At 45.8% G+C, this 57671-nt stretch carries 36 protein-coding genes, 1 other RNA gene and 2 pseudogenes (1 of these 39 running past the window's edge); 18 read left to right on the forward strand and 21 right to left on the reverse strand.

The features are described 5' to 3' along the window. Nucleotides 1-111: pseudogene (locus NDI44_RS08885) on the reverse strand (IS630 family transposase); the annotation flags it as partial. A gap of 19 nt (nucleotides 112-130) precedes the next feature. Then, nucleotides 131-1396: an IS701 family transposase gene (locus NDI44_RS08890; protein WP_190415086.1), complete on the reverse strand. Its 1266-nt coding sequence runs from the start codon at nucleotides 1394-1396 to the stop codon at nucleotides 131-133. Nucleotides 1397-2036: 640 nt separating this feature from the next. On the opposite strand from NDI44_RS08890, the gene NDI44_RS08895 reads away from it, so the two are divergent. From NDI44_RS08895 to NDI44_RS08905, 3 genes are all read left to right on the forward strand, one after another. Further along, nucleotides 2037-4151 (forward strand): carotenoid oxygenase family protein, encoded by a 2115-nt coding sequence (locus NDI44_RS08895; protein WP_199304976.1) that lies wholly within the window; start codon nucleotides 2037-2039, stop codon nucleotides 4149-4151. Nucleotides 4152-4520: 369 nt separating this feature from the next. Continuing rightward, complete coding sequence (locus NDI44_RS08900; protein ID WP_190415087.1) at nucleotides 4521-10334, forward strand: AAA family ATPase; 5814 nt, start codon at nucleotides 4521-4523, stop codon at nucleotides 10332-10334. A gap of 362 nt (nucleotides 10335-10696) precedes the next feature. Then, nucleotides 10697-12451: a DUF262 domain-containing protein gene (locus NDI44_RS08905; protein ID WP_190415088.1), complete on the forward strand. Its 1755-nt coding sequence runs from the start codon at nucleotides 10697-10699 to the stop codon at nucleotides 12449-12451. 75 nt (nucleotides 12452-12526) lie between these two features. On the opposite strand, the gene NDI44_RS08910 is transcribed toward NDI44_RS08905, so the two are convergent. Then, nucleotides 12527-13924, reverse strand: a complete 1398-nt coding sequence (locus tag NDI44_RS08910) for a carotenoid oxygenase family protein (RefSeq protein ID WP_190415670.1) — start codon at nucleotides 13922-13924, stop codon at nucleotides 12527-12529. Between the two features lie 387 nt (nucleotides 13925-14311). Between NDI44_RS08910 and NDI44_RS08915 the strand changes: the two genes are divergently transcribed. Next, on the forward strand, nucleotides 14312-14770 hold the full coding sequence (locus NDI44_RS08915; RefSeq protein ID WP_190415089.1) for a YbhB/YbcL family Raf kinase inhibitor-like protein: 459 nt from the start codon (nucleotides 14312-14314) through the stop codon (nucleotides 14768-14770). Nucleotides 14771-14874: 104 nt separating this feature from the next. Here NDI44_RS08915 and NDI44_RS08920 read toward each other — a convergent pair whose 3' ends face one another. Next, nucleotides 14875-15495: a hypothetical protein gene (locus NDI44_RS08920; RefSeq protein WP_190415090.1), complete on the reverse strand. Its 621-nt coding sequence runs from the start codon at nucleotides 15493-15495 to the stop codon at nucleotides 14875-14877. A gap of 181 nt (nucleotides 15496-15676) precedes the next feature. Next, a pseudogene (locus NDI44_RS08925) lies at nucleotides 15677-15927 on the reverse strand (hypothetical protein). A 146-nt stretch (nucleotides 15928-16073) separates the two neighbouring features. Between NDI44_RS08925 and NDI44_RS08930 the strand changes: the two are divergent. Continuing rightward, on the forward strand, nucleotides 16074-17171 hold the full coding sequence (locus tag NDI44_RS08930; protein WP_339380797.1) for a tetratricopeptide repeat protein: 1098 nt from the start codon (nucleotides 16074-16076) through the stop codon (nucleotides 17169-17171). A 199-nt stretch (nucleotides 17172-17370) separates the two neighbouring features. On the opposite strand, the gene mnmH is transcribed toward NDI44_RS08930, so the two are convergent. Continuing rightward, the gene (gene mnmH, locus NDI44_RS08935) at nucleotides 17371-18549 is read right to left on the reverse strand and encodes a tRNA 2-selenouridine(34) synthase MnmH (protein WP_190415091.1); all 1179 of its coding nucleotides are present in this window, start codon (nucleotides 18547-18549) and stop codon (nucleotides 17371-17373) included. A gap of 106 nt (nucleotides 18550-18655) precedes the next feature. Continuing rightward, on the reverse strand, nucleotides 18656-19837 hold the full coding sequence (locus NDI44_RS08940) for an aldo/keto reductase (RefSeq protein ID WP_190415092.1): 1182 nt from the start codon (nucleotides 19835-19837) through the stop codon (nucleotides 18656-18658). A gap of 72 nt (nucleotides 19838-19909) precedes the next feature. On the opposite strand from NDI44_RS08940, the gene NDI44_RS08945 reads away from it, so the two are divergent. Beyond that, a complete protein-coding gene (locus NDI44_RS08945) occupies nucleotides 19910-20446 on the forward strand; it encodes a DUF3421 domain-containing protein (RefSeq protein WP_190415093.1) in 537 nt (178 codons plus the stop codon). A 157-nt stretch (nucleotides 20447-20603) separates the two neighbouring features. Here NDI44_RS08945 and rpiA read toward each other — a convergent pair whose 3' ends face one another. Further along, nucleotides 20604-21314 (reverse strand): ribose-5-phosphate isomerase RpiA, encoded by a 711-nt coding sequence (rpiA, locus tag NDI44_RS08950; protein ID WP_190415094.1) that lies wholly within the window; start codon nucleotides 21312-21314, stop codon nucleotides 20604-20606. A gap of 272 nt (nucleotides 21315-21586) precedes the next feature. On the opposite strand from rpiA, the gene NDI44_RS08955 reads away from it, so the two are divergent. The 3 genes from NDI44_RS08955 (at nucleotide 21587) to NDI44_RS08965 (ending at nucleotide 25905) form a co-directional block, all read left to right on the forward strand. Next, on the forward strand, nucleotides 21587-23509 hold the full coding sequence (locus tag NDI44_RS08955; RefSeq protein WP_190415095.1) for a tetratricopeptide repeat protein: 1923 nt from the start codon (nucleotides 21587-21589) through the stop codon (nucleotides 23507-23509). A gap of 850 nt (nucleotides 23510-24359) precedes the next feature. Then, entirely contained in the window at nucleotides 24360-25466 is a 1107-nt protein-coding gene (locus NDI44_RS08960) for an EAL domain-containing protein (RefSeq protein WP_190415096.1), read from the forward strand. A gap of 46 nt (nucleotides 25467-25512) precedes the next feature. Further along, nucleotides 25513-25905: a hypothetical protein gene (locus tag NDI44_RS08965; RefSeq protein WP_190415097.1), complete on the forward strand. Its 393-nt coding sequence runs from the start codon at nucleotides 25513-25515 to the stop codon at nucleotides 25903-25905. A 50-nt stretch (nucleotides 25906-25955) separates the two neighbouring features. Here NDI44_RS08965 and NDI44_RS08970 read toward each other — a convergent pair whose 3' ends face one another. The 7 genes from NDI44_RS08970 to NDI44_RS09000 all read right to left on the reverse strand — a co-directional run bounded on the left by NDI44_RS08970 (nucleotide 25956) and on the right by NDI44_RS09000 (nucleotide 40344). Then, complete coding sequence (locus NDI44_RS08970) at nucleotides 25956-26468, reverse strand: RNA-binding protein (RefSeq protein ID WP_190415098.1); 513 nt, start codon at nucleotides 26466-26468, stop codon at nucleotides 25956-25958. After that, on the reverse strand, nucleotides 26447-27184 hold the full coding sequence (locus NDI44_RS08975) for a transposase (protein ID WP_242037171.1): 738 nt from the start codon (nucleotides 27182-27184) through the stop codon (nucleotides 26447-26449). The genes NDI44_RS08970 and NDI44_RS08975 overlap by 22 nt, the downstream gene beginning before the upstream one ends. 566 nt (nucleotides 27185-27750) lie before the next feature. Next, a complete protein-coding gene (locus NDI44_RS08980; protein WP_190415100.1) occupies nucleotides 27751-29904 on the reverse strand; it encodes a caspase family protein in 2154 nt (717 codons plus the stop codon). 53 nt (nucleotides 29905-29957) lie between these two features. Beyond that, nucleotides 29958-33494 (reverse strand): tetratricopeptide repeat protein, encoded by a 3537-nt coding sequence (locus tag NDI44_RS08985; RefSeq protein ID WP_348235268.1) that lies wholly within the window; start codon nucleotides 33492-33494, stop codon nucleotides 29958-29960. A gap of 108 nt (nucleotides 33495-33602) precedes the next feature. Next, entirely contained in the window at nucleotides 33603-34748 is a 1146-nt protein-coding gene (locus NDI44_RS08990; protein ID WP_190415102.1) for a DUF928 domain-containing protein, read from the reverse strand. A 189-nt stretch (nucleotides 34749-34937) separates the two neighbouring features. Next, nucleotides 34938-40133, reverse strand: a complete 5196-nt coding sequence (locus NDI44_RS08995) for a tetratricopeptide repeat protein (protein WP_190415103.1) — start codon at nucleotides 40131-40133, stop codon at nucleotides 34938-34940. Between the two features lie 58 nt (nucleotides 40134-40191). Further along, on the reverse strand, nucleotides 40192-40344 hold the full coding sequence (locus tag NDI44_RS09000) for a hypothetical protein (RefSeq protein ID WP_190415104.1): 153 nt from the start codon (nucleotides 40342-40344) through the stop codon (nucleotides 40192-40194). A gap of 74 nt (nucleotides 40345-40418) precedes the next feature. On the opposite strand from NDI44_RS09000, the gene NDI44_RS09005 reads away from it, so the two are divergent. Then, entirely contained in the window at nucleotides 40419-40913 is a 495-nt protein-coding gene (locus NDI44_RS09005; protein ID WP_190415105.1) for a thioesterase family protein, read from the forward strand. An 80-nt stretch (nucleotides 40914-40993) separates the two neighbouring features. Continuing rightward, nucleotides 40994-41719: a 2-phosphosulfolactate phosphatase family protein gene (locus NDI44_RS09010; protein WP_190415674.1), complete on the forward strand. Its 726-nt coding sequence runs from the start codon at nucleotides 40994-40996 to the stop codon at nucleotides 41717-41719. A gap of 89 nt (nucleotides 41720-41808) precedes the next feature. Here the strand turns inward: NDI44_RS09010 and NDI44_RS09015 are convergent, their stop codons facing one another. Next, nucleotides 41809-42228 (reverse strand): response regulator, encoded by a 420-nt coding sequence (locus NDI44_RS09015; RefSeq protein ID WP_190415106.1) that lies wholly within the window; start codon nucleotides 42226-42228, stop codon nucleotides 41809-41811. Nucleotides 42229-42479: 251 nt separating this feature from the next. Next, nucleotides 42480-43805, reverse strand: a complete 1326-nt coding sequence (locus NDI44_RS09020) for a lipid-A-disaccharide synthase-related protein (RefSeq protein ID WP_190415107.1) — start codon at nucleotides 43803-43805, stop codon at nucleotides 42480-42482. A gap of 224 nt (nucleotides 43806-44029) precedes the next feature. On the opposite strand from NDI44_RS09020, the gene NDI44_RS09025 reads away from it, so the two are divergent. From NDI44_RS09025 to NDI44_RS09040, 4 genes are all read left to right on the forward strand, one after another. Further along, nucleotides 44030-46177 (forward strand): BamA/TamA family outer membrane protein, encoded by a 2148-nt coding sequence (locus tag NDI44_RS09025; RefSeq protein WP_242037172.1) that lies wholly within the window; start codon nucleotides 44030-44032, stop codon nucleotides 46175-46177. 64 nt (nucleotides 46178-46241) lie between these two features. Next, nucleotides 46242-47960: a serine/threonine-protein kinase gene (locus NDI44_RS09030; RefSeq protein ID WP_190415108.1), complete on the forward strand. Its 1719-nt coding sequence runs from the start codon at nucleotides 46242-46244 to the stop codon at nucleotides 47958-47960. Between the two features lie 183 nt (nucleotides 47961-48143). Continuing rightward, nucleotides 48144-48535, forward strand: a transfer-messenger RNA (tmRNA) gene (ssrA, locus tag NDI44_RS09035). Nucleotides 48536-48963: 428 nt separating this feature from the next. Continuing rightward, nucleotides 48964-49749 carry a hypothetical protein gene (locus tag NDI44_RS09040; RefSeq protein ID WP_190415109.1) on the forward strand — a complete coding sequence of 262 codons (786 nt, stop codon included), beginning with the start codon at nucleotides 48964-48966 and terminating at the stop codon, nucleotides 49747-49749. Between the two features lie 8 nt (nucleotides 49750-49757). Here the strand turns inward: NDI44_RS09040 and NDI44_RS09045 are convergent, their stop codons facing one another. Then, nucleotides 49758-50711 (reverse strand): YihY/virulence factor BrkB family protein, encoded by a 954-nt coding sequence (locus NDI44_RS09045; RefSeq protein WP_190415110.1) that lies wholly within the window; start codon nucleotides 50709-50711, stop codon nucleotides 49758-49760. A gap of 148 nt (nucleotides 50712-50859) precedes the next feature. Here NDI44_RS09045 and NDI44_RS09050 point away from each other — a divergent pair, with 148 nt between their 5' ends. Further along, nucleotides 50860-51441 (forward strand): hypothetical protein, encoded by a 582-nt coding sequence (locus NDI44_RS09050; protein WP_348235269.1) that lies wholly within the window; start codon nucleotides 50860-50862, stop codon nucleotides 51439-51441. 94 nt (nucleotides 51442-51535) lie between these two features. On the opposite strand, the gene thrC is transcribed toward NDI44_RS09050, so the two are convergent. From thrC to rimO, 3 genes are all read right to left on the reverse strand, one after another. After that, nucleotides 51536-52648 (reverse strand): threonine synthase, encoded by a 1113-nt coding sequence (gene thrC, locus NDI44_RS09055; RefSeq protein WP_190415678.1) that lies wholly within the window; start codon nucleotides 52646-52648, stop codon nucleotides 51536-51538. Nucleotides 52649-52835: 187 nt separating this feature from the next. Next, a complete protein-coding gene (locus NDI44_RS09060) occupies nucleotides 52836-54269 on the reverse strand; it encodes a DEAD/DEAH box helicase (protein ID WP_190415111.1) in 1434 nt (477 codons plus the stop codon). A 128-nt stretch (nucleotides 54270-54397) separates the two neighbouring features. Beyond that, nucleotides 54398-55723: a 30S ribosomal protein S12 methylthiotransferase RimO gene (rimO, locus tag NDI44_RS09065; protein WP_190415112.1), complete on the reverse strand. Its 1326-nt coding sequence runs from the start codon at nucleotides 55721-55723 to the stop codon at nucleotides 54398-54400. 339 nt (nucleotides 55724-56062) lie between these two features. On the opposite strand from rimO, the gene btpA reads away from it, so the two are divergent. After that, nucleotides 56063-56905, forward strand: a complete 843-nt coding sequence (btpA, locus tag NDI44_RS09070) for a photosystem I biogenesis protein BtpA (protein ID WP_190415113.1) — start codon at nucleotides 56063-56065, stop codon at nucleotides 56903-56905. A 163-nt stretch (nucleotides 56906-57068) separates the two neighbouring features. After that, nucleotides 57069-57671: the 5' portion of a vitamin K epoxide reductase family protein gene (locus tag NDI44_RS09075; RefSeq protein ID WP_190415114.1), read on the forward strand. It continues 342 nt past the right edge of the window; the window shows 603 of its 945 coding nt (coding positions 1-603); its start codon is at nucleotides 57069-57071; its stop codon lies beyond the right edge, outside the window.

A 57671-nucleotide genomic window follows, 5' to 3' on the forward strand; every position in this document is an offset into this window, starting at 1 on the left:
TTTCAGGCTTCCACCCTGCTTTTCTGGTTTTACGTGACCTTTCATTTTCTTTTGTTTGAGCAGTCTCTGTACAAAGGCTTTGCTCACATCAAATCTGGTTGCTAATTTCCTAACGGGACTTAGACAGATTTCAAGCCCAAATAAAGCCCAAAGCCTCTTTATAAGCTGATAATACGTCCCAATTTTGATTCAGCCACTGCACAAAATGGAAAGACATGGCTGTCCGAAACGCTTCTAATGCTTCAGTAAAGGTGTTTAAAGGTTTCGATGCCCAACGCCTTCTTAATCCTCCAGTCTTGGTGTGCCATAAAATAAATGTATAGGCACAAAACACCAAAATGAAATGTCTCAGCAGGCTTCTATAATCTCTGACTTGATATTCAGATAGCCCTAACCAGCCTTTAGCTTCCCGATAAAATACTTCCACCCAATTCCTTTGAGCATAGGTAGCAACTATCCAATCCGGCGTGGCTATATTTGAGTCAACATTGGTAATAAAATAATCAACATCACTAGAAGAGTCGAAGGTTGAGGCATTCATGACGATAGCAATTGTTCTCGTTCCTTCTAGCTTGTCGAGTTCAACTTCAACCGTTGCCACCCAAACGGTCTTTTGTTTATCCTTATTGAGTTGAATAGGAGTAAAGTCCTCAACTGGCATGGATTGACCTAACTGATCTAGGCGAATCTCTTGGAGTTTATTTGACTCTATTTGAGTTATCACTTTGCGATTTTTGGCTAATCCCCCTAGATACTTTAGTCTCCTTTTTTCTAGTTCCAGCAGAAACGTTGTGTTATTTCCATAGCCCGCATCAATCAGCACAATACCAGGTCGATATCCTCTCGATAAACTGCGGTCAATTAAAGTTAAGGCTAATTCTGGCTTTTTCTTGAATTCAAGGTCTTTTCTTCCTTGAGGTAAAGAACTGGCGTGTTGATATAACTCTATATCTAGCGGTAGGCTTTTTTTGCCATCATATAGATGAGTCGTTACCACTACTATCCCGTTATCGGTTTTCCCGATTTCTCCAATGTACTGCCGTCCCACTCCGGCTGTGAAATTGCCGCTTTTTCTATGCCCGGAGTCATCAACGATTAACGTGAATCCTCTACTGATTCGGGTTTGGCTGCACTGATTCATCACTAGCAATCGGCGCTCATTTACCTGTTCGACTGACCAAGGCGCTTCCGTCAAAAAATGATGTAATCGGTGGTAAGTCACTCCCACCGCGTTATCCGCCATTTGAGACAGGTTTTTTCGTTCACTTTCCCCCAATAATCCGCCTATATAGTTCTTAAATTCCCGTTTTTGGGCTTGATGCCTCCAGATATCATCAAAGCGTTTACACCATCTCTCAAAACAAGCAGGCATGGCGGCAGGAGTTGTCTCTTTCATGGCCCAATCTTTAACGTGGAATACTTGCCATGTCAGGATTATACCTTTATTGTTTCTGAATTTTCGTTTAAGTCCCGCTAATCGATGTGTTTTCTTGTTCGTATGCTTTGACTACTTTTTCTCGAAAGTCGATGGAGTAAGGTTTCATTCTACCTGTTCATGCACTGACCTCAATGTACTCTATATACCTGCAATCTGCTGTATCTACAGAGGAGTTTCTGTATCGCTTTGAAAACGCTCGGATTCAACACAGGCTAGATATACAGTTTGATGAGCAAATTGGATAATCTCCGATGCTGAAACGGCTGTGCAAAAAGCCAAACAGTTTCAAAGGAGTCAAGTTTACGCAATGTACAGCTTTAGAGATTAGAACTCTTCTTTTTTAAGGAGAATCTAAATTGGTACAGTTTATACCATTTGAGATTTTAAATTTGAATTGTGAAAGCCTTGCCTCTAGGCAGTTTCAATAATTCAAATTTTGCATCGATCAAGCCTAATGGTATTACGTATGCGCTCCCTAAACTCTGCTTTTTAGGAGGGATAAGAAAAAGTTGCACATTGCGTAAGTTTGTTAATTGATTACTTTCAGCAACTTCTTGAGTATTGTACTTCCTTCGATAGAGACACAGACATCAATAACATGAAAGAGCCAATTTTTGACCCAATTCAAGCTGTACCAGGCTGTTGTCCGCCAGTTCCAGAGTCAATAATGACGGCAAATCGCTACGAACTCAGCAACATCAAAATGCAGATTCATGGAGAGCTACCAGATGATTTGCAGGGTCACGTCTTTATCGTCGCTCCAGTAGGCTCTGTCAACTCCGGAGATGCTCCAGATGCTGACGGAACTTCCCTCTTGGCTGGCGATGGGATGATTTATCGGCTTGACTTCGATCGCCAAGGTGAAGTGGGGTTGAAAACACGGCTGGTTAAGCCGCCCTGTTACTACGCCGATAAGGCGACCCGACCTGGCAGCGAGTATGTTAAGTATCAATTTCGCAATCATGGCATCTCGCGATTTTCTCTTTCTCTTGGCTTCCGCAACGAGTTGAATACAGCTTTTCTGCCCATTAAATTTCGAGACGATGCCAACGAGCGTCTGCTAGTAACCTATGATGCTGGTCGTCCCTACGAAATTGACACCGAAACGCTGGAGGTTGTAACTCCGATCGGAGCCAATACAGAGTGGCAATCCGAAACTTCCTTGAAGTTTCCCTTTCCACCCGTTTTGAGTACCGCACATCCGGTTTTTGACCCTGAAAAAAGCGAAATGTTTACGGTCAATTACGGTAAATCAGTAGCGAATATTCTCCAAACCATTCCCTTAATTTACGATCTGGATGAACTTCCAGAACAAATCGAGGAACTCCTCAAAGAACTTGCCCGGTTTATCGAAGCGCAAGACTTTGTGCAAGATTTTCTCAAGACATTCTCTACCATCTCTCAAAATCTCTTGGAATTTTATATGAGGTTGCTTGAGAGAACTACCAACATAGAATTTAAAGATTTCGTCTATTTGATCCGTTGGGATGGTGTAAATAACTTAGAGCGCTGGAAGCTGGTATTACCAGATAGAACCCCCGTCAAGATTAAGCAAACTATCCATCAGATTGGGTTGACAGAAGATTATCTGGTGCTGATGGACACAGCCTTCACGACTGGGGTAGAGCAGTTGCTCAGTAACCCTATCCCCAAAAGTAAGGCGACCAAAAGACTCATCAGAGACTTACTTACACTTCGAGAGTTAGCTGATTCTGTCGTGTACATCGTGCGCCGCGCTGACTTGAAAGCGGGACAGCGCCCAGCGTGCAGTCAGCAAGAAGTTGAAGTTGTCGCACGACGGGTTGTGATTCCCCTGGAAGCGGCTCATTTTCTGTTGGATTATGCGAATCCAGATGGAAACATTACCCTCCACGCATCTCATATTTGTGCTTGGGATGTATCTGAATGGCTCCGCGAGTATGATGTCTCTGCCTACAATCCTAAGATTTCTGTCCCGTCTCGCCTGTGTGGGATGCAACACGATGAGATGGACATCAGCCGGATGGGACGCTATGTAATTGATGGAGAAAGCGGTCAAATTTTGGAGTCGAAGGTAATTTCCGATGCTGAGTGTACCTGGGGCGTAGGACTCTATGCTTATCGCCATCTCTTGCCATCAGGTAAGCCTCCGAAACATCTGGATAATCTTTACTGGATCTCTTTTGGGCTATGGAAGCAGTTGCTGACGCAGTTTGTCTTCGACCTGTACAAAGACTATAAGTATCGGGTAGTACCGCGGACGGAGATGCTTCGCCTTGCAGAGGCTGGTATACCCGCTTCTTTGTTCCGGTTAAACACCTCGTCGGAGGAGTCGCTCAAGATTGGCGCTCGCTATCAGTTCCCTGCTGGCTATATTGTCAGTTCGCCGCAGTTTATGCCACGCCGCAACGGCGAAGAGAGTTCAGAAGACAGTTCAACCGATGGTTACATTGTTTGCACCGTTTTCACGCCAGACGGCAACGAAATTTGGATTTTCGATGCTCAAAATCTGGAGGATGGTCCCCGGTGTAGATTGAGCCATCCTTCACTGAAGTTTAGCTTGACGATTCACACAGCGTGGTTGGAAAAAATCGCCCCCCGCACAGCCACGTACAACATCCCTGTGCGTCAGGATTACAAGAACTTAGTGAAGCAAAAGTCTCAAGAAATCCAGGACCTATTTGAAACTGAGGTATATCCCCATTTTGAGCCAACTCCGCGATCTGCCTGTTGAGTGAAGCCCAGGATACGCATCACTGTGTATCGGAAAATCTTTTAAGGTAGTAACTTCTCATACAGACGCGATACGTCGCGTCTGTATCTATCTTGGGATAGATTTTTGATATATAAGATTAACAGTGAGGTATTTTTTTGTTTAAAAGCAGTTTTGCAAATACCATTTCACTGTATGTCTGCAATAGCGCTCTCTAGTGCCTCTACAGCGGCTCGTAAGGGCGGCGATTCGGGAACAGCCGAATCATCGCAGCATCCGAAGCGCGCATCCGCGCCGCTAGGCGATCGCAATAGTAGATGTAGCATTAAAAGAATGAATTAGTAGAAATTTTAGATTTCTTTGACTTTTTAAACAAGAAGGGTAAAAGTGATGGTCTTAATATCAGGATACGAAATTACAAATAAAATCTACGAAGGTACAAGAACTGTTGTTTATCAAGGAAAAAGGCATCAGGATAAAAAATCGCTCGTATTCAAATTAATTAAAAATAATTATCCAAGTCCGAAAGATATTGCCAGGATAAAAAATGAATATGAAATTATTAAAGCTTTAAATGCTAAGGGAGTTGTGAAAACCCTAGGGCTTGAGAATCATAAGAATGGATTTGCGCTAGTTTTAGAAGATTCTGGGGGAGAATCGCTTGATAAAGTTATTGCCGAAAAACCTATAAATTTTAAAATTGTTCTTAAGATAGCAGTTCAGGTTTCAGAAATCATTGGAGAACTCCATTCTCACAATATTATTCATAAAGATATTAAGCCACATAACATCATTTTTAATCAAGAAGCAGGGGAAGTTAAAATTATTGATTTTAGCATTGCATCCCGTCTATCCCTAGAGAACCAAACAATCAGCAGTCCCAATTTGATCGAAGGCACGCTTGCCTATATGTCACCAGAGCAAACGGGTCGGATGAATCGTTCTATTGACTACCGCACCGACTTTTATTCTTTGGGTGTAACTCTTTATGAAATGCTCGTGGGGAAACTGCCATTTGAAACAACCGACGCGATGGAATTAGTTCACTGTCATATTGCCAAACAACCAATCCCTCCTCATGTGTTGGTGCCAGAAATTCCTCTCCCTGTTTCTGAGATCGTGATGAAGTTACTTACCAAGACAGCTGAAGACAGATACCAAAGCGCTGCTGGTCTAAAATTTGACCTCGAAAATTGTTTAATTCAGCTTGAAACAACAGGAGAAATTGAAGATTTTATCTGCGGTCAGCGCGATCGCGCCAGCCTTCTGCTAATCCCGCAAAAACTCTACGGACGTGAAACAGAAGTAGCTACCTTAATGGATGCTTTTGGGCGAGTTAGCCTTGGAGCAGCTGAGATGATGCTGGTAAGTGGTTACTCAGGAATTGGTAAGACAAGTGTAGTGAATGAAGTCCATAAACCAATTGTGGGAGTACGAGGATATTTTATTAATGGCAAGTTTGACCAGTTCAAGCGAAACATTCCTTATGCTGCTTTAATTCAAGCTTTTTCTGAATTGATGCGACAACTGTTAACTGAAAGTTCGGAACAGATAGACACTTGGAAAGAAAAGCTTAAAGCGGCTTTGGGAGAAAATGGTCAGGTAATTATCGATGTCATTCCCGAAGTAGAACTGATTGTTGGCGAACAACCAGAACTAACACAATTAGGACCATCTGAAGCACAAAACCGATTTAATCGAGTGTTTCAACAATTTATCCGGGTTTTTTGCCAAAAAGAACACCCGCTAGTCTTATTCTTAGATGACTTACAGTGGACTGATTCTGCATCGCTTAAGTTAATTGAACTGTTAGTAACTGACCCAGATAGCCAGCATCTGTTAACAATTGGAGCATTCCGGGATAACGAAGTTAGTCCAACGCATCCGTTAATCCAAGCGATTGAGAAAATACAGGTTCTAGGCGCTGTAGTGAATAATATCACTCTTCGACCTTTAGATAGCGATTGCGTCAGCTTGTTAGTTGCAGATACTTTTCATGAAAATGTATGTACAGAGCGAGGAGAGGCACAAAATCTCGCGTCTCTCCTTTTTAATAAAACTCAAGGCAATCCTTTCTTCTTGACCCAATTAATAAAAACTTTATACGCCGAAAAACTGCTAATTTATAACTTCAGCCAAGGTAGATGGCAGTGGGATATAGAAGAAATTCAAGCAGTTGGAATTACAGATTGTAACATTGTTGAATTGATTGCCAGAAATATTCAAAAGTTACCCGATGCAACACAGCAAGTCTTAAAACTGGCTGCTTGTATTGGCAACCAGTTTAATTTAGATGTTTTGGCAATCGTGAATGAAAAAACTCAATCAGCTACAGCAACAGACTTGTGGGATGCACTTCAAACAGGTTTGATTTTGCCTCTAAGCGATGCTTACAAAATCCCATTATCTTTTGACCAGTTACAACAGGGAACTTTGGTTCTTAATGATATAAAGATTAGCTATAAGTTTTTACATGACCGGGTACAGCAAGCAGCCTATTCTCTTATACCCGACCTTGAGAAAAAAGCCACTCACCTAAAAATTGGTCAACTGCTGCTAGAAAATACTTCTCCTGAAGAAAGAGAAGAAAATATTTTTGCTCTGGTTAACCAATTAAATTTTGGTACTGAATTACTAAACTGTCAATCCCAAAGAGATGAACTGGCTCATTTTAATCTCATTGCTGGTCAGAAAGCTAGTACAGCGACCGCTTATCAAGCAGCCGTCAATTATCTCAACATCGGTTTGGGACTCTTGGCAGCAGACAGTTGGGTTTGCAACTACGAGCTGACAAATAAACTCTATGTATCAGCAGCCGAAGCAGAATACCTCAACACGAATTTTGAACAATCAAAAATACTAGCTGAAGTAGCTCTTAAAAATGCAAAAACTCTATTAGATAGAGTGAAGATTAATGAAATAAAAATTCAGTATCATATTGCCCAAAATCAGTTGCCAGAAGCCATAGAACTCGGTCAGCAAGTTTTGGAAATGTTGGAAGTGCCCTTAGAACAAGAACCTTCGCCACACCTAAATATTGAGGACTGTTATAACCTTCCCGAAATGACCGACCCTTATAAAATGGCAGCTATGAAGATTTTGATAACAATTTCTCCCCCTGCCTTTATCTCAAGTAGCGCGATCGCGTTACCAATTGTCTACACAATGGTCAAGCTGTGTAGCCAATATGGGAATTCTTCCCTAGCTATCTATGGCTATAGCACTTATGGCTTGCTTTTGTGCGGGCCAATGGCAGATATTGATTCCGGATATAAATTTGGCAAACTAGCTTTTCATCTATTAGATAAGCTTTATGCCAAAGAAATTAAATCAAAAATCTACAGTAGCTATTGTGCTTGTATTCTACATTGGAAGGAACATATTAAAGAAACAATAGAATTATTGCGACAATCAATTCAAAGTGGGCTAGAAGTCGGTGATATAGAATTTGCTTGTCATTCGGCTCTATTCTACTGCGAACATTCATTTCTAGCTGGCGAATATCTAGAAAATGTTACGCAAAAACAAGCTAACTATATTGAAATGATCGGCAAGTTTAAAAAAGAATTTCAGCTTTACTATGCCAGCATAGGTGGGCAAGTTGTTTCTAATTTAACTGACGACTCATCTAAAAAATCTTGTCTATCTGGTAAATATTTCAATGAAGCAGAAATGCTACCCCATTTATTTAAAACCAATAATTTACAATCAGTATTTGCTGTATATTTTTATAAATTGATGCTGGCTTATTTGTTTAAAGATTACGACAAAGCAATTGAAAATGCTAGAGCAGCATCGCAGCATACTCAACCTATCACAGCCCTAATAGTATTTGTTGAATATAATCTCTACTATTCTTTAGCCCTCCTTGCCCAGTACCCTAACCTTACAGCCACAGAGCAACAGGAATACATGGCTATTGTGGCGAAGAATCAGGAAAAAATGCAGCAATGGGCAACTCATGCCCCTACAAATTCTCAACATAAGTATGAGTTAGTACAGGCAGAGATTTACCGAGTTTCAGGTCAAACGCTCAAAGCAATGGAGTATTATGACCGAGCGATAAATGGAGCAAGAATTCAGGGATATATCCAAGAAGAAGCGCTAGCTTATGAGCGGGCGGCTGAATTCTATCTAGCTCTGGGAAGAGAGAAAATCGCTAGAGATCATATGAGTGAAGCATATTATGGCTATGTTCGTTGGGGAGCAACCGCCAAAGTTAAAGAGTTGGAAATAGAGTATCCATACTTAATTTCCCAGATGCAATCAACAGAGCCGAATTCGAGTGAAGATACTGCCACAACCTCAAAAATGACTACTAGTGGTGAAGTTTCAGTGCTGGATTTAGCCACAGTGATGAAAGCATCTCTGGCGATTTCTGGAGAAATTGTGCTGGATAAGTTGCTCGCTTCCTTAATGAAAGTATCTATTGAAAATGCTGGAGCGATAAAAGGTTTTCTCGTCTTACCGAAAAATGGAAAATTGTTGATTGAAGCTGCTGCCTCAATGGATTTATTAGAAGTAGTTGTGCAGCAATCTATTCCAATGGAAACTAGCCAAGATTTACCCGTAACGGTAATCAATTATGTGGCGAGAACTCGTTCTGATGTAGTTTTAGAAAATGCAGCTTGTGAGGGGAGATTTACAAATGACATCTATATTCAAAAGCGGGAATTGAAATCAGTCCTATGTATTCCTATCATTAATAGCGGTAGGCTGATTGCTATTCTTTACTTGGAAAATAATTTAACGGTTGGGGCATTTACTCCTAATCGAATGGAAGTCCTAAAGCTGCTATCTTCTCAAGCGGCTATTTCTCTAGAAAATGCTCTACTTTACACTAATTTAGCTACAGCTAACGAGCAACTAGAAGATTATTCGCGTACTTTGGAACACCGAGTACAGGAGCGCACGCGAGAATTAAAACTCAAAGAAGCTAGGCTTGCAGAAGCTCAGAGACTGGCACATCTGGGTAGCTGGCAATTTGATATAGAAACGCAAGAAGTTAATTGGAGCGATGAACTATTCCGGATTTTTGGTCTCCACCCCGAACAACCTGAACCCACTTTCAGGGAACATGAAAACCTGATTCATCCAGATGACGTTGACTTATGGTTAAAATCAGTAGACCTAGCGATTGAAAGAGGGAAGGCTTATGAGTTGGAGTTGAGAATCTTTCGCCCAGATAGTTCTATTAGATATATTTTTGTCAAGGGGGAACCTACTTGCAATGCTTCTGGTAAGGTGACTAAGTTATTAGGGACAGCACTGGATATTACCGACCGCAAGCTAGCCGAGTTGGCACAACAACAATCAGAAGCACAATTGAGAGAACAAGCGAAAAAGTTAGAATTGACTTTACGCGAACTACAACAAACTCAATCCCAACTCATTCAAACTGAAAAGATGTCTAGTTTGGGACAGATGATTGCTGGAATTGCTCACGAAATTAATAACCCTGTCAACTTTATCTATGGCAATATTGACTATGCCAATAACTATATCCAAGACCTGCTTGCTTTGATTGGCGTCTATCAGCAGGAGTATCAAAATCCTACACCTGCGATTCAGAAGGCGATGTCAGAAATCGAGTTGGATTTTGTGGTAGAAGACTTGCAAAAACTTTTTGATTCCATGAAAGTAGGGGCAGAGCGCATCAGAGATATTGTCCTTAGCTTGCGGAATTTTTCACGGCTGGATCAAGCTGAAATGAAACCAGTTGATATCCATGAGGGCATCGAATCTACTTTGCTGATTTTGCAGCATCGGCTCAAGAAAGATAGTTTGCATTCTGGTATTGAAGTAATCAAAAATTACGGTCAACTGCCACGAATTTTTTGTTACGCTTCTGAGCTAAATCAGGTATTTATGAATCTTCTAAGTAATGCAATCGATGCTTTAGAGGAAATAAGAAACTCTGGAGAAGTATCTGATAAAAAGCCTACTATTAGTATTTACACAGAAATGGCTTCTTCTAATTCAGTCAGAATTAGAATTGCTGACAATGGATCGGGAATGACTGAGGATGTAAAAAAGAAAATATTTGACCCATTTTTTACGACCAAGCCTGTAGGTTCTGGTACTGGTTTGGGATTATCCATTAGCTACCAGATCGTGGTAGACAAACATAATGGAAAGCTCAGTTGTGTTTCTTCTTCAGGTCTTGGTACTGAATTTATCATTGAGATGCCGATAAGTCAGTAACCATTGCCAATGCAGTTTGTCGGAATATCCAGGATGCAATATCAACAGAGCGATCGCGCTTTACAACTCTTCGGGATTAATTTCTCGTTCTCGCAGCAGCGTTCCTCATTTGATAGCTGGCGCGGCATCGGTTGGTAGTTTTTGTACCATACTGCTGTGTTGAGAGCTTGCGGTTGTTTTAACTGTAGCGATCGCATTTTGAAAGCTATGACAAGAGAGCGCACACTTCGCTAACGCCAACCCATCAACCTCTACCTGAGTGCTTTGTTAACTTTTTGTTACTGTTAGCTGGAGCTTGCTCTTGGGAATACTTTAAATAGAGCTTTCTGATTAGCTCTGCTGCAATCACTACTAGAAATGATATGCCACCAGTTAAGAACTTTGATAGCAAGAGTATCCCATTACTTGACCTGTTGCGAAGCACTAAAGAGGGAAAAGCTCAACTGCCAGACTTTCAGCGTAGCTGGGTTTGGAACGATGACCAAGTATGCAGCTTGTTAGCCAGCATTTCACTTTCTTACCCAATTGGAGCAGTGATGATGCTCGAAACAGGCAACCCTGATGTGCGATTCCAACCTCGTCCGATTGAAGGAGTGACACTGAATAATCCGACAGAACCAGAGGAACTAATTCTAGATGGGCAGCAGCGCTTGACCTCGCTTTTTCAGACATTGCTATCAGGAAAAGCAGTTAAAACAAAAGATACACGAGGTAAAGAAATTTACCGATGGTATTACATTAACATTGCCAAAGCACTCGACCCAACTATTGACCGAGAGGAAGCTATTGTTAGCGTTCCAGAGGACAAGATAATCCGCAATTTTCGTAAAGAAATTGTGGCGGATTACTCAACTTCTGAAAAAGAGTACCAAAATGAAATGTTCCCGATTTCGCAAACTTTTTACTCCTCCGATTGGATGACCAGTTATAACGAATACTGGGACTACCAAAAGGAAAAAGTCAAGCTTGTTAATAAATTTAATAATGACATTGTAAAGCAGTTTGAGCATTACGATGTACCAGTTATTTTGCTGCACCAGGAAACACCAAGAGAGGCAGTATGTCAAGTTTTTGAAAAAATGAATACAGGTGGTATATCTCTTACTGTTTTTGAGCTAGTCACAGCAACTTTTGCAGCCGATAAGTTCAACCTCCGAGAAGATTGGGCAACACGAGAGAAGGCACTGAAGATCCATCAGGTACTAAGAGATATTGAAAACACAGATTTTTTACAGGCGGTGACATTACTTGCTACCCTTGACAAATCCTCAGTAAGCTGTAAGCGCAAGGATGTTCTAAACCTGAGCTTAGAGCAATACAAGGAATGGGCTGATTTAGTTACTTTAGGCTTCGAGCAAGCGGCAAAATTTCTCCACACACAAAAGATATTTAGCGATCGCGAACTGCCTTATCAAACTCAGCTTACAGCCCTTGCAGCTATCTTCGCGGCACTTGGCGATCGCGTTATTGGTACGGGAGCAATTGCAAAATTAGCTAATTGGTATTGGTGTGGAGTTTTTGGAGAACTTTACAATAGTGCCATTGAAAGTCGTTTAGCAAAAGATGTACCACAAGTACGGGACTGGATTAATGGTTGTGGTGCTGAACCTGACACAATCAGAGATGCTAACTTTGCTCCTGACCGTCTTTTGAGTCTCTATACTCGCAGAAGTGCTGCTTATAAAGGCTTATCTGCTTTATTGTTGAGGGATGGTGGTTGCGACTTCTTTACAAGTTATCCCATTGACACTCTGATGGAGTTTAATGAATCTATTGATATCCATCACATTTTTCCGCGACACTGGTGCCACCACAACGGCATTGCAGCCGAGGTTTACGACTGCGCGATCAACAAAACCCCACTTTCAGCCAAAACTAATAAGATGATTGGAGGTAAAGCACCAAGCATCTACTTAACCGATATTGAGAAGAAATCCGACATCTTAGAAGACAATCTGAATGAGATTTTGCGATCGCACGTTATAGATCCAGCTAGTTTACGCACAGATAATTTTGATGCCTTCTTCCAAGCTAGAAAAAATGCACTTTTAGATCGGATTGAGAAGGCAATGGGTAAGCCGATTCTGCGGGAGGCGGCTAAAGAGATAGAAAATTAGAGTTTGAGTGCGAACAGGACAATGGGCGATCGCATCTTTGACGATTTCAAGAATGCGATCGCATCTCACCACAAATTAGACAGAAGCGCTTAACTGTTCCTCAGAAACCCATGCCCCGTGGAAACCGTAAGGCACCCGCTGGGGGATGAGGACACGCGCCACTGGTTCAGATGTCACGTCTTGGGCATTTACGACCACCAGTTCCGAAGTGTCTGCTTCATCATCGTGGACAAAAGTCATTAGCCAACCGTTATCCTCAGCAGTCGCATCGGGACGAGGAACAAATACCGCTTCGCCACCATAGCGTCCCCGTCCGAATTCGTGAGTTTCGGACTTACCATTCTTAAAGTCATACTTGATGACCCCTTCAAATAGAGGCATCGGATTATTTGCCATCTTTGCCGTATAACCGTAGCGCATCGGTCGTCCCATTCGCTGTTCGTTCAGGCGGGGGAAATCCGATGGCGCATCATCCAGCATCTCCTCTTTTACCGTACCCGTGCTGAGGTTAAAGCGCCATTGGTACAAACGGCCAGCGTCTCCCTCATTTTCGCCGGGGGTCATATCAGTCGTTAAAACACTGGTGGAACTCATGCGACAAGCGACAAGCACCACTTCATCTCCCTCCTCGTAGGCATTGAGAGTATGGAAGACGTAGCAGGGGGGACTTTCAAACCAGCGGATGTTGCTGTTATCGCCATGACGGGGGACAATGCCGAAACGACTAGGGCGATCGCGCTCAAACATCAACGCTGGTTTACCCTGCTGCATGCGTACCATGCTGAAGGTTAGTGGCAGATCCATAAAGATTGTGTAGTGTTCGGTGATGGCAAAATCGTGCATCATCACCCCCATCGGCAAGTCGATGGGAACGGTTCGCAACAACTCACCCTTCGCTGAAACGACGCTGTATTTTAGGTACGGTGGGGCAAACGAGTAGCCAAAAAACATCATCTCGCCCGTTTCGGCATCGACCTTCGGATGAGCGGTAAAGGCAGAAACCAGCTTGCCATCGTAAGAGTAAGCACCTGATGTCTCTAAGCTGGGAACCTTAATAGTGTGAGGTTCACCGCCTTCCCAGAGCGCCAGCAGCCGTCCATCGTGCCACACTAGAGCGGTGTTAGCGGTATTTTTAGGAAAATTATAGGGATTTTTGCCTCGTGACGGTTCCATCAACCCCGTCCAAATTGCCTTACCCGCTTCGCGTTCAATATTAAATCCCCGTGTCCGGATATAACGGTTGCGATATTGAGCTTTGCCGTTATTTATTCGCACTCCGTGCAACATTCCATCCCCATCAAACCAGTGATAGTTGCCGATAGGTGGAAATTGAGGATTGGGGCCATTCCGCACAAACATCCCGGATAAATCGGGGGGTAGTTCGCCGATTACTTTCAAGTTGGTGGGTGCGATTTCTTCCCGTACTGGCGCAAAGTTGTCATCTAGATAGGGATTGACTGCGGTTGTGGTCATGCGTTGTGCTGAATCGATTGTCTTATCTATATTTATTTTGATTGAGCGAACGCGATCGCGTCTCACACTATGGTTGTGGAACAAGCCAGATGAAGTGGTTGGGGTGGAGCGAGCAAAGTTTAGAGGAGGATGCGATCGCATCCTTTTCTAGCTGTATATGGATGAATACGAACAACTTTTACCCTAAACCATCTAAAGCAATCGTAATTGACTACCAGTAAATCGCAGAATATTTCTGTGGCTAAGCCTATTGGTTGAAGAATTTTTCTGTGCCAAAACGCTAATCTACTGGCATTAGCAGGACTATCGCTTAGCGCTTAGAGTTCTGCAAGTAAGAACGATTCGCCAATCACCCCGATCAATCGTCAATCTCTGACACTAAAGACGATGAAACTTGAGAGTACGGCTTTTACTGAAAACAGTGTAATTCCGTCTAAATACACCTGCGACGGCGCAAATATTTCCCCCTCTCTTAGCTGGAACTCCCCGCCAGAGGGTACTCAGAGCCTTGCTTTAATCGTTGACGATCCGGATGCGCCTGGGGACATTTTTGTCCATTGGGTTCTCTACGATCTCCCACCTGAAATTCGCCATCTACCTGGCGGCATTCCCAGCGAAGCAAACCTCGCTGAGGGGGGCGTCCAAGGTAAAAATGATTTTGGCAATTTAGGTTATGGTGGCCCTTGCCCGCCTAGTGGTACGCATCGGTACTTTTTCAAACTCTACGCACTCGATCGACTGTTAGATTTAGCAGCGGGTGCCACTAAAAACAAGGTAGAAGCGGCAATGAATGGTCATATTCTGGCAGCAGCAGAACTCATTGGACGCTACAGTCGCCAGCGATAATCTTGCGGCAGTTCACAATTAATCTACAAAAAAAACACCTTTTCAAAGGTGTTTTTACTGGTGGCTAAAATAAGCCTGCAAATTTGATTTTGAGTCATCAATTCTTATGTGTGATGCCGAGGAGTCCGGGCACCCATAGATGAGCCAATCAGCGATGCTGCTAAACCTAAGAGTGAACCAATTGTAAACGACCAACCTGCCTTCGCTGTTGCACCCGCAATATCACGAGTTTGCTGAGCTGTTACATTCGGCGCGTCGTTGGGTACGTTCACTGCACCTTGTTGCGCTTGATTGACGATTTCTCCAGCATTCGCACCTACAATACCGAATGCGCCTGAGATTCCACTTGCTAACAACCAGGAACTCAATGCCAAAGTTGTAGCCCAAAGAATGGCTCCATTTAACATTGCTGTATTCCGGTTCATCGGACCACTGGCACGGGCTGCTACCCAACTACCCACCAAAAGGGAAATAAACAAAGAGATAATAGACCAAATTCCGACCGCTCTGCCAACATCATCGGCATAGGTTCTAGGTGCGCCGGAACCGGAAATATTAGTAGCACCAATTGCGGCTCCTAAAGCACTCAGAATTAACTGAGTAGCTAAAGCAGTAACAATACCGGCAAAAATGGGACCCCACCTTACACGATCGTGGTACTCAACAATTTGATTGCCAGCAGTTGGCTCAATAACAACCCTGTCTTCTCGATTTGTGTATGACATTGCTCACCGCTCTTCCTGTTTCTATTTTTTATAGAGCTACTTTCTTCTAACTTTCACCCTTGAGTTATACTTTATACTGGTATTTTTCTGGGTATATCTATCAGTAGGAATAATCAGGATATCTATCGATAGAAATATGTGTTCTATTTAAGTGAAAAGCGCGATCGCAATTATTAATAAATTAGTAGAGCTTTACGGCTGTTTCCGTGACAGTAATGAGCAATAAAAAGCCAGGCTGGTCACTCTGCTATCACACCCCGTTCTGCTCAAAAACTACAGATATATAACTGCCATTCCGTCAGCCGATAATCTCCCCAACTCCATCAAAAAAAACCACAGGGCACGACTAGACAAAACGACTTCAGCGGTGATAATTGCTAAATACGCTCTTAACACAGCTTTGTGAACGACATCAGTTGTTGTTACAATCATTAACTGTCCTCGTCAAAATTTCTTTTTAGGCAAATTAGGGGTGTAGACGAGGTAAAGCTCATCCCTCTGCTGTGTTTAGCCATTCTGGATTCATGCTTCCGGAATAGAAACACTGAGCCATTGTAGAAACTCAAGATAAATCGACCGTGCAAAAACAGACTTTATTAGTAGCTAGTCTCTTGTTGGTGCCAGCGATCGCTACCATCAAAATGCCAGTTGTCCAAGCGGCTCCACTGGTAGCTCAAGGCAACCAACAGCAGGTGAGCGAACTGCTGCGGCAGGGGCGTAAGTTGGTGGATACGGGAGATATTGCCAGAGCCTTGACAATTTATCAACAAGCTGCGGCTCTCGATCGCGAAAATGCCCGTATCTTCTCCGCCATCGGCTATTTACAAGCAGTTCAGGGCAACTACCGAGAAGCCACTAAAGCTTATCAACAGGCTGTCACCCTCGAACCGAAGAATGCTGATTTTCAGTATGCATTGGGGTACGCTCTCGCGAATCTTGGAGACAATGCCAGTGCCGCAGCCGCCTACCAGCGTGCTGCCCAGATCGACAACAAGAACCTGAATGCCTATCTAGGATTAGGGGTGGTATTACAGCGTCTAAAAGATTATCAAGGCGCAATGCAAGCCTATGAAACTGCCCTCCAGCTCGATCCGAAAAATCTACAAGCTTATGAATTTATCGGCTCCGCCTTCCTGAAGCAGGGGCGTCCCGCAGAAGCGATTCAAGCGCTCCAACAGGCTGTTGCTCTCGCCCCAAATGACAGCGGCGTGCAGTTGAACTTGGGAGACGCCTACATGAAGCAAGGCAACGTCACGGCTGGGATGGCGGCTTTAGAACGGGCAGCCAAGATTGAACCTCGCAATGCTCAGATTAGCCTCCAAATTGGCAAAATTTTGCAAACCGGGAATAATCTGGATGATGCCTTAAAGGCTTATCAACAGGCAGTGAAGATCAAACCCGATCTCGTGGAAGCTCAGACAGCGATCGCTGATATTTTGCTGAAGCAGCAGGACTACCTAATGGCAATTGTTGCGTATCGGCGGCTGGTAGAAATGTCGCCGGAAAATGCCCAAGCTTACTACAATCTGGGAGTGGCGTTGAGAAAGCGAGAAAGGGTACCGGAAGCGATCGCAGCTTTTGAGCAAGCCCGCGACCTTTACCAGCGTCAAGGTCAGAAGGAAGGCTCTCAGAGAGCGACTTCCGCCCTTAGAGAGCTTCAAAAAGACAAAGGCTAAGGGCAAATGGCGAATAACTGATGGATAGTTTCTTAAAAACTTATTAAGAGTCTCGGCTTGTGGAAATTTCTGCGGATAAGTTGGACTGCAAGATACCTCCTAACTGCGTCCTCAGCCCCATTGATGTCAGAACAATTTAGAGCATCTAATGGGGCTTCCGTATTTTCAATTTTGATTTTCGACTTTAGATTTTGGATGATTAGGCTGGGGTTGAGCAACGGATAGATTTTGGTTGTTCGCTCGTAGAACTTGCGCTTAAATCTAAAATTTTGACCAAAGCATCAACACTCGCATCCGATAAATCCGCCAGGGAAACTACCCGCTCTAAATTGGGAAAGCAGCGGCGGATAGCGTGGTTGTAGCTCGGATCGTAGTGGCACTCAAGCAAGTCTCTCACCAATCTTTCCCACTGTTGGGTATCAATGAGCTGGTACCATTCTTGGAGTTTTTCCCAGCCATAGCGAGATTTCAGTCTGTGCAACTTCGCTTTCAAAACCTCCGGGTGGGCCATTAAGTGAGGATATTCCTGCAAAAGCCACTGAATTCTAGCTTCTACAGGCATCTCAATTTCCACACAGCTCGCTTGTTTCATCTGTTGCCAGAGAGATGGGGGCACATAAATGCGCCCAATTTTATTACTCTCCGCTTCCACCCATACGGGAAAGCTAGGATCGAGGCTTTGCAACTGTTGCAGTAGCAGGGATTCAAAGTGTTTTTGGGATGGCTGAGGTTGGGGATGGGTTTTTGGTAATTGTCCCTCAGCTCCAGATGCGATCGCCCTTGTTTCTACAAGCTGCTTCTCAGCGCCACTCCCACTCTCCCACTCTTCACCCAGGAGAGAACCGCGATGGTTTGCCAAACCTTCCAGATCCAGCACCTGAATGCCAAACTCAGCCAGACGGCGCAAAATGTGGGTTTTACCGCTACCAGTCATTCCAGATAATATCCGGAAGTTAAAGCGTTCTGGAAGGGCTTGCAGTTGCTCGCGTACCAAGGAACGATAGGTTTTGTAGCCACCTTCGAGGACAGTGACTTGCCAACCAATTTGACTCAAAACGGTTGCCAAACTGTTAGAACGTTGTCCTCCCCGCCAGCAGTACACGAGGGGATGATAGTCTTTGTCTTTTTCAGCAAAGTGATGGGTGAGGTGACGGGAAATATTTTGAGCAACTAAGGTCGCTCCTAGTTTACGGGCAGTGAAAGGACAAACTTGTTTATAGAGCGTTCCGACTTTAGCGCGTTCCTCGTCATCCAAAACGGGCAGGTTAATGGCACCGGGTATCCGATCTTCAGCGAATTCGCTGGGTGAGCGGACATCAATAATTTCGCTGTAAGTTTCTGTCTCAGATAGCTGAGTATAATTGGGCGATCGCGGCATTGTTAAATATGAATGGCTAATTGCTGATGGCTAATTGAAGGATTGTTCAAGAGCCACTTTTCGATTAGCCACTCTTTGATTAGCCATTACCTCAACTCATACCATTTTAGGTTTGGGATAAGCGTTTGAGGGTTTGACCGCCTAGCAGTCGGTCAGTTTCTTCCAGCAATGCGGGAATTTTGTCGGCGTGGGGACTATGGGTAAGACATTGGCGGAGGTCTAGTTCTCGAACCCGATCCGCTTTGGCTCCTGGAAACCAGTGGCTGGCGTTGCCCAGCAAGTTGTAGCGCATTTTAGCGTACTCGATCATATCGTAGGCGATCGCTAGATTTCTCAGCCACAAAATCACTTGGATATTTAGTCCCCCCGGCGTTGCTTCTGGCTTTGGTAAGCCAACGTGCCAGGTTTTTACCCAGTCTTCTCCTAAGGTAGCGATCGCTTCTTTCTCCAAGCGATCAAGAATTGGCAACAAAATCGACTCGGCCTTCTCTAGCAGCGGCAAGGTTTTCAGGTGTTCGTCAAAATCCTCTGGTCGTGACGCCCCCACACTCAGAGTATGCACCTGCGGATGACTCAGGCAGAACAAATCGTTAAACACGATTGGGCTGAGGGGATAGCACAAATCCACCAATTTTTGTGGCGGTTTAAACAGCATTCCTCCTTTCTCTGAAGGACTGATAATAAAAACGCCCATATCGTGCCGAGAAGCTGCCTCAATGGCAGACCAGTTGAATTGATTGATGTAGTACCAGTGCAGGTTAACGTAATCAAACTGGTTCGTCTCAATCGCCTTCACAATTACATCACTTGGCCCGTGCGTTGAGAAGCCAATAAACCGAACTTTGCCTCGATCTTGTAGCTGTCGTGCCACCTCCAGACAGCCACCCTGTTTAATGCTGTCGTGCAGCAACTCATCGGTATTGACACCGTGTAGCGACAGCAAATCAACGTAATCTAGCTTTAAGTAAGCTAGGGACTTCTCAAATTCTTGGCGAAATTCTTTAGCGTCCGCTTTAGGGCTGATTTTCGTCTGGATAATCATTTTTTCGCGCGGAAAAGTCGGCAAAATTCGCCCTAACTGCATCTCAGAGGTGCCGTAGCCACGAGCAGTTTCAATATGATTGATTCCGACTTCAAAAGCTCGGCGAATCGTTGCTTCTACATTCCGTTGATTATCGCGGGGAACTCGCCATCCAGGGACATCCTGCCACTTAAACTGATAGCGCATCCCCCCACAAGAAAACACGGGCATTTGTAATTCTGTACGCCCAAATCGCCGATACTGCATCTTTCTAAATACATAAGAAAATTGCTGAATTGTGCTTGTAGTTAAGCACAACTATTTTTAGGGTAATTGACTATGCTTGCAAACGTTGTTCGGGCTACCTTGCTATCTTTTTTACCAGCAACCCTGCTGCTGGCATCGAGTTCTGCGATCCTGGCTCAGAATAGCCCCCGTCCTGAAGGAGCCTTGAATTGGGTAGGTGCATCGAATGGAGACATCCCGCCCAATGCCGTGGTTGGTGGATCTGAATCGGGGCGTCGTTTGTACATCTGTCGCGCCGAATATAACGGTGGCGTGCATCCGGGAAAAGTTGTTGCCAACAATTGTAATTTTGGTTGGGGTGGAGAGGAAATTCTCGCCCCTTTCTATGAAGTTTTAACCGCGCCCCGAAACGTTCGGATTGTTTGGATAGCAGCATCGAACGGACGGGTGCCAGTGGGAGCGATCGCGGGTGGGATAGAAGCAGATCGAGATCTATTTATCTGTCGGGCATCTCACAATAAAGGCGTTCATCCCGGAAAAATTGCCGCTAGCAATTGCAATATCAGTTGGGGAGGACAGGAAATTCTCAAGCGCAACTATCAGGTAGCCGTGCTTAGGAGAAATCGTTAAAAATCCGAGTTTAAGCTGGTGCGATCGCTACAGTTGCACGTAAACCCAAAAACCCCGGAAACCAGGATAGGGTCGGATTTTGTCTCGCACGGGAAAAGAGACAAAATCCAGGTAGAGAGCAGATTAGTAATTTTGCTTGGAGAATCGCAAACGAAGATTAAGCTTCTCGCACAATAGGCTTCCCATCTACCACTTCGCCCACTAACACTAAATCTGTGACGCCCACAAATAAACCATTTTCCAAAACGCCAGGAATATTATTAAGCGTCTTTTCCAGTTCTCCAGGATTATCGAGGGTGTCAAACTTTACATCAATGACCAGATTGCCTTGATCGGTGACAACGGGACCCGCTTTTTTGACGCCCATCCGTAGTTCTGGCTTCCCGCCTAGCTTTTCGATCGCCCGCATCACGGGTGTTATCGCCATCGGAATTACCTCTACTGGCACGCGGAAGGTGGAACCCAGTTTGTCAACGAGCTTGGAACTATCGACCACGACAATAAACTGCTCTGCCAAACAATCTACTATCTTTTCCTGGGTGTGGGCAGCACCGCCCCCTTTAATCAAATTGTGCTGTGGATCGACTTCATCGGCTCCATCAATGGCAATATCAATCCGATCGGCTTCATCCAGGGTGGTTAAGGGAATTCCGTACTGTTTAGCTAGCACGGATGCCTGAAATGAGGTGGGGATGCCTTTGATGTCTTTGAGGTCGCCGGACTTCAAGCGATCGCCCAAAGATTCAATTGCATAAGCAGTCGTCGATCCGGTGCCCAGTCCCACTATCATCCCCGACTGGACGCGGGCGGCAGCGGCTTTCCCAACTTCCTGCTTCATCACCTTAACGGGATCTTGTTCTGCACTCATTCTTAAAACTCCTGGCGATATTGACAACTTAGCTCTGTAGGCTAGGATCGCTTAGCAATACTACTCGGTTCACTTCTCTCCATTGCCTCTCTACCTCTGCCTAAACCACTTCTAAAAGACGAGTGTTTTTAGCGATGAGGAGAGTCCAACCCCCCTTCTCTCCGCGGGAAGGGGGGTGTGAGGGGTTTGCTCCGCTCCGAAAAGTATGCGATCGCGTAAACCTAAACCAACTCAGCTGCAACAGTCAGTCTACTATCTGGAGTTCCCTTCCTATGACTCAGGGTGAAAATTTTTCTCAGGAAGATTATCAACACGACTCAAATCTGACTCCAGAAGCACACCATCAAAAAAATCAGGGTGAGCAAACAAGCACTACACACAAAGCCTTATTGCTGTTTGAAGAAGGATTAAAATTAGCCGAAATAGGAAAGTATAAAGAGGCTGTTGCCCATTATCAAGAGGCTTTAGGTCTTCAACCGGATTCTGATAAAATTTTATACAACTATGGACTTTCCTTATTTTATTTAAGCCGCTACAACGAAGCTGTTAGTTGCTACGACAAAGCGATAAAGTTAAATCCAGATTATTCCGAAGCTTGGAGCGATCGCGCCCATGCACTGATCATGTTAAATCGTGGGAAAGAAGCACTAGCGAGTTGCGAACAGGCTTTGCAAATTCAACCAGAATCTTATCAAGCCTGGTACAAGCGAGGCTGGGTGCTGAGTAAGTTAAATCGCCGCAAAGAAGCGATCGCTAGCTGCGATAAAGCTTTAGAGATTAATCCAAACGGCTATGAAGCCTGGTGTACCCGTGGGGCTGTGCTACCATTACCAAAACGCCGCCAAGAAGCACTTTGCAATTTTGATAAATCTTTGGAAATCAATCCAGCCTATCAGCGAGCTTGGTACAATCGGGGTTCGTTACTGGTAAATTTAGGGCGGGATGAAGAAGCACTGGCTAGCTTTGAAAAAGCCACTACAATTCAACCAGATTGTCAAGAATTTTGGTTTCCTCAAGCCTGGTACGGTCGAGGCTTTATCCTGGCAAAATTACATCGCTATCAAGAAGCGATCGCTAGCTTTGAAAAAGCCTTACAGCTTAAGCCAGAATATGCGTCGGCTGCGTTTTATAAACTCATCTGCTTGCTCATAACAGGTAAAATCTTTCAGCATTTATTAAATTCTGAAAAAAGAAATCAACTATTTAACGAGCTAAAAAATATTGTCAATGCGTTTAAGTATCATTTTTTATTTGTTGCAACATTTATTTTTATCATCAGTTCTGCTCAATCGCCTTGGGCAACAAATTTTAAGCAGATGTTTTCTACTTTATTTTCAGTTGCAATTATTTGGTTTATCTTAGGGGATATTTGGAAAAACAAGTCCCAATTAAGTTGGGTATTAGCAATTTATTTTAAAAGTGGGATTTTAAGTTATGTTCGGGCAGCTTTTATTCTTTTTGTTACCTTAACGACATTTGCAGTCGTAAGCCCATACGTACCCCAATTTATGCAATGGGGATGGGCTAGTGCAGTTTTCGGAAATTCTGGAAATATTATATTTCAACCGTTTGATACTATTAAAAGCATTCAACCTCCACCATCAGAGGATATTAATTCTCAACTTCCCAATCCCAGTGAAAGCTTACCACCCGATGAAAAAGTTGTAACTCAACCCAAGCCATCACCCGATGAAAAAGTTGTAACCCAACCCAAGCCATCACCCAATGCAAATGTTGCAACTCAACCTCGCCCGATACCTAATGAAAAGGCTGCAAATAAGACCTATAAAGCAGTACCGACAAACAGTACAAATCAAAAACCCCCTTTTGATTACACAAAAGTTTTGATGGTTGTTTTTTGGATCTGTTTAATTTTAATGGTTCCCTTTTGGGCTGGATTGGAGGAAAAGATTTTTCGTCAAGGTGCTAACACCTGGAAGCAGATAATCGGGAATTCTACAGCTTTTGGTTTAGTCCATATCACCGTAGGAATTCCTATTTATGCAGGTTTTCTGCTGATTATTCCAGGTTTCTTATTTGCTTGCCGCTATAAATTTGTACATGACCAGTCTTTCAAAAAAAATAATAATGAAGAAATAGCTCAGGAAGCAGGAGTTCAGGCAAGTACAGCCGATCATGCAATCTACAATGCAATCCTGATCACTTTTTTGGTTTTTGTAATGTTAACTGCATAATTCAGATAAGGATGCGATCGCATCCTCTCTTCTCCTGTCACTCACCTAATGCCGCGCCAGCACTATTCCCTTCATGGAAGCGATGCACTAAGCTAGCACTTCCAGCAGTAGGGACGAAGGTTGTATCCGTCTGTCCACAACAGACTTCTTGACTTACAACGCATAGCCGACGACTGTAAGCGCAGCAAAATAACCTTTGCCTGTCCTTCAAACAAAGTCCGCGCAGGCAGACGATATAGCAGTTCTCATTAAGCGTGCAATCCACTCGGAACCTTACCCCATGCCTATTTCCGCTTTTCGGTGAAAGGCAGCAGGATCAAACTTTGCTGCATCCAAACAAGAATCCCTATATATAAAGATTCCCTGAAGCAGGCTTAGTTTGTATAGCTCTAAGCTTGAGTCTGTTAGCATGAGCGAAGCATCTGGTAAAGAGCGACACGTTAGCGATTCCCTGTCGTGATAGCTTCGCTTCACGCGCAGCATGAAGCGAACTTATGGCGGTTCTATCTCCTAGTGTGCCGATTTACAAGAAACCTCCCTGTATTAAATGAAACTTTTGAGTGCCTATATCAAGGTATTGCCCGATTACGGCATGATTTTGTAGGAACATCTCCTATGGGTTCGCAGAGGATGGCAAAGTTTTGCCTAAAACGGCTCATGGCAATTTGAGCGCAGCCTATAAGCACATAATGTTTACTACGAGCTTCCCATTTTTTGAAAACTAACCTATAGTACCGTTGGGAATACCTCTTACGCCCTCAGGCAGAAGACAGTTTCAATGGATACAGGGTATTTCCTGGTTTGATATATCTTTATTCCTTAGAAAAAAATATTGGTAGTCTCTGCTGTAATGTCACAGATTCATCCGCTTAATCTGGTTATCCAACCTGATGACAAGGAAACTAGCTGCTGTCTTTCCAGCATTGGGTTTCAGGAGCTTCCTGCCATGCCTCAGCTTCTCTATCAAACTGTAAATAATCGTGAACTGGTTAGTATTTTCGTCAAGATCAGCCAAGTTCTTTCAGAAACCAGTCAAGCTTCCTCACGCTTTTTTCTGACGCGAACCGAGCAAAAGGATTCTTCTATTGAGACATCGACACGCGATTATCAAAATTTACTAGGAGATTTTTTAAAAGCGCAACCGATTAGCACGATTACCCAGGCGGTTAAATATGCTTGGTTTTTTCAGATTTTAGCGAAGCAGCAAATATTTTTTCACTATCAGCCTATTTTCAATTTATCAACCGGCGAAATAATTGCTTATGAATGTTTGGCACGCGCCAAAGACGAGCGTGAAGGACACTTCAGCGGTTATCAATTGATTGAAGCAGCCCTTTCGACAAAATTGGCTTACGAGTTTGATGAACTGGCTCGAACAATTTGTTTACAATCAATTGCTAACACCAAAAGTCATCAAACATTTTTTATTAATATCTTACCCAATGTAATTAGCAAAGATCCTGCATCCTTAGAGCAGAACATCAAGTTAATTCTCGATCTGGGATTACAGCCCGAACAAATTGTATTTGAATTAACCGAAGTAGAAGCACTGGTCAGCTGCCCAAAACTCTTGAAAACCATCAATCGCCTACGAGAACGGGGGTTTGGAGTTGCTGTAGATGATTTGTGCGCCTGTGTTTCCCCTGATAACTACTTCATGGAGTTTTGCCCCGATTTGATCAAGATAGATCGGCGATTAGTACATGGTTGCAGCCAGCATTCTCTCAAGCAGGTGATGCTCAAAAGTTTAGTGAATTCTGCTCATAACTTGGGAATTCGAGTTGTCGCTGAGGGACTTGAAGACAGAGAAGATATTGAATTTTGCTGCGATTTAGGGGCAGATTACGGGCAGGGATTTGGGTTAGCAATGCCACAGGTAACTTTGCAGCAGCAACGGCTCGATTTTATGAAGTCGTCACTCAGGATGTTGTCTTACACAGATCCCTGCACCTGTTAAAACTAGATGCTGTAAGATGCTTTCCTGGTACAACTGACTCTTATCTATGCAGCTTGAATTTATTCCAGTCGAAGAATTTTATTTCGCACTAACCTTAGCCGTCAAAACTTTGGAGGAAGTGGAGCAACCCGGTTTAATAGAACAAGTGCGATCGCGCCTCAACCTAAAATACGGTCAGCCTTCCACAGTTGCCGCAGCCACCCAGAATACGTTTAATTACGTATTTCGGGTTCTAGAGCTAGACAACAGCCCTGCAAGTCAGCTGATTGTCTCAGTAGCAGACTGGCAAGGCAAATTGCGTCTAAGCAGTGATTATGGCTGGACTCTCGATCAAGATCGCAAGCCCGTTCGCACCGAACGATTTAACCAACGACCAGAATTTGCTAAGCAGCTACGCAGCTACCTGCAAGACTGGTTGCAACTCCCTCTGAGTAATTAGCTTTTAGTTGCTTAGTCATTAGTCATTAGCCTTTGACTAATGACTAATGACTAATTGCTTTGAGCAGCCAACAGTTCCTTCAGCTTCGCCAATTCGCCAGCCCAACGGGGGTCGGGTTGAAAGGTATCTGATTCATTATTAGATGTTGCCCCTTCAGAGCGCCGTGACTTCTTGTTACTGCCACCGCGACGACCACCACCGCCGCCAGTGGGAGCGGGAGCGGGAGCGCCACCGCCGCCGCTAGCAGCTTTGTTGGGGTCCTTAATCGGAGCTGGAGCTGCTGGACGAGGTTCTTCTTCCCCTTCACCCTTAGCTCGTGGCAATGCCTTTTCTATTTTCAGCGGGCTTTCTTGGAACATCTGACCGTTGAACTTTTCAATAATTTCATCAGCCAGTTCATCCGTCTTCACGGTTACAAAAGCAAAACCCCGACATTTGCCGGTTTTCCGGTCTTTAATCACCTTGGTGGAAACAGAATCGCTCATGTCCCCAAAAAGGGCTTGTAACTCCTGACGGTCTACTTCTTCTTTGGGCAGATTGCCTACATACAAACGAATAGACATGGAAAAATACCTCCAGACTCAATATCTTTAGACAAAAATTGCGATCGCGCACAAAGCGTATACTCGATTGGGCTGCTCGCACTAAACCCGCTCTTCGGTGACAGCTTCTCCCAATCAACCTTACGGCTTATTTGGAGATTTCTCGTTTCAGCGAGAGCCTTTTGGTCTACCCCAACTCCACAGCCTGATGGGATGACCGCCGCCTTTTTCTTCATTTTCCTGAAAACGTTTTCATCTCGATTAAGAGCCAATCCGTCATCAGAATAGAAAAACCATCTATCAGCCTGCGTCTTGAAAAATTCCGCCTCACAGCTAGAATCTTCTTGAATCGTGCCAGATGGATGTACTAGCCCATAGAAACGCCTTCCTGCAATCAACCCCTTAAACGCCGAATAGCGCTTCTTCCCGGCACCGATGAGCGCCAAGATAGACACGAATTTTTCCCATCCAGCACCCGTAACAAACTTTGCCAATTTGCTCCCGGCGAGTTTTTTGTTGATCAAGTCTCGATCGGCAACCACCATTAATTGCTTCAATAGCCAGTTGGCAACTTGTTGGTAAAAATTTTGACGCTGGTTTGCAACATTTAACGGTGACAATTCAATCTGCTGGACAGCTTTAACTCGATGCTTACTGCCCTGTTTCTGGCGAGACAACTGACGCTGTAACCGCTCAATCCGCTTCTGGGCTTTCCTATTGTATCGAGGGATTGCCACCTGCTCAACGCAGTTTTGTAATAGTTGAAAAAAAAGTCTTTTATCGGCTGGAAATAAAGAGTTTATTTTTTTAAAATTGCGCTTTTGGCTGCAAGAATCTAGCTTATCTCTAATTGATGCGATTGAACAACTGCTTTGGCAATAGCAGTTAGTATTACAACCTTTTTGTTTCCACCAGTTAAAGCGTTCAGCCAACCGATAATTGTACTGCCATCTGAGCGCTTCTATCCATTCCTCCATTGTAACTAACTGCTGCTGACTTGGGCGCAATCGATACTCATGGGCGATTCTCATTAGAGAATTGTATCCTAAATTACTGTAATCTTTGCACTCGACCTTTATGGATATCGAGTGGTTTACAGCAGTATCGAGGCGAGACGTTTGCGATCGCTCCTAATTATTGCAAGATATTAACATTATTTTTAAAGGTATCACGGTCTCTGCTATGGGGCTAGTTTAAACAGCAGATTTCCGTCTTTAGCAGTATCTTCAGGCGTGAAGCACTCAACCTCCACCCCCAAGTGGATCGGTTCTCAAGATACTGCTTTGTGTTTTCGCCGGAACGGTTAAATAACTTCAAAGGTAATCGACATCGCCGCCATCTGAGTTGTATCTACGTTACTCACGCCTTGGGGAGAGTTTCCAGTGCCGCGCGTGCCTTCCGCGAGGTCATCCAGCAAATCGCCGACCACTTGAGTTGGCTCCGAAAGAGCTACGGGGCCTCTTGTATCCCGTGGTGCTAGGTTTCGCAACGCTTGCAGGGCTTTTCGCAGGGGCGTGCTACTGGCAACAATCAGGACTTCTGCGACTCCTTTGGGTTCTTGGGTGACAAGGTTAAATTGATCGTCAGTCCCAGGAATTTGTAGTGTTTGCCCAGCCTTCACCTGCGTAACATCATCGGTCGCCGTCCACTGATTCGGGAAGATTGCCGATATTTCTCCAGTTGGGTCAATGACTAGGACGCTGAAATAGAGGTCGCGCGGCTCGTTATTTGTAATCTGGAACTGCACCGACGTTCCGATCGGTAACTTTCGGGCATCTGAGGGAAGATTTCCTGAAGGATTATTGGAAGAAGTTTTTTGACCGAGACTGCGATCGCTACCGCGAACGGTGAAAGCACTAGCCAAAATTTCATTTTGACCGGCTCGATTCATCGAAGCATTGACGTTTAGGCGCGATGAATTGGTATTCAGAGTGAGTTTGACAATCCTGGCTGCTAGTAAAGATTTCAGTTTGGCTTGCAGGCGACTGACCGCATTGGCTACGGTTTCACCAGCACTGCCAAAGGAGCCAGGAATCGGCTCCATCGCTGGCGAAAATAGACCTAAACTGCCCTCATTCTTCATCCTTCCAAAGATGTATTGCACCTCTTGCTGTTGTAAAGGTATAGCTTCAAGGCGCTTGATCGCTTGCAAAGCTTGCTTCGCCTGCGCGGTGTCGTTGCCTAAAGAGGGATCAAGACCAATTTTTAAAGTTACATCACTGGGAATCCCGCGAGTGCGTTCCTGCAACAGCGATCCGGGTTTGGCAGTTTTTAACAATTTGCCGCGTCCGATTAAGCCTTGACGAGATTCTAACTGCACGACTCCTTGTTCGCGCCCTTGGGAGTCTACTACGGTGAGAAGGGCATCTTGCTCGAAAGCAACTAGACTTTCGGGGTTGAGTCCCCCCAGCCATAATTGAGCTTGGTTGCCCTCTATTTTAGTGATGACAGCTTCTGCTGGAGGCGTTTGTTGACCGATAAAGTACATCGGTTGCTTAAGATTATTGCTGCCTGGTTTTGCCTCAAATTCAGGGTTTTGACGAGATGACATCCGTGTAGTGTTACGACCAATATTGGGGAGGGCGCTGGCAAAAGATTCGCTGCCAGTTTGTTGCCACAGATATTGAGTCATTAAATAAGTAAAAGCACCGGCATAAAAGTCGCTAAAGGGGGCATCTGCGGCATACTGTTCCCGCTTGGCGGAGGCGATGACGACACCTTTGGCGACACCCTCGCGACGGCGACGCACAAATTCAGCGGGTGAGAGATTCAGGCGAGAGAGCCATTGTTCCTGATATTCTATTTCGGCAGGAACTGGTTGAAGTTGGGAACCCCCATCACGCGATCGCACGACTAAATTCCCCCGTTTGCCGCCACCTGAGTGACAGCTATCCAGCACTGCGGTAACGTTCTCTGTCTTCAGGGCATCCATCAATAAAAATAAGGTGTGCCCCATGATGTCCTCGACAACGCCTCTTTCATTGGGAAATCCGGTAGGCAGCGCACTATCGATGGGCACAAAGGTACTATTAAGACACTTCCCTGTCGGGTCTTTGAAGTCGCAGTCGGGATCGGTTACTTGGGAACCATGCCCTGAGAAGTGAAAGACCACGACATCCCCGCCTTTAGCTTGTTTAATCAGGTGTTCTTCAAAGGCATTTAAGATGCCCTTGCGGGTCGCTTGCCCATCAGTCAAGAGCAGAATGTCTTTCGGATTAAAGCCAAATCGGTGAATCAGCAGTTGTTGCTGCAACTCGACATCAGTGACACATCCTCGCAACGGTGCTGTTGGATAGGCATTAATCCCCACCAGCAAGGCAAGTTTCCGAGGCGTTCCTTGAGCGATCGCACGACTAAAGCGATCGCCTTGCTGCATAATCTCCAGCTGGCTCAAACCCAGCGTTGCCAAAGTCGATCCAGCAAACTGCAAAAACTGACGACGCTTAATGTAAGGCATAATTACTTCTAACTAGATTGGTGTTACTGTCTTAACTCAAAACTCAAAATTTTTTAAAGTCCATTTCCTATCAAAATGAACGGTGCCCAATAGTAAGGATGGTCAAATTTTGACCCAGCACCGAGAGTATTTTCGCTTCTAGAATTGGGTATTGCTTCAACATTAATACTGCCGCGACTATCAACATTATTAAGCGCTGGGGTTGAGAAATCACCGTGCAGCAAGCCCAGTTGAGATTGGCGAAGGGCTGTAGCTTTTGTTATGGGTGTCTGTTGCGTACTTTGAGCTAAATAGCTGTAGAATTTTTGCATCAGATGACTGGTGCTGCGATCGTCCACCAGCCACAAGGAAGCGATTACTGCCTTGGTTCCAGCATTGAGGAAATAGTAGCTGATGCCAGCAATCTCTACACCGTCTTGGTCAGGCCCGCCCAGTGCCGTTTCGCAAGCTGATAGCACAACCAAATGAACATTGCCCAAATCTTGTAAAGTTTGAATCTGAGAAATTGTTAATTTCTCACCCGTACCTAATAGCAGAAATGAATCGTCTGGGCGTCCTGGCACAAATTGACCGTGGGTAGCAATATGCAAAATCTGATGACCTGTCAGATTATCTCGCAAAGTAGGAAAATCAAAAGCATTGTTGAGAAATTCGTTTCCCGGATAAATTCCTGTTGTGTCGTTCGGTTTCTTTTGCACGATCGCATCTAATTCTGCTGGGACATTGGGCAGTGGATTAAAGCCAGCAACTGCATGAGATAGTCCTAACGCTAGAACGGAGGTATTTTGAATGCCAGGAGGAAGGCGATCGCGCACATCTGTTAAGTCAGCAGATAGCACCGTAGAAACGGAGTAGTTCTCAATTAAATATTTTTCGCCATCAAACAATGCACTGATGGGAATGTAACGAGTAACCCGATCCATCGAAAAAACTAAATTTTGAATTTTATTCGCTTTGAGTTCGGGTTCAATCGGTTTAATTAGCCAGTCGTAGAGTTGTTTCCCCGTTGTCTTGACTTCGGCAATGTCAGACCGGGAATCTTCTACTAACTGACGGAATTTTAATACAGATTCGCCTAATTGCCGCTGCGTTACGGGAACTTCCAGGCTTTTAACAATGCCTCCTTTCGATGCCCATAGCAACCAAATTTTGTCCTTTAGTACGAAGGGATAAATCAGCACGGTACCTGGTTGAGATTCGACGATCTCTTTAGCTTTACTAAGTTTATTGGGGTCAAAAAAGGCATCATCTTGAGCGCGACGGCTGCGGATTTCTTTTTGAATAGTTTCAATTGTCTGATTATATTGTTCGGTCAAAGCCTGAAGCCGATCGTTGAATTGGCTCAATTGGCTGCACCGATTCTGCTTGCACTGTTCAACTTGTTGCCCAAAAGCGATTAACGTTCCATTTTCCTTGAGAATCTTTTCTTCAATGGAATTCAAGGCAATTCCTGAAGTTTTATCCCCAGCTCTCGCATTTTTTGTATAGTTGGGTAATTCCTGAATTTTCAACAGTTCTAACACCTGTTGAGCTTCTAAAATTCGTCCTTGCGACAGCAACAAGTTAGTGAAGGCGCGATAGGTGTCGGCAATGGTTTGAGTATATGATTCCTGTTGCTCTCGTGGCAGCACTCGTAAATCTTGCCGAATTACTTCGGTAACATTCACGGCTTGCTTGTAGAAAGCGATCGCTAATTCTGGCTGATTCTGTTTCTCTAACAGAAAACCTATATTGCCAAGCGCAATTCTTTCGCCCGTCTTATCGCCAATTTCTCTAGCAATTCCCAATGCTTGCTGAAAAAACTCTAACGCTTGGGGATACTGTTCTAACTGGTTGTAAACTCCCCCAATGTTATTAAGAGTTGCCCCAACGCCAGCCCGATCGCCGACTGTCTGACGAATCGCTAAAGCTTGCTGAAAGAACTCCAGCGCCTGGGGATACTGTCCCAACTGGTTAGAAACCACTCCGATATTGTTGAGGGTGACTCCCTCACCCGCCTTGTCGCCAATTTCTTTGAGAATCTCCACCGCCTGCTGATAAAGTTTCAACGCTTTGGGATATTGACCTAAATTGCGGTAGGTTTCTCCAAGATTGTTGAGAGTCGTTCCCTCGCCTGCCTTATCGCCAATCTCCCGACGAATCTCCAAAGCTTGCTTGAAGAATGCGAGTGCCTGAGAATACTGTCCTAAATTTTCGTATACTCCTCCAATGCTGTTGAGGGTATTTCCTTCACCCGCGCGGTTGCCGATAGTTCTGCGGTTAGCTAAAGCTTGTTGATAGAATTCCAGTGCTTGAGGATATTGACCTAAACTATCGTAAACTCCCCCCATGTTGCTGAGCGTGCGCCCCTCACCAGCTTTGTCACCGATGGTTCTAGCAATCTCTATTGCCTGCTGATAGAATGCCAGTGCTTGCGAATACTCGCCCATGCTGTAGTACACTCCCCCAATGTTATTGAGAGTCGCCCCAACACCTGCCTTGTCGCCGATGGTTTTAAGAATTCCCGACGCTTGCTGGTAAGAGTCTAGCGCTTTTGGATACTGCCCCAGACTGTCATAAACTGCGCCAATGCCGATAAGAGTGCGCCCTTCACCTGTCTTGTCACCAATGTCTTGGCTAATGGCTAAAGCTTGCTGATAATATTCCAGAGCTTGAGGATAGTTGCCTAAGCTGCGATAAACGACACCAATGTTGTAAAGGTTACGCCCTTCATTGGCGGGATTCCCGATATCTCGGCTAATGGCTAAAGCTTGTTGATGGACTTCTAGGGCTTGAGGATACCTGCCTAGCTTGCGATAAGTGATGCCCAAGTTATTTAGAGTGCGGACTTCACCCAAGCGATCGCCAATATCCCTAAGAATTTTTAAAGCTTGTTGTTGAAACTCTATCGCCTTTTGATACTGTCCCTGACTGTCATAGACTCCACCAATCGTGTTCAGAGTTCTACCTTCGCCTAGCTTGTCATCTGCTGCTTTCGCCGTTTCCAAAGCTTGCTGGAGGAACTCTAGTGCTTGCGGATATTGTCCCTGTCCGCTATAAACAATGCCAATGTTATAGAGAGTGTTGCCTTCGCCTACCTTGTCGTCTGTTGTTTTCAGAATTCCCAACGCTTGTTGTAGAATCTCCATTGCTTTAGGAAACTGTCCTAACTCGCGGTATGTGGCACCAATTTCTGTTAACGTCCGTCCTTCGCCTACCTTGTCGCGCGCTTCTTTGCGGAATGACAGTGCTTGCTGTAAGCTTTCTAAAGCTTTGGCGTATTGACTCAATCCGTTGTAAACTTCCCCCACGCTAGTAAGTGCTTCCCCAACCCCTGGTTTATCGCCAATTCTTTTGCGAATTTCCAGAACTCTTTCTAGGGTTTGCAGAGCTTCTTTAAACTGGCTGTTACGAAATTGCTGAATGCCTAGTTGAAACAGCCGATTTGCCTCAGTTTTTTGCTCTTGTCGAGATGCGATAAACCGTGTTTTTTGTGCTGGTTCCACCAGGAACTCTGCTAAGGCTAAGGACCTCGCTGCCATTGGGAAGAAGTAACTGAAAGATAAAAGTAAGGCTGTAGTAAAGCTAAGTTTCTGGATAGGGGAACGCATAAAAATACTGCTACACAAGCGGATTAGCTTTAATATCCTTCATCACGTTTCTTTTGCGGTAAGTAATTGATATCTGGCAGTCTTACCAGTAGAAAGTTTATCCAATCGTCAGCGAGATCCTCCTCCTTGTGTCGCGCCAGGAGCTGCAATTTCCGCAGGATTGTAAGCACCACCCCTAAGCTGGGTTCCGCCTCCCGCCTGCCCTCCAGGTGCATTTAAAGTACCAGCCGGTTGAGAGATTGGTGGAGTGCTTCCCTGTGTTTGCTGCGGAAGTAAGGGTGCGGTAGCGATCGCCTCAAGTCCCACTGACTTCAACAAATCTTCCCAGGCTTTTGCTAGCGTAGAATCGTTAGGGCGATCGCGACGTAGCTCAGCCAGAGTCGTCAGAGTCTCATACCAGATGCCAGCTTTTGCATAGATGGCTGGACGCTCTTGGGGAGATGCTTGCTGTAATTGACTGGCGAGAGTAGCACTTAATTCGTTGCGTCGAATCCAGCCTTCAACCAAAATATTACGCCCTCTGTCTTCAGGGTCGCAAAGCAGTGCGAAGGAAAAACGGTATGTTTTTCCAACTTGTAGCGGTTTTATACCTGCTTGTTCGGGGAGGCTAACGCTAACAACACCAGGATTTTGAGAAATCTTGAAAGTGGTCTCGTAAACAACCTGCTTTCCCTCTACATCCCATACCATCAACTCTGCTGTCTGCGGGACATTTTTTGGAATATAAAAGAAGAAGGTTGGATATCCTGTAACCGTTACCCCAAAATTCTTGCCTGGTATCAACGCAGTTAGACCCTCTGCATCAACAATACAGGCGCTACTACCACGCGAGGCTCCTGGTTCCCGAATATTTGGAACTTCTTGCTCTGGAGGATTGTAAACGATACCCCTCAAACGTAATCCTCCACTTTCCTGCCTATTCTGTGTTCTTGGCTCCAAAGAGACAAGATTGTTAGAAAGTCCAATAACACCCGTTAATTTAGCGTTATTCAAATTCACACTGGTTAAGTTGGCATTGGTCAAGTTAGCACCAGACAAGTCAGCGCCGCTTAAGTTGGCACCACTCAGGTTAGCTCCTCTCAAGTCGGCTGCAACCAATCTGGCACTAATCAGGTTGGCACCACTAAGATCGCAATTCAAGCATTTATTGGTTTCCAGCAACCGTTTAAGATGTTCGGGATTTTCCGCTCTCACTGGCGTAGCGAACCAGAGGGCAGATAACAGCCCAACGGTGGCTAGAATTCTTTGTTTCATTGCATTTGTTGCCTCTCCTGAGCGTTAAGCGCCTCTAGTATAGCCAATCGCTAAAGCATCAACTATCTGAGTTGGGCGTGTTATTATCCATTCCTAAGCTGAATAAAGGGTGCAGAATCGTAAGTAAGAAGGTGAGAAATTTTTTCCATCTCTCTTACCTCTACCAAACACCTGAATTTTTATAGTTTTTTAAAGTCCATTTCCTATCAAAATAAACGGTGCCCAATAATAGGGGTGAGAAAATTTTGAGCCGTTGCTGGGGGCTATCGGCGGTCGAGAGCCAGGTATTTGTTCGACAATAATGCCACCACGAGAATTGGTATTAGCTGCTGTTGAGACATTACCTTGTAACAGATTGAGTTGAGCTTGGCGCAACGCTTCCGCTTTGGTCATTGCCTTTTCAGAGGTGCCGTTGGCTAAATTTTTATAAAATTGCTGCATCAAGAGACTGGTGCTGCTATCGTCTACAAGCCATAAAGAAGCCATCACCGCCTTTGCACCCCGATTCAAGAAGTGGTAAGCCATACTAGCAATTTCTATACCGTCTTGACGGGGGCCAGCCAAAGCGGTTTGGCAAGCTGACAACACTACCAAATGAATGTTATTTAACCCGGTTAAGGTTTTTATTTGGGGAATCGTAAGTTGTTCGCCAGTTCCTAATAGGATGTAGGATTTATCTGCACTATCAGGAACAAATACACCATGAGTCGCTAGGTGTAAAATTTTATAACTTTTCAGATTGTCTTGCAGGGTAGCGAAATCAAAGGAACGGTTTAGGAACTTTTGACCGGGATAAATTCCCTGATTATTTTTGGTTTCTTGACGCACAATCGCATCAATTTCAGCAGGTACATTTGGTAGAGGACTGAAACCAGGGACAGCATCAGATAATCCCATTGCCAAAACAGGGCTATTTTGAGTGCCGATAGGTAGTTTATCGCGGGTGTCAGTATCTTCGGTCAATACATTGTAGACGGTGTATTTTTCAATTAGATATTGTTTCCCGTCATAAAGGGCGCTCATCGGAATATAGCGCGTTACTCTATCGAGAGCAAAGACCAAGTTTTTCACCTGGTTATTCTTGTTCTGAAGTTCCGCTTCTAAGTCTTTGATTAACCAGTTATAAAGTTTTAGGCTAACTGCTTGTATTTTAGTAGCTTCATCAGAACCGCAATGAGCGACCTTCTCGCACTCCTTCATTAAATCGCGGAACTCTTTGACTGCCTTTCCTAATTCATCTCTTCCGACGTTAACTTTAACGGTTTTGACCGCACCCCCTGGGGCATATAGTTGTATCCACAGTTCGTTTTCTAGCACCAAGGGATAAATCATCACCGTGCCTGGTTGTGCCTCGACAATCTCTTGAGCTTTTGCCAGTTTATTTGGGTCAAAGAAAGCGTCATCTTTGGCGCGGTTAGCACGAATTTCTTGGTCAATCTTCTGCAATTGTTGGTCAAATTCAACAATCAGAGAAGTACGGCGAGTCGTAAGTTCTTTAAGCTGGCTACAGTTAGTGCGATCGCATTCATTAATTTGGTTTGCTAAGGCAATGATAGACTCGCTTTGAGCAGGAATCTGTCTCTCTGTCGGAGTAAGGGGAATGTTAGGTTTATCCCCCGCAGCATCTCTAGGGCTGACAGCTTCGCGAATTTCCTGCTCTCTCAAAAGTTGCTGTACTTGTAATGCCGCTTTGTCCCGTTGTTGAGAGAGCAACAAGGCTGCTAGCTGGCGATAGATATCAGACACCTTCACTTTATCGAAATCAACTGTTGCATCTAAGAAAGAGTTTTGTAACTCTTGTGGTAAGCCTTCGATACTGCGTCTGACTTCCTCAATTTTGTTAATCGATTGCTTGTAGTAAGTAATGGCAACACTTGACTGATTTAAATCTTGGTAGATACGCGCTAATCCTGAATAAATGAAAGCATCAGCGCCAGGAGCTTGATTATCGGTTGCGATCGCAAGTGCTTGTTGATATACCTCAATGGCTTCTTCTTGGCGTCTAAATTTGCGATGGATATGTCCAACCAGAGTAAGGGCTTGTTTTTCCCAAACTTTATTTTGGACTTTTCTAGTGAAATTTAACCAAGTTTGAGCGGCTTCCATTGCTTGTTTGTCATTACCCAATTGCCCGTAGCCAAGACTCAGCAAGATATTAGCAAATGCCTGGATTCGCGGCTCTTTAATTTCTCCAGCAATTGCTAATCCTTCTTGAGCGGATTCAATAGTTTTTTGTGGATTACCTTGGGCAAAATAGTTTTGGGCGATAAAAAGCAGCACAAGGCTTTCGTCAAAGCGATTCTTGAGTTGACGTAGTATGGGCAGTGCTTGTTGATAGAATTCGTTACTTTTTTGGTAATCCCCAAGCTCAGCATAAACAATCCCCAGAGAAGTTAGAGGTAAGGTCTGTGCTGCTGGAATATTAGTTTCACGGGCAATTTTTAAACTTTGCTGAAGTGAATCCCATGTTTTCTGATATTCACCTAAATCTTTGTAGCGGTTACTCAATCGAGCTAAAGCATAAGATTCTAGCCTACGATTTTTTAATTCTCGCGCAATTGCTAATCCTTGCTCTCCTAGCTGTTTGCCTTCTGTGTATTTTCCGATAATTCCGTAAGAGTTTCCTAACTTGATTAGTAACTCTGCTTCTTGTTCGCGATTATTTATTTTCCTTGCCTGTGCTAAACCTGGTTCTGCAACTGCAATTACTTTTTGATATTCTCCCAAAGCCTCATACATTCCACTAAGAATAGTCGCCGCCGCTACTTCTCCAATGAAATCTTTGTTTTTGCGCGATATCTCCAAAGACGTTTGTCCTACAGCTATCCCCTGTTCGTATTCTCCTTGAACTCTGTAGGCGTCGCTGAGAGAATTTAAAGCTAGGGCTTCACGAGAAGTATTTTGCCTTTGTCGTGCTAAAGTTAAAGCTTGCTTGGCTGTTTCCACGGCTTTGGTAGTATCACCTAACAAGCCATAACTCTGGCTTAGGGACGTTAAAGCACTGATTTCATAGTTGTTCAGTTTTGCCTTTTGCACTACTGCCAACCTAGCTTGAGCAAACTCCACCGCTTTTTGATAGTTACCTTGGTTGGAGTAAATTTCTTCAAGAATATCCAAAGCATTCTGCTCTAGTTGGGGGTTTTCTAGCTGCTTGGCAATTGCTAAACATTGCTCAGCCGACTGCAACGCTAAGGGATAGTTTCCCTGTTTGTTGTAAGCGCTGCTCAAGCTTGCCAGTGCCTTTGCTTCAAGGGAGGATTCTTTGATTTTCCGCGCAATGGTTAAGGCTTGCTGACTGACTTCAATGGCTTTCGGAACATTTTTGAGAGGTACATTGTATAAGAAAGCCAACCGCAGCAGCGCGTCTACTTCTAATTCAGGTTTACCGAGGGTTTGTGCACGCTTTAATAGCTGTTGCGCCCAATCAATAGCTTTGTCATATTCCCCAAGATTGCTGTAACTCAGACTTAAGCCAGATAGCGCACTCGATTCTGTGCTTAAAGCACTATCTTGTAAATTTGGCAATAGTTTAGCGATTTCGATTTGTCGCGCTGCGGCTAATGCTTGCTGGTAGGTTTCGACTGCCTTTTGATTTTCTCCAAGTACGTTATAGGTGCTGGCTAAAGTGAGTAAAACATCTGCCTCACCCCGTTTATTATTTTGCTGTCGTGCAATTTCGACTTGTCGCAACCTGATTTCAATATATTTGCGAGAGTCGTCCTGAGTATTGTAAATGCTAGCAAGCTGAGTCAGAGCTGAGTCTTCAATACCTAAATCCTTGGTTTCTCGCGCAATGCTCATCGCTTGTTGTAACACTTCAATCGCTTTTCGCTCGTCTTGAAAGAAGCTGTAAGCTGCTCCCAGATGAATTAAAGCACTTGCTTCTGATTTTGTTTTTTTCAATTCTCTGGCAAGGTTTAAAGCTTCCTGTGCCAACTCTATCACGCGAGAATACTCTGCTTTTGCTTGAGGATACACCCCTCTGTTGACAAATGATATGGCTGTTGAGCTATATATTCCACTTAACAAGATTAGGGTTTCTAGTTGAGCGGGTTTATCCTTGATTTCTCGGCGAATAGCTAATGATTTTTGAAGGAATTCAATGGCTTGCTCGTCTTTACCTTGCAAATAGTAAGAACTTCCGATTAGAGATAAAAAGTTAGACTCTTGGGGCTTATCTTGGGTTTCTCGTGTAATCGCCAGTCCTTGTTGATAGAATACGATCGCTTGCTCATATTGATTTTGACTAAAGTAAATATAGGCTATTCCAGAGAGAACATTGGCTTCTTGCGCTTTATTATTGGGAATGGCTTGCGCGATTGCCAGAGCTTGTTGCTTAAAGGCGATCGCTTGCTCGTATTGCTTGAGACTGCTGTAAGCCTTCCCTATGAATAGAAGAATGCTAACTTCTTGGGACTTATTCTTTACTTCTCGGACAACAGGAAGGGCTTGTTGGTAAAAGGCGATCGCTTGCTCATATTGTTTTTGATTAAAGTAAGAATCTCCCATTCCTTCGAGAATGCCAGCTTCTACTAGGTGAATTCCTACGGCTTGAATACGAGGCAATGCTTGCTGATAAAATTGCAAAGCCTGGTCATACTTGTCTTGATTAAAGTAAGTTAAGCCGATCTGATAGAGAGTTTCCCCTTCACCTACACGGTTTTGCACTTCGCGGCTGAGGGCTAACGATTTCTCCAACCACTCCAAAGTACGAGGATACTCTTTCATGCCTCGATAGACTGTCCCCATTCGGCGCATAGTAATTCCCAGTAGAAATTTATCCCCTAATTCTTGTTGGATTGCCAGTGCTTGCTGTAAGCTTTCTAAGGCTTTGGGATATTGCTGAAGACCACCCGCGTAAAGCGTGCCAAGACTACTGAGGGTTTTACTTTCTCCTGCTTTGTCTTGTACTGCCCGACGAATCGCCAAAGCTTGTTGCAAGGTTTCTAAAGCTTTGTCATTTTGGTCATTCCAGAAATAACTCAAGCCAATATTATCTAGGGTTTCTCCTTCCCCTGTACGATCTTTTAATTCTCTGCGAATAGCCAAAGCTTGCTGCAAAACATCTAAAGCTTTGTCAGGTTGCCGCAACCAGTAGTAAACCTCGCCGATGTTGTTCAGGGTTTGCCCAATTCCGGCTTTGTCATTCAGTTGTTGCTGTATTTCTAGCACCCGTTGATAGGTGGCGAGTGCCTTTGGGTATTGCCCTTGACGATACTGCTGTACGCCTTGTTGGAAAAGTCGGTCTGCTTCAGTTTTCCGGTCTGTAGAGGTTGGTGCCTGTGCTAAAGCGCTTTCAGAACGATCGAGGATCAAGGATGAAGGGTGAAGGGTGAGAAGCAGGCTAATCGTGAGAAGGCTGAGGTGATAGACGCGACGATGCATTGGGCAACTCCTCCACAAGCGGTTTAGCAGATGGCTGGCTTAGAAATTGGTCATTTCATCAGTAGGGAATCGGCAAAAACCCGATGCTTTCTGAGGAAATCACGGTTGGCAAGCAGAAAATTTCTATGCTACTGGAAGAGATCCACGCTTGCGATCGCTCGTTACGGAAGGATCGCACTGAGAATAGCCCTCGCGCAGGAAGAAGAGTCATCTAACGATCTCAGGAGGCGATCGCGCTCAGTCTAGAGGTACAATCCTCTAGGTGTACTGAGGACGATAGGCAACGTGTCAGAAGAACCACAAACCTCGCCATCACTGCCACCTACGGGCGCGATTGAAAGCGTATCTCTAACAGCTACGACAGAGAACTGGTTTGAATACCCAGTCAAGGCGCATCCTCACCATACTGACTATGCAGGGATTGTCTGGCATGGCTCCTATATTGCCTGGATGGAGGAAGCGCGGGTGGAATGCCTGCGCTCAATTGGCATCGAATTTGCAGATTTAGTCGCCTTGGGATGCGATATGCCGGTTGTGGATCTTTCGGTGCGCTACCACCGCCCTCTGCGGATGGGAATGAGTGCTGTGCTGAAGACGCGCATGGCAGATACCGAGGGTGTCCGCATCAATTGGGATTATCAGATTCAATCTCTCGATGGACAAGAGTTGTACGTCACTGCAAAAGTCACGTTAGTGGTAGTAGATCGAGAGAAGGGTAAGATTATGCGCCAGTTACCACCCACGATGAAAGATGCGTTGGCACGACTTTCGGCGGTTTAATCTAAATTTGGTAGGCTTTCCTACCTAATGCTCCCTAAAATGTTAAGTCAATAGTTTTGATTGCAGGTAAAACCTTAATTGTGAAGTTATTTGTCTACCACACGCCCGAACTGACTCCCTCCGACAGCGTACCTGAGTGTGCGATCGCCATCGATGTACTCCGCGCTACGACTACTATCGCCACCGCGCTGAATGCGGGTGCTGAGGCTGTCCAAGTCTTTAGCGATATGGGAACCTTGATGCAAGTCAGCGAACAGTGGCAAGCCGATCTCCGGTTGCGCGCCGGTGAACGAGGCGGTGCTAAAGTGTCTGGCTGCGATTTGGGCAATTCTCCCCTGGATTGTACGCCAGAGCGCGTACAGGGACGACGATTATTTATCAGTACTACGAATGGCACTCGCGCCCTAACGCGAGTACAGAAGGCTCCAGTGGTTCTGGCAGCAGCGTTAGTGAATCGTCAAGCGGTGGTAGAATACGTTCTCAGCAAGCAGCCAGAGACGGTTTGGCTGCTGGGATCGGGTTGGGAAGGTAGTTTTTCTCTGGAGGATACGGTGTGTGCAGGTGCGATCGCTCATTCTTTGCAAGAGAAAGGTTCGCTAGAAATAGGTAACGATGAAGGATGTGCCGCGATCGCTCTTTACCAGCAGTGGCAAAATAATTTACTAGAGTTGTTCCACCACGCTAGTCATGGTCAACGGCTGTTACGCCTCGATTGTCAAGAAGACCTGAAATATTGCTCCCAAACCGATATTTTAGATGTGCTGCCGATTCAACGAGACATTGGAGTGTTGGTTAAGAATATCTAAGCACGCCTTATTACTTTTCTCCGTCTGTAGAATGCAGTTTACTGAGCGACTACGAACGGGAATGTATTACTTATAAAGTCATGAAGCATCTAACTGGGTGGATTTGCGATCGCTCGATTAGATGCATCACTATCTTTAGAATTCAGCAGTCGTTTGATTTCATTCAAAATGATGTCTAACCCTGCATCTTTCGCTAAAAAAGCATCGGCTTCCGGACAGATTTCTCTGCCAAACTCTAACTCATTAGCACTAATAAAGCCGGTTGCTAAAACTAATAAGGGAGGATTTATAAAATCATTTTTGATATGATTGATGATCTCGCAACCATCCATGCCTCTCTCATACGGAGCGGGGGGAATAGAAAAATCTATAATCAGTAAATCGTAACTTTCTATTTCTTGTAAAAACGTAAAGACTGTTTTATAAATATGAACTTCAAAATCTTTTCGTAAAAATCGCTCGATAATCAAACACCAATTTTCATCATCCAATACACCTATCTTGTACATGGATTTTGATCCCTCTCTAATCAATAGCTGGGCGAAGCCCAAACCTAAAATGTATTCGCTCAGCTCAAAGCAATCTACTCTCAACGAAACTCATTCTTTATTCTCTATTATAGTTGGGACATCAACTCAATTAAATAAACGGGGTGGGCATGAGTTGGGCAATCATTTCTTTCAACAAGGCTACGCCATCAGAGTAGGGGAAGAACAACTTTGCTCCCCTACTGTCAGTGGCAATTAGCAATGGGTTGAGCCTAAATTGAAAAGTAAAAACCCAACAAGCGTTCCATCACACAAGCCGCAATCCGCTCGGCGGCTCCCGCTTCTCCCATGCGGCGGCGTCCATTTTCAGCAATCAGTTGCAGCCGATCGGGGTCGCGTAATAAATATTGCACAACCCCGGCGACTTTAGCGGGTTGTTCTACCAAAATCAGGGAGGGTCCTAGCAGGCGAGATTGAGCTTCGGCAAAGGCGCTCGTAAACTGAGGGCCTTCTCCGGGGATCGCGATCGCGGGTTTCCCCAATCCGACAAACTGCTCCGTTGCTGTACCAGCCATTGCGATCGCTAAATCTGCTTGATTTAAGCAATCGTTATAAGCGTGCTGAGTCAGAATCAGAGTGCCATTTTCTTTCGTAAAAGTTAGTGCTTCTGGGTCAGAAATCGGTGAGGGAGAGAATTTCTCATTTGCCCCCAGTGCATTAGATTGTCGCCAACCGTGAGCTTCAAGGGTTTGGCACAAAGGGTCTAAATTTAACCCAAGTGCGATCGCGCCCAGAAATAGGACGGGTCGAGGTGCAAACGCCTGCATTAACCCCACACAAGCTTGCATAATTTGCTGCCAATTAGCATAAGCTTCTGGCGGTCTAGAACCAGGGAGAAGCGCCACAATTAGCGATCGCCTCATCTCTTCCTGTTCAGCATTTGACGAATAAAATATTGCTTTTGGTCTGGGTGGTTCCAAACCGTCCATCATCGGGTTCCCTAAATCAAACGCCGGGATAGACCACTTCTTTAACATCTGAGTTGTCAGCCCATCTCTGGGAAACACCGCCTTACAACGCCGCTGACTCATCAGCCAACGTTCCCAAGGCAGGTAAACAGACCCAGACCAACCTTCCCAGCGCCCTCTTTGGTCGCGCCGTGGCAATGGCCCCGCTTCATCTCGCAAATAATATTCCGATTTAGCCGTACCCACAAAAGCATAGGGAACGCCGCTTAACCAGCCAAATAATAGCGGGACAATATCTCCCACCGCCAGGATTACGCCTCTGCTTCGCTCCTTGGTTCTGCCTGGGGACGCCCACTTCCGGATCGCGCGGTGCTGGGCGAGGGTGAGCTGTAGTAAACCGCCCTGTACATCTCGCACCAGTTGACGCCCATCCATATAGATAAAGCCACCGGAGGGCATCGTTTGCACGTGACCAATGATGGGGATATCTAATTCAGCATAAGCTCGCCCGTCACCCACCAATGGCAAGGCTGCTAGTTCCAAAGAATGAGACTGTTGCTGAAGTTCTTGCAAAATCCGGACGGCAATAATGTCCTCCCCATGACCATTGCTGAGGCACAGTACCCTCATCCCAGACCTCCACAGATTTTAGATTTTCGATTGTTTCTCCATCGCCAATCCAAAATCCAACCTTCCTTGCTCCAGAGAAGCCAGGGAGGAATTTCAAAATTCAAAATCGACGAATGGAACCAGAAGGCAATAGCAAGTGTCAAATTTAACAAAACCTCATAAGCGATAAGCAATTAGCGATTTTACACTAGCTACCGTCTTATACCATTTCGCTGGATATCTGTATGCAATCTCCTTCTCCTCCTCTCTCTCCCTGGTTTTCTATAATGCGCGTTCCTTCTTTGGCTATTTGCACTTTAGCGGTTTTGGCTGCGAGCGATCTCAGTTCTCTGGCTAGCGCCAGTACAACTTCTTCATCTCCAACCCAGACACCAAACGCTGAAGAAGTTGTCGTTGTCCCAGTCACTTCCGATGTGCCCTCCTCGACAGCCGCAACTCAAAAAATAGCAGATGCTCAGGTCATTGTTCCGGTTAATTCGGGTACGCGCCAGCCATCCGCGCCAGCGCAACAACCCGTCAATAGCCAGGTAGTGGTTCCCGTTAATTCTGCCACCACCCGCCCCGCGAGAGCCATTGCGGCACCGGAAACCCGGACACTGCCTCAATTTACTCAGACGACTCGCGTTCCCCAAAAAGCGCCAGCTAGCTCTATCAATTCACCAGATTTGGTCGTAACCGCAACAGGTATTGAGGTAGCGGGAGCGACACCAGAGTTGCAGCAAATTGTCCGTCAAACGATTAAAACTCGTCCGGGTGGAGATACCAGTCAAAGCCAACTGCAAAAGGATGTGACGGCGATTTTAGCGACCGGGCTATTTACTGATGCCAACGTAACCAGTTATACCGAGCCAAGTGGACTGAGGACAGTCTTTGAGGTGAAACCCCTAGTGGTGCGATCGCTCAAACTTTCCGGTGCCCAAGCCCTGACCCCAGCGGTTGCCAACGACATTTTTAAATCCCAACTGGGGGCAAAAATTAGCCCCAATGCCCTCAACCAAAGTGCCGAACAAATCAACCAGTGGTACAAGCAAAATGGTTATGTGGCAGCACAAGTGCTAGCCGTGCAACCCAGCCGCGATGGGGTAGTCACCATTGAAGTCGCTGAGGGTACCGTTGGGAATGTGAAAATCCGCTTTTTGGACAGCGAGGGCAAGCCAACCAAAGGACGCACCCAAGAAAATTTCGTCCGTCAGGAGTTAAAACTGAAGCCGGGTCAACCCTTCCGGGTCGATGCGGCACGGACAGACTTGCAACGGCTGTATCAGTTAGGGCTGTTTGACAACGCGGATGTTTCCCTCAGTGGTGATTCTCGAAAAGTTGACGTGAGCTACGACCTGACCGAACGCACTTCCCGCGCCGTCAACGTTGGGGGTGGTTACAGCGAGAACAGTGGCATCTTCGGCAGCATTAATTATAAAGACCAAAATTTTGGGGGCATTAACCAGCAGGTAGGTTTGAATGTCCAAGCAAGCCGGAGCGACTTACAGTTTAATGGGAATATTACCAGTCCCTATCGCGCCAGCAATCCAGACCGCCCTGGATATAGTATCGAGGCATCTCGACAGCGGCAACTTTCCGAAACCTTCAATGAAGATGTTAAGTTGCCGAATGGGGACAAAGTTCGGGAAGGGCAGTTTGGCGGCGGCGTCACCTTCACGAAACCTGTAGGCGATGTGCAGGCATCGGTAGGCGTGAACTACACCCGCACTAGCATCCGCGATAGCAAAGGCAATCTCTCACCCGTAGATGAATTAGGAAATCGCCTTTCCTATAGCCAAAACGGTATCGACGACAAAGTTTCCGTGTCTGCTGGGATCGCACAAGACAAACGAGACAATCCAATTAACCCAACCAAAGGCTCGGTCGTCAGCCTCAGTACAGAACAATCGATCCCGGTTGGGAACGGCAGTATCTTGATGAACCGGGTTAAGGCAAACTACAGTCAGTACATACCCTTTAATTTAACCAACGGTGCAACTCCAGATGTATTAGCCTTCAACGTGCAGGGAGGCACAACCATCGGCAATCTCCCGCCCTATGAAGCCTTTAATCTAGGTGGCATCAATTCTGTACGGGGCTACGGAAGTGGTGATGTTGCCAGCGGTCGCAGCTATGTGTTAGCCTCTGCCGAGTATCGCTTCCCAGTTTTTAAGCCGGTAGGTGGCGTTTTATTCGCTGACTTTGGCTCCGACTTAGGCTCTGGCGATACGGTGCCGGGAGAACCTGGAACTGTCCGTGGCAAACAAGGAACTGGCTTTGGCTACGGAGCTGGTGTGCGCGTCCAATCCCCGATTGGCTTGCTCAGGGCTGACTTTGGTATCAACGACCACGGTGAAAGCCGACTCCAATTCGGGATCGGTCAAAGGTTCTAACATCGGAAGGAAGAGAAATTTAAAATGAGTTCAAATTAGCTCATCCTTCATTCTTGGTGATTGCATGGACACGCTAGTTGGCAAAACTTTGCAGGGTGGCAAATACACTCTCGATCGAGAACTGGGACGGGGTGGCTTTGGCGTTACCTTTCAAGCCACCCACCACTACTTGGGTCAACCTGTAGTTATTAAAACGCTTAACGATTCCCTCTGTCGGCATCCTGACTTTGCCAGATTTGGGCGTCAGTTTCAGGATGAAGCAAGACGTTTAGCGTTGTGCGTCCATCCCAATATCGTTCGGGTTAACGATTTCTTTTTGGAAGCTGGGTTGCCCTACCTGGTAATGGACTATATTGCGGGTCAAACTTTGCAAGAGGTCGTGTTTCCGGACAAGCCGCTGCCAGAGTCCGCTGCTATTCACTTCATGCAGCAGATTGGGGCAGCAGTCAAAGTGGTGCATCAAAATAATCTGCTGCATCGGGATATCAAGCCCCAGAACATCATTCTGCGCCAAGGAACTCAAGAGGTGGTGCTGATTGACTTTGGGATTTCGCGGGAGTTTACGCCAGACTCAACCCAAACTCATACAAGTATTGTTTCCGAAGGGTATGCCCCCATTGAGCAGTACCTGCCCCAAGCAAAGCGCACCTCAGCGACGGATGTTTATGGGTTAGCCTCCACACTTTACGCGCTGTTAACGGCAACAGTACCAACGCCTGCGGTACTCAGAGACAGGCAACCGATGCCAGCGCCCCGCGACTTAAAACACTACCTAAGTCCGGCGGTAAATCAGGCGGTGATGCGCGGGATGGCTGTTGATGCTCAATATCGACCTGGCAGTGTAGATGAGTGGCTGTCTCTGTTGCCGGATCTTCAGTTTGGAGGTTCCACTGCCGAAACAATGCCGCCAACTCATACAGTGGCAACTATCCCAGCGATCTCTCCATCACCGCCTAGAGGCGAAGCTTTGGTGGGAAAAAATTCGGGTTCAAGAAATGGAGGCGCGATCGCTTCGTCCGTACCAGAAGAGAGAAACCATCAATCCAGTTCTTCCTTCTTCCGAAATCCCCGCAGTCTTTTCATTGCTACAGGAATCGCGATTGCATCCGGTTTAGCGATCGCGTTGAGTTCTGTCTGGCGTCAGCCTCATCCGCCCGACGCTTCCCCTGTTGCCCAACCGGAATCCCAGCCGCAAAATCAGCTACAAGAGGCACAAACTGTCACTCCCGAATCCGTAGAGAAAGTTAATAGCACCCCTACTGAGTCTGAACGGCAACCCGTTGAAGTTCAAAAATCCTTCCGCAGAAAATCTCAGCAGCGGGTTAAGCGCGATGTTCCGGATGTTCCTGCAAACACTTCATCGAAATCCCCGAACTCAAACAAGCCGCAATCTAATCGTGAGGCGAACAAGAAAGCCGGACAGGCAGAAATAGAACGTCGCGAGCAAAAACAGCCGGTTCCTACATCCGAACAAACTCCGCCACCAGCTGCAACCAATCCACAACCTTCTCCCGCTTCGGAACAGCCGCCACCATCCCCGGTTGCCAATCCGCAGCCTCCCGCCGCTTCGGAAGTGACGCCGCCATTCCCTCGCAGCGATCGCAAGCCAACTAATCCTGCTCCCTCATCTGCACCAGAGACTTCCGCACCGCCAGGTTCAGTTGTCGTGCCAGTTGTTAAACCAGAAACTCAATCCCAACCGGAATCGGAAAAAAAATCTAAGCCGGACAAGCCGGAAAAACCGGACAAGCCGGAGAAATCGGACAAACAGAAGGATAATTAGCTACTGCTTGTATCGACGTTTGCACAATTGGGAGCGATCGCCTTTCCCTCTAAAATTGGGATGCCAACTGCCGATTAAACCGAACTGAATCGTTCGGCTATTACTCCCGAAAACTGTCTCTGGAAACCTTGTTAAATTCAGTCATTCCTTCAACAAATAACTATAATAGGATATGTGAGACAGGGGGCCTTAATGGTTTCGACAGGTTGGCGAACGCTGCCCCGTGATTCAGGTCGAGAGTGAGTCTTCTCTCGTTAATACTGGACTCAAAAAAAAGTAACTGCGAAAAACAACATCGTAGCATTCGCTCGTCAGGCAGCTGTCGTTGCCTAAAAACCTCATCTTAGGTTTCTGAGCGTCTGTAGTCTGACTCCGTTAAGGGCTACAGAACAACCCCAACGGATGCGATAGCAAGTCGTCTCTGGTAGATTTGCTAGCTAAGACCTCATCAGAGAATCCTGTCATCCGGGATAATGGATGGTTCCCGCCTTGAGGGTTAGATAGGCTAAACCTGTGAATGAGCGATAGGTTAATACCCAATTTGGACACGGGTTCGATTCCCGTAGGCTCCACTTCTAATTACTTTTTCAAACCACCTTCTACCCAAAAGTACAAGGTGGTTTTTGCTTTTAATAAGTTTAGTTTTAATTATTTTAGGTTAATCGTTTAGAGTCAACTTTCCTGGAAAGCAGACCTAATAACACTTTTGCGTGTCGGTGTCCATTCTTCGACGGAAATCTCAATAGACTTTGACTTGACACTTTGTTATATATTGCTTAATCTGTCATTAACTTATTCTTAATCATTTTGACGCGGGACTTTTACCAAAACACGAGCGTAACCTCGTGTCATTTGTGCTGGATATCGCGCTCGCTAGCCGAGAAATCCTGTACGCTTCCTGCTTTTTAATCGCCCATTATCACTCAAATAGTACTTTAAAAATTCGGGAAATTTTTCAATTCTTCGTTTCACCAAGCTTAAATTTTTTAAGAGAGGTTTCAAAATGCAGTTTTTCATCTCTCCAAAGAAAGCTAGGAAATTTCTGATTTTCGCAGTCATAGGGTTCATCTTTGCCAGCCTTGCCAGTCAGTTAACAAGGCACTTCTTATACCAGCAAGGTTATAAGCTCTTATGGTTAAATAAAGTAGTAGATTTATTCAACGTCGATCGCGAGAAAAATTTTCCAGCGTTGTTTTCAGCATCGCTGTTATTACTTTGTTCAATTTTACTAGCGGTTATTACCTACGCGAAGAAAACTGAAAGCGATCGCTATACCTTCCACTGGGGCGCTCTGTCGGTTCTTTTTCTCTTTCTATCAGCAGACGAATGGCTAAGTTTCCATGAAAAGACGATCGAGCCACTTCGAGATACATTCAAAGCTACCGGATTTTTATACTATACTTGGGTAATTTTCGGTATTGCTTTTGTATTTCTTACCTTAATATTCTTCTTAAAATTTCTCGTCCATCTTCCCGCAAAGATACGGCGTTTATTTCTGATTGCCGGAACTTTCTTTGTTGGAGGGTCGATTGGCATGGAGTTAGTGAGTGGATTTTACGTATATCACTATGGTCGTTTAATTTGGGGAGCCACTTCAACCAAGCAGACAATACAGTCGATTGGATATATGCTGATGTCAAGCTTGGAAGAGTGCTTGGAGATGGTCGGTGTTGTTCTCTTTATCTATGCAGTGATGTCTTACATGAGTTCCTATGTCAAAGAAGTGCAAATCCGCATTGAGGAGGAAACACCGACGGTTCCCTTAATGAAGTACCCAGAAAAAGTTTAAATCTCAATTTACCCAGCTTTTGATTCTGGTGCCGACTCAGCTTCTAAAGAGGCTAGTTTCGCCTTGCTGTGATGCCGCATAGATTCTCCCACCGTAACGTTTAACTGATCGCCAATCAGCAGTACTAGAGAACTCATATACAGCCATAGCATTAAAACAATAACGGCACCTACTGCACCATAGGCTTTGTTGTAATTACCAAAGTTAGAGACGTAAAGCCGAAACAAAGCTGATATAATCGCCCAGGATACAGCCGCTACCATTGCTCCTGGCATAATCGGGGTTCCAGCAACCCAGCGGCTAGGACCATAGCGATAGATAAAAGCAAAGGCTGAGGCGACAATGCCTAATGCCAAAGGCCAGCTAAAAAGCCGCCAAATACTTAACAATTCCAATAATCCACTTTGGCTGATTAATAGCTTCACAATCAGGTCGCTAATAAATACTAAAAAGGAAGCAATAATCAGCAGGACAATGGTACCAATTGTTAGAGCGATAGAAATTAATTTGGCTTTCCAAAAGGGTCGGGTTTGTTCTAGCGGAATCTGATGGATTTGATCGAGAGCGGTCATGGCGGCACTCAGCGCCCCAGAAGACGCCCAAATAGCTGCAACAAAACTGAGGGAAAACAGCCCTTGATTTTGCGATTGACTGATTTCGCGGGCAAAACCTTCAATAAGGAAAAGAGCTTCTTGAGGAGCAATTTCACTCAATTGCTTAGCTAACCCTTCAAAAGTGTCTGATGAGGATTGAAACAGACCAATGGCAGTCAAGATTGCCAAAATAGCTGGAAACAAAGCTAACATGGCGTTGTAGGCCATTTCTGCCGAAAGCCCCGCTAACCGCCGTTGACCTACGCGCTGGAAGGTTTTCTTTAAAGTTGCCCAGCTGAGATGTCGAAAGAAACGGATAAAACGGATTGAGGAGCCTCTAAGAGCGGCATAGGCTAAGAACGAGCGCATTATTGTTTGATTCCGTATACAACGTTTTCTATAATGTGCCAAATCAACTACTAAGGTTACAGGGGTTTTGTCAAACTATCGATAGTGTCTATGACAAATCGGCAAATTTTGTTAACAATTGATTGTTGTAACCGATGAGGAGTGGTTTTTGATGGCCCACGAGGTAGCGCAGTGGTTGGCTGAAATTAAGATCCTGAAACAGCAGCTAGCAGAGTTAGAGCGCGATCGCGATGCGGCTTTGGAAAGTGCGGCAAACTGGCGTCAACTGTATAACACAGAAGCGCAGCAACGCCGAACTGAGGCAAAGCTAGCTCAACAACAGATTGAAAAACTCAAAAGCCAACTACGGCAACTCCAGAGTTCACCGCAACCTACAGAGGACAACCCGGGTGCTGTGGAGGCGATTCGTGCAGAAGTAGAACAACTAGAAAATTTGGAGGAGTTGAAAGCGAAACTAACCGAGGCGATGGTTGAGCGCGATCGCCTTACCCAGGCTTTAAAATCTGAGCAGACCAATCATGCACAAACCCGCAGAAGTTTAACGACTGCGATTGGGGATACCCTCGAGCGACTTAGTCGGGAGCGCATAACCCGCCAACCAGCGGCATCAGGCCAATCAGCTCCGCGGGGTCAGTGGGTAGGAGTAAGCACTCAAGCTAGCAAAAACAATAAACAAACCCCTCCGTCTTCACAAGAAGAGGAGGGGCGCAATCCCGGCTCAAAAGCTTAAAAGGTGTAAATTTCCCTCCTTAACCACCGCAATAAGGAAGGTTTGGAGGGAGCGCACACTTCAGAAATAATCTAATGAAACTGAGCCTAACTGCTCAAAATCCCATTACCTCAGCCACGGTCGCTAAATTTGGCTCAATTCCCTGTTTAAACGAATTTTCGCTATGTTTAATTGCCGTATCTGGGTCTTTTAAACCGTTCCCAGTCAGGACGCACACTACGGTAGCGCCTGCGGGAACTTGATCTTTTACTTTCAGAAGTCCAGCGACGGAAGCCGCACTAGCCGGTTCGCAGAAAATGCCTTCTTCGGATGCCAAGAGACGATAGGCTTCTAGAATTTCGGCATCTGTTACCGCATTGAACTGACCCATGCTGGCTTGTTGCGTAGCGATCGCCCGTTCCCAGTTAGCAGGATTACCGATGCGAATAGCGGTTGCCAGGGTTTCTGGATTCGGCACTGCCTGACCTGTAACCAGGGGAGATGCGCCAGACGCTTGGAATCCCATCATTCGGGGCAAGCGATCGCATTTCCCTTCCTGATGATATTGACAAAATCCCATCCAGTATGCAGTTATATTTCCGGCATTCCCTACGGGGATGCACAGCCAATCGGGAGCATTTCCTAACGCTTCTACCACTTCAAAAGCAGCAGTTTTTTGTCCTTCTAAGCGATAGGGATTTACCGAGTTCACCAGCGTGACGGGGTAATTTTCTGCCATCTCCCGTACAATTTCAAGCGCCCGGTCAAAATTTCCTTTAATTGCCAAAACTTCCGCCCCATACAGCAACGCCTGAGCTAACTTGCCTAGCGCCACGTAACCATCGGGAATCAATACAAACGCTCGCATTCCGCCCCGACGGGCATAGGCAGCAGCAGCGGCTGAAGTGTTGCCGGTACTGGCGCAAATGACGGCTTTGGCACCAGCTTCCTTTGCCTTAGAAATTGCCATCGTCATCCCCCGGTCTTTAAAGCTACCAGTGGGATTGAGACCGTCATACTTCACCAACACGCGCACCTGTTTACCCACAATCTGAGAGATCGCGGGAACCGGGATCAATGGAGTATTGCCCTCCAGCAGTGTTACGACTGGCGTTGTGTCCGTCACCGGCAGATATTGCCGATATGCCTCAATCAGTCCAGGCCAGGACTGCCGTCCAACAGGGTTACTTAGGGCAGGAGAATTCGCAGCAGATACAGTTAAAGCCACAGGAGTCAGAGAGGGGAAAGGGATTGCCAAAGTGGGTTCGCTCCAGAGTTTGTCTATAAAAAACCGACCCTTGAAGTAAACCCACTCTTCTCAAAATGGAGAGGGGAGACGGGGAGAAGTTCACCCCTGTCATTTATTCTCTCTCCTTCAACAGAAGCTAGAAGAAATTTTCGTTTTCTACGCTACTTTAATTGCGGATTTCTTCAGGCTTTTGCCTTCTGACTTCTGTGTTCTCGCTTTTCACTTCTGGTTTGGGACGCTTGATCAGCTTTGGCTTAGTAGAGATTCCCCGATCGTCCATTGGTGTTTCTTGTTCGCTGGACATCCAAGAGGGACGAGTTTGGTCGTACACCATTTGCAGTGCTGCTGCCGCGATCGCATGGGCGTCGTATTCTTCACTCAATTGCGCCACAACGGGCAAGAACGAAGCCATGCGTTCCCCACTCAATACTTCGCGTACTTGAGCTTGCAGTTTTTCCAGACGTCGCCCTTCAATTTCCGCCCGTGTAGGGATTTGGACAATTTTCAGGGTTTGTCGAACTTTGCGCTCAATTAGCACCAACTTTCGGCGATCCATTGGGTGAATCAGGGAAATGGCTGTTCCTGCGTTACCAGCGCGACCCGTGCGACCGATCCGGTGGATGTAGCTTTCCACGCTATCTGGCAGATCGTAGTTAATCACATGGCTCAGGTGGTCAACGTCTAAACCCCGCGCCGCAATATCGGTGGCGACTACCCAGCGCACTTGGTGTTGGCGGAACCTCATCAGCAGGCGTTCCCGGGCTTGTTGATTGAGGTCGCCGTGGTACTCGTCTACACTGTGACCGGCAGCTTGCAGTTGGTTGGTCAGTTCCGCGGCTGTCTTGCGTGTCCGCACAAAGATTAGGGCAGATTCGGGATCTTCTAGTTCTAGGATGGGCAGCAAGGCGCGAGATTTTGACCAGCCGCGGGGCACCATGTACACCACCTGGTTAATCCGGGAGGGAGCGGCTTTGGGCTGCTCCACAGAGACGTTCATTGGCGATCGCAAGAACTTCGCAATCAATTTTTGAATGGTCGGCGGCATTGTCGCCGAGAAAAATGCCGTCTGACGCTCGGTGGGGACTTGCTTGAGGATGGTTTCTACATCGTCAATAAAGCCCATGCTCAACATTTCATCGGCTTCATCTAATACCAGCCAGTTGACTTGATCGAGCTTAAGCTCTCCCCGGTTGAGCAAATCAATCACCCGTCCTGGGGTTCCAACTACGATCTGAACGCCCTGTCTGAGGCGCTGGATCTGCCGGTCGATAGCTTGACCGCCATATACTGTCAGCACGCCCAACCGCCGCTCGTTGCTAAAGCTGCGAATTGCCAGAGCAACTTGCTGAGCTAATTCCCGCGTCGGTGTCAAAATCAGCGATTGGACTGCGGGATTTTTAATGTCGATCCGTTCCAAAATCGGCAGCGAAAAAGCCGCTGTTTTGCCGGTTCCAGTTTGGGATTGTCCCACCACATCCCGACCAGCCAACAGATGAGGAATGGCTTGGGATTGAATTTGTGTGGGCGCAGTGAAGCCTAGTTTTTCTAGTTGCTGAATGCGAGCTTCTGAAAGGCCTAGGCTTGTGAACGAAAGGGTCATAATTTGTTGTTAGTTGTTAGTGTTCGAGAATTGTGAATTGCGAAGTATGAAGTTTTTAAGTATGAAGTTTGAAGTATGAATTAATATTTGCCTTAGTTCTTCAGCCTTCATTCTTGAGTTGTCATTCTTCATGCTTCGGGCTTGGCGATATGACCATACAGGTCGTAGATGTCAGTGCTTGTAATTTCCACCGATGCTATAGAACCTAATGGGACGTCGCCTTGGACGTAGACTAATCCGTCTACCTCCGGAGAAAATCGGGCAGATCGACCGATTAATTCCCCAGTCTCTGGATGTTCTTGCTCAATCAAGACATCAACCATCTTGCCGACACAAGCTTGATTTTTTCTCAAGGAAATTGGCTGCTGAACTTCCATCAAGGCATCCCTGCGGATATCCATGACTTCTTGGGGCAGTTGATTGGGCAAGGTGAAGGCAGGGGTGCCTTCTTCTGGAGAAAAAGTAAACACACCTACATGGTCAAATTCATGGCGCTGGACGAACTGTAGCAAGTGTGCAAAATGCTCTTCCGTTTCGCCAGGGAACCCGACAATGAAAGTGGTTCGCAGTACAGCATCAGGCAGAGCTGTTTTAATCCGCTCAATAATTTGGTCGTTTACCTGTCCCTGCCAAGGTCGGTTCATGGCGCGGAGAATTTCCGGGTGGGAGTGCTGTAACGGCAAATCCAAATAGGGCAATACGTTAGGAGTCTCCTGAATTGCTTCGATGACGGCTGGTGTTAAGCCTGTGGGATAGGCATAGTGCATCCGAATCCACGGAATGTTAACCTTTCCCAACTCCCGTAGAAGTTCCGCCAGTTTCGGCTTCCCGTAAATATCCAGACCGTAGTTGGTAGTGATCTGGGAGATGAGAATTAACTCTTGGACTCCTTCCGAGGCTAGCTGGTGGGCTTCGGCGACGATGGATTCAATGGAGCGCGATCGCTGATTTCCCCGGAGATGGGGAATAATGCAGAACGCGCAGCGGTAATCACATCCTTCCGCTACCCGCAGGTACGCGACACCTTCCGATGTTGTGCGGTAGCGAGGCGTTGTTTCATCGGCTATGTAGGTCGGCAGCTCTGAAACTTGCTTGACCCGTTCACCGCCTTCCACTCGTTGAACCACATCGACGATTTGGTGATAATCGCCGGTGCCCACCACGGCAACTGCTTCTGGCAATTCATCCAGCAGATGCTCCTGGAAGTGCTGCGCCATGCAGCCTGTGATTACAATCTTTTTGTTCGCTTCCGCCAGTTCTACTAAGGTGCGGACAGACTCTGTCCTTGCAGCCTCAATAAAACTACATGTATTAACTATAACATATTCTGCTAATTCTTCATTACTGTCTACCTGGTACCCTGCCTGTACCAACAGACCTAACATATGTTCGGTATCAATACGGTTTTTTTCGCAGCCCAAGTGAGAAATTGCAATTGTTGGCTTATTGCCCATGCGGTTTAGATACGGCTAAAGAAATTCTGTTAGAAGCTGAAGCCAAAATATTATACCCTATTCTTGGCACAGCAGTGTACAACCCAGTGGGACGTGAGTGTCAAACTGGGAGGATCGGGTTTGGGTATGAAGATAGGAGTTGAGTCGTTGAAGAATCTATCTTCCACTCACCAACCAGAGTAGGGAACTGGATAGTGGTATCTACCCCTGTCTCCATTCTAGATAAAATTCTAGAATGGCATCATCCAAGATGCGATTCATTTCACTGCCATTTTTGCTGCTTGGAGGAGAATAACCGACAGGTGTAGCAAGAATTCGCCGGTGTTTTCAGGTAGACAAGTGGACTTAAATCAAATCTTCAAGACACCGAATCCCATCATTGGCGTGGTTCATCTTCTGCCGCTGCCGACATCTCCCCGCTGGGGAGGTAGCCTGAAAGCGGTTATCGATCGAGCTGAGCAGGAAGCGACCGCGCTATCTGCTGGAGGCGTGAACGGCATTATTGTGGAAAATTTCTTTGACGCCCCTTTTAGTAAAAACCAGGTAGATCCAGCGGTCGTTAGTGCAATGACACTGATTATCCAGCGGCTCATGAACTTGGTGACGTTACCTGTAGGCATTAATGTATTACGCAATGATGCCCATAGCGCGATCGCAATTGCATCCTGCGTTCACGCTCAGTTTATCCGCGTCAACGTCCTCACTGGGGTCATGGCAACTGACCAAGGGCTGATTGAGGGAGAGGCGCATCAATTGCTCCGTTACCGTCGGGAATTGGGCAGTAATGTAAAAATTTTGGCAGATGTCTTAGTCAAGCACGGTCGCCCTTTAGGTTCCCCAAATCTAACCACAGCAGTGCAAGAGACGATTGAGCGGGGTTTAGCAGATGGCGTCATTTTAAGTGGCTGGGCGACGGGTAGCCCTCCGAGTCTAGAAGACTTGGAACTAGCAACCGCCGCTGCCAACGGGACGCCCGTATTTATCGGCAGTGGTGCCAACTGGGAAAATATTTCTACGCTGATGCAAGCCGCAGATGGCGTGATTGTTTCCAGCTCTCTCAAGCGCCACGGGCGGATCGAGCAGCCCATTGACCCGATCCGGGTCAGCCAATTTGTGGAAGCAACCCGACGCAGCTTTGCGACCAAAGCGGAACCCAAGCCAGTTTCTTCGGTCACTTATTAGTTGTTAGTTGCAGTTGTTAGTTGTTAGTTTTTAGTTGTTGGTTTTCTAAATTAACTCCAAAAAACTAACATCTCAAAACTTTTTACTGAGTCCTCTAGCCTGCGATAATTTTGCTCTTCAGTTTTCGATTCTCACTTCTTAGCCCTCCTACCTCAGTTCTGACATGAGCCGCCGACGTTCTACTCCCTGGATTCATCGCTGGTCCCGTCTGCTGATTGCGGCGATCGCTATTTTAGGTGCCTTAGTGACAGGCTATCTAACCGTAGTCAAGCTAACAGGAGGCTCTGCTGCCTGTCCCACCAGCGGTTGCAATCAAGTCCTCTCCAGCCCCTACGCCACCGTATTTGGTGTTCCCTTAACTTTGTTTGGCTTGCTGGCTTATGTCAGCATGGTCGCTTTTGCCCTCGCTCCAATGGCAGCCAACCCAGTTGAAAAAAAAGATCTGCATTCTCAACTAGAAAACTGGACATGGTTGCTATTATTTGCCGGTGGCACCGCTATGACGGTTTTCAGCGGCTACTTGATGTATCTACTGGCATTTGAAATCAAAGCCGTTTGTCTCTACTGTCTTGCCTCCGCTTTCTTCTCCCTTAGCTTGTTAGTGCTGACCTTGATCGGTCGCGCTTGGGAGGACTGGGGACAACTCTTTTTTACCGGGATCGTCGTGGCAATGGTAGCCCTAGTTAGCACTCTGGGCGTCTATGCCACTGTGAAATCACCACTTGCTTCAGGGGGTGGCTCCGCTACCACCGGATCGCAAACCTTT

The sequence above is a fragment of the Trichocoleus sp. DQ-A3 genome, from assembly GCF_039961975.1.
Classification (GTDB): Bacteria; Cyanobacteriota; Cyanobacteriia; order Cyanobacteriales; family FACHB-T130; genus FACHB-T130.

Bases quoted from the DNA above. Each gene is read 5' to 3' on its own strand.
- NDI44_RS08995 (WP_190415103.1), bottom strand. From the start codon at position 40,133: ATGCATCGTCGCGTCTATCACCTCAGCCTTCTCACGATTAGCCTGCTT.
- NDI44_RS08895 (WP_199304976.1), top strand. From the start codon at position 2,037: ATGAAAGAGCCAATTTTTGACCCAATTCAAGCTGTACCAGGCTGTTGT.
- NDI44_RS09015 (WP_190415106.1), bottom strand. From the start codon at position 42,228: ATGTACAAGATAGGTGTATTGGATGATGAAAATTGGTGTTTGATTATC.
- NDI44_RS09000 (WP_190415104.1), bottom strand. From the start codon at position 40,344: ATGACTCTTCTTCCTGCGCGAGGGCTATTCTCAGTGCGATCCTTCCGT.
- NDI44_RS08970 (WP_190415098.1), bottom strand. From the start codon at position 26,468: ATGTCTATTCGTTTGTATGTAGGCAATCTGCCCAAAGAAGAAGTAGAC.
- NDI44_RS08915 (WP_190415089.1), top strand. From the start codon at position 14,312: ATGAAACTTGAGAGTACGGCTTTTACTGAAAACAGTGTAATTCCGTCT.
- NDI44_RS08890 (WP_190415086.1), bottom strand. From the start codon at position 1,396: ATGAAAGAGACAACTCCTGCCGCCATGCCTGCTTGTTTTGAGAGATGG.
- NDI44_RS09060 (WP_190415111.1), bottom strand. From the start codon at position 54,269: ATGACCCTTTCGTTCACAAGCCTAGGCCTTTCAGAAGCTCGCATTCAG.
- NDI44_RS08905 (WP_190415088.1), top strand. From the start codon at position 10,697: ATGCCACCAGTTAAGAACTTTGATAGCAAGAGTATCCCATTACTTGAC.
- mnmH (WP_190415091.1), bottom strand. From the start codon at position 18,549: ATGCCGCGATCGCCCAATTATACTCAGCTATCTGAGACAGAAACTTAC.
- NDI44_RS08910 (WP_190415670.1), bottom strand. From the start codon at position 13,924: ATGACCACAACCGCAGTCAATCCCTATCTAGATGACAACTTTGCGCCA.
- NDI44_RS09045 (WP_190415110.1), bottom strand. From the start codon at position 50,711: ATGCGCTCGTTCTTAGCCTATGCCGCTCTTAGAGGCTCCTCAATCCGT.
- NDI44_RS08960 (WP_190415096.1), top strand. From the start codon at position 24,360: ATGTCACAGATTCATCCGCTTAATCTGGTTATCCAACCTGATGACAAG.
- NDI44_RS09030 (WP_190415108.1), top strand. From the start codon at position 46,242: ATGGACACGCTAGTTGGCAAAACTTTGCAGGGTGGCAAATACACTCTC.
- NDI44_RS08965 (WP_190415097.1), top strand. From the start codon at position 25,513: ATGCAGCTTGAATTTATTCCAGTCGAAGAATTTTATTTCGCACTAACC.
- NDI44_RS08980 (WP_190415100.1), bottom strand. From the start codon at position 29,904: ATGCCTTACATTAAGCGTCGTCAGTTTTTGCAGTTTGCTGGATCGACT.
- NDI44_RS08920 (WP_190415090.1), bottom strand. From the start codon at position 15,495: ATGTCATACACAAATCGAGAAGACAGGGTTGTTATTGAGCCAACTGCT.
- NDI44_RS08990 (WP_190415102.1), bottom strand. From the start codon at position 34,748: ATGAAACAAAGAATTCTAGCCACCGTTGGGCTGTTATCTGCCCTCTGG.
- NDI44_RS08945 (WP_190415093.1), top strand. From the start codon at position 19,910: ATGCTTGCAAACGTTGTTCGGGCTACCTTGCTATCTTTTTTACCAGCA.
- NDI44_RS09025 (WP_242037172.1), top strand. From the start codon at position 44,030: ATGCAATCTCCTTCTCCTCCTCTCTCTCCCTGGTTTTCTATAATGCGC.
- rimO (WP_190415112.1), bottom strand. From the start codon at position 55,723: ATGGGCAATAAGCCAACAATTGCAATTTCTCACTTGGGCTGCGAAAAA.
- NDI44_RS09020 (WP_190415107.1), bottom strand. From the start codon at position 43,805: ATGAGGGTACTGTGCCTCAGCAATGGTCATGGGGAGGACATTATTGCC.
- NDI44_RS08940 (WP_190415092.1), bottom strand. From the start codon at position 19,837: ATGCAGTATCGGCGATTTGGGCGTACAGAATTACAAATGCCCGTGTTT.
- NDI44_RS08900 (WP_190415087.1), top strand. From the start codon at position 4,521: ATGGTCTTAATATCAGGATACGAAATTACAAATAAAATCTACGAAGGT.
- rpiA (WP_190415094.1), bottom strand. From the start codon at position 21,314: ATGAGTGCAGAACAAGATCCCGTTAAGGTGATGAAGCAGGAAGTTGGG.
- NDI44_RS08955 (WP_190415095.1), top strand. From the start codon at position 21,587: ATGACTCAGGGTGAAAATTTTTCTCAGGAAGATTATCAACACGACTCA.
- NDI44_RS08985 (WP_348235268.1), bottom strand. From the start codon at position 33,494: ATGCGTTCCCCTATCCAGAAACTTAGCTTTACTACAGCCTTACTTTTA.
- NDI44_RS09040 (WP_190415109.1), top strand. From the start codon at position 48,964: ATGCAGTTTTTCATCTCTCCAAAGAAAGCTAGGAAATTTCTGATTTTC.